At 66.9% G+C, this 55420-nt stretch carries 55 protein-coding genes and 1 pseudogene (1 of these 56 cut by a window edge); 27 read left to right on the forward strand and 29 right to left on the reverse strand.

The genetic code is table 11. From position 1 onward, the window contains the following. A partial coding sequence (locus tag LWW89_RS15655) for a class I tRNA ligase family protein (RefSeq protein WP_293265828.1) occupies positions 1 to 451 on the reverse strand: 451 nt, incomplete at its 3' end. A gap of 319 nt (positions 452 to 770) precedes the next feature. Here LWW89_RS15655 and apbC point away from each other — a divergent pair. The 3 genes from apbC to dcd all read left to right on the forward strand — a co-directional run bounded on the left by apbC (position 771) and on the right by dcd (position 3187). Further along, positions 771 to 1862 carry an iron-sulfur cluster carrier protein ApbC gene (apbC, locus tag LWW89_RS15660; RefSeq protein WP_293265830.1) on the forward strand — a complete coding sequence of 364 codons (1092 nt, stop codon included), beginning with the start codon at positions 771 to 773 and terminating at the stop codon, positions 1860 to 1862. 241 nt (positions 1863 to 2103) lie between these two features. After that, positions 2104 to 2511 (forward strand): bacteriohemerythrin, encoded by a 408-nt coding sequence (locus tag LWW89_RS15665; RefSeq protein WP_293265832.1) that lies wholly within the window; start codon positions 2104 to 2106, stop codon positions 2509 to 2511. Between the two features lie 103 nt (positions 2512 to 2614). Continuing rightward, complete coding sequence (gene dcd / locus LWW89_RS15670) at positions 2615 to 3187, forward strand: dCTP deaminase (protein WP_293265834.1); 573 nt, start codon at positions 2615 to 2617, stop codon at positions 3185 to 3187. A 136-nt stretch (positions 3188 to 3323) separates the two neighbouring features. Here dcd and coq7 read toward each other — a convergent pair whose 3' ends face one another. The 4 genes from coq7 to LWW89_RS15690 all read right to left on the reverse strand — a co-directional run bounded on the left by coq7 (position 3324) and on the right by LWW89_RS15690 (position 5724). Further along, a complete protein-coding gene (gene coq7 / locus LWW89_RS15675) occupies positions 3324 to 3944 on the reverse strand; it encodes a 2-polyprenyl-3-methyl-6-methoxy-1,4-benzoquinone monooxygenase (protein ID WP_293265966.1) in 621 nt (206 codons plus the stop codon). A gap of 2 nt (positions 3945 to 3946) precedes the next feature. After that, on the reverse strand, positions 3947 to 4519 hold the full coding sequence (locus LWW89_RS15680; RefSeq protein WP_293265836.1) for a CNP1-like family protein: 573 nt from the start codon (positions 4517 to 4519) through the stop codon (positions 3947 to 3949). Positions 4520 to 4526: 7 nt separating this feature from the next. Then, positions 4527 to 5135, reverse strand: a complete 609-nt coding sequence (locus LWW89_RS15685; RefSeq protein WP_293265838.1) for a CBS domain-containing protein — start codon at positions 5133 to 5135, stop codon at positions 4527 to 4529. Between the two features lie 94 nt (positions 5136 to 5229). Continuing rightward, positions 5230 to 5724 (reverse strand): RNA pyrophosphohydrolase, encoded by a 495-nt coding sequence (locus tag LWW89_RS15690; protein WP_293265840.1) that lies wholly within the window; start codon positions 5722 to 5724, stop codon positions 5230 to 5232. A gap of 169 nt (positions 5725 to 5893) precedes the next feature. Between LWW89_RS15690 and LWW89_RS15695 the strand changes: the two genes are divergently transcribed. Next, positions 5894 to 7624 (forward strand): proline--tRNA ligase, encoded by a 1731-nt coding sequence (locus tag LWW89_RS15695; RefSeq protein ID WP_293265842.1) that lies wholly within the window; start codon positions 5894 to 5896, stop codon positions 7622 to 7624. 11 nt (positions 7625 to 7635) lie between these two features. Continuing rightward, positions 7636 to 8286 (forward strand): annotated as a pseudogene (locus LWW89_RS15700) (lytic transglycosylase domain-containing protein); the annotation flags it as partial. 355 nt (positions 8287 to 8641) lie between these two features. Here the strand turns inward: LWW89_RS15700 and ffh are convergent. Next, the gene (gene ffh / locus LWW89_RS15705) at positions 8642 to 10003 is read right to left on the reverse strand and encodes a signal recognition particle protein (RefSeq protein ID WP_293265844.1); all 1362 of its coding nucleotides are present in this window, start codon (positions 10001 to 10003) and stop codon (positions 8642 to 8644) included. Positions 10004 to 10146: 143 nt separating this feature from the next. Here ffh and ccsA point away from each other — a divergent pair, with 143 nt between their 5' ends. The 16 genes from ccsA to slmA all read left to right on the forward strand — a co-directional run bounded on the left by ccsA (position 10147) and on the right by slmA (position 25647). After that, on the forward strand, positions 10147 to 11001 hold the full coding sequence (gene ccsA / locus LWW89_RS15710) for a cytochrome c biogenesis protein CcsA (protein ID WP_293265846.1): 855 nt from the start codon (positions 10147 to 10149) through the stop codon (positions 10999 to 11001). A 63-nt stretch (positions 11002 to 11064) separates the two neighbouring features. Continuing rightward, positions 11065 to 12342 carry an HlyC/CorC family transporter gene (locus tag LWW89_RS15715; protein WP_293265848.1) on the forward strand — a complete coding sequence of 426 codons (1278 nt, stop codon included), beginning with the start codon at positions 11065 to 11067 and terminating at the stop codon, positions 12340 to 12342. 275 nt (positions 12343 to 12617) lie between these two features. Continuing rightward, a complete protein-coding gene (pilB, locus tag LWW89_RS15720) occupies positions 12618 to 14342 on the forward strand; it encodes a type IV-A pilus assembly ATPase PilB (protein WP_293265850.1) in 1725 nt (574 codons plus the stop codon). Between the two features lie 29 nt (positions 14343 to 14371). Next, positions 14372 to 15598: a type II secretion system F family protein gene (locus LWW89_RS15725; protein ID WP_293265852.1), complete on the forward strand. Its 1227-nt coding sequence runs from the start codon at positions 14372 to 14374 to the stop codon at positions 15596 to 15598. Between the two features lie 4 nt (positions 15599 to 15602). Further along, positions 15603 to 16466, forward strand: coding sequence for an A24 family peptidase (locus tag LWW89_RS15730; RefSeq protein WP_293265854.1), 864 nt, complete (start codon positions 15603 to 15605; stop codon positions 16464 to 16466). 157 nt (positions 16467 to 16623) lie between these two features. Continuing rightward, positions 16624 to 16878, forward strand: a complete 255-nt coding sequence (locus LWW89_RS15735) for a zinc ribbon domain-containing protein (protein ID WP_293265855.1) — start codon at positions 16624 to 16626, stop codon at positions 16876 to 16878. Positions 16879 to 16936: 58 nt separating this feature from the next. Next, entirely contained in the window at positions 16937 to 17596 is a 660-nt protein-coding gene (locus tag LWW89_RS15740; RefSeq protein ID WP_293265856.1) for a DUF502 domain-containing protein, read from the forward strand. Positions 17597 to 17645: 49 nt separating this feature from the next. After that, complete coding sequence (aspS, locus tag LWW89_RS15745; RefSeq protein ID WP_293265857.1) at positions 17646 to 19436, forward strand: aspartate--tRNA ligase; 1791 nt, start codon at positions 17646 to 17648, stop codon at positions 19434 to 19436. Positions 19437 to 19523: 87 nt separating this feature from the next. Further along, positions 19524 to 19973, forward strand: coding sequence for a ribonuclease domain-containing protein (locus LWW89_RS15750; protein WP_293265859.1), 450 nt, complete (start codon positions 19524 to 19526; stop codon positions 19971 to 19973). 9 nt (positions 19974 to 19982) lie between these two features. Next, a complete protein-coding gene (locus LWW89_RS15755) occupies positions 19983 to 20486 on the forward strand; it encodes a barstar family protein (protein ID WP_293265861.1) in 504 nt (167 codons plus the stop codon). 33 nt (positions 20487 to 20519) lie between these two features. After that, positions 20520 to 20975 (forward strand): dihydroneopterin triphosphate diphosphatase, encoded by a 456-nt coding sequence (gene nudB / locus LWW89_RS15760; protein WP_293265863.1) that lies wholly within the window; start codon positions 20520 to 20522, stop codon positions 20973 to 20975. 155 nt (positions 20976 to 21130) lie between these two features. Continuing rightward, the gene (locus LWW89_RS15765; protein ID WP_293265865.1) at positions 21131 to 21580 is read left to right on the forward strand and encodes an Hsp20/alpha crystallin family protein; all 450 of its coding nucleotides are present in this window, start codon (positions 21131 to 21133) and stop codon (positions 21578 to 21580) included. A gap of 147 nt (positions 21581 to 21727) precedes the next feature. Next, entirely contained in the window at positions 21728 to 22621 is an 894-nt protein-coding gene (gene argB / locus LWW89_RS15770; protein ID WP_293265867.1) for an acetylglutamate kinase, read from the forward strand. Between the two features lie 296 nt (positions 22622 to 22917). Then, on the forward strand, positions 22918 to 24162 hold the full coding sequence (locus LWW89_RS15775) for a serine hydrolase (protein ID WP_293265869.1): 1245 nt from the start codon (positions 22918 to 22920) through the stop codon (positions 24160 to 24162). Between the two features lie 128 nt (positions 24163 to 24290). Next, positions 24291 to 24962 carry a pyrimidine 5'-nucleotidase gene (locus tag LWW89_RS15780; RefSeq protein WP_293265871.1) on the forward strand — a complete coding sequence of 224 codons (672 nt, stop codon included), beginning with the start codon at positions 24291 to 24293 and terminating at the stop codon, positions 24960 to 24962. Between the two features lie 73 nt (positions 24963 to 25035). After that, positions 25036 to 25647 (forward strand): nucleoid occlusion factor SlmA, encoded by a 612-nt coding sequence (gene slmA / locus LWW89_RS15785; RefSeq protein WP_293265873.1) that lies wholly within the window; start codon positions 25036 to 25038, stop codon positions 25645 to 25647. A 170-nt stretch (positions 25648 to 25817) separates the two neighbouring features. Here the strand turns inward: slmA and hemB are convergent, their stop codons facing one another. Together hemB and yihA are read right to left on the reverse strand one after the other, a co-directional pair. Then, positions 25818 to 26837 (reverse strand): porphobilinogen synthase, encoded by a 1020-nt coding sequence (gene hemB / locus LWW89_RS15790; RefSeq protein WP_293265875.1) that lies wholly within the window; start codon positions 26835 to 26837, stop codon positions 25818 to 25820. A 244-nt stretch (positions 26838 to 27081) separates the two neighbouring features. Continuing rightward, a complete protein-coding gene (gene yihA / locus LWW89_RS15795) occupies positions 27082 to 27810 on the reverse strand; it encodes a ribosome biogenesis GTP-binding protein YihA/YsxC (protein ID WP_293265877.1) in 729 nt (242 codons plus the stop codon). A gap of 171 nt (positions 27811 to 27981) precedes the next feature. Between yihA and LWW89_RS15800 the strand changes: the two genes are divergently transcribed. Beyond that, positions 27982 to 28623, forward strand: coding sequence for a c-type cytochrome (locus LWW89_RS15800; RefSeq protein ID WP_293265879.1), 642 nt, complete (start codon positions 27982 to 27984; stop codon positions 28621 to 28623). A gap of 229 nt (positions 28624 to 28852) precedes the next feature. Continuing rightward, positions 28853 to 29284: a CBS domain-containing protein gene (locus tag LWW89_RS15805; protein WP_293265881.1), complete on the forward strand. Its 432-nt coding sequence runs from the start codon at positions 28853 to 28855 to the stop codon at positions 29282 to 29284. 67 nt (positions 29285 to 29351) lie between these two features. Here the strand turns inward: LWW89_RS15805 and LWW89_RS15810 are convergent, their stop codons facing one another. After that, positions 29352 to 30233 carry a ferritin-like domain-containing protein gene (locus LWW89_RS15810; protein WP_293265883.1) on the reverse strand — a complete coding sequence of 294 codons (882 nt, stop codon included), beginning with the start codon at positions 30231 to 30233 and terminating at the stop codon, positions 29352 to 29354. Between the two features lie 166 nt (positions 30234 to 30399). Here LWW89_RS15810 and msrP point away from each other — a divergent pair, with 166 nt between their 5' ends. Further along, complete coding sequence (msrP, locus tag LWW89_RS15815; RefSeq protein ID WP_293265885.1) at positions 30400 to 31386, forward strand: protein-methionine-sulfoxide reductase catalytic subunit MsrP; 987 nt, start codon at positions 30400 to 30402, stop codon at positions 31384 to 31386. A gap of 2 nt (positions 31387 to 31388) precedes the next feature. Further along, positions 31389 to 32129, forward strand: a complete 741-nt coding sequence (locus LWW89_RS15820) for a protein-methionine-sulfoxide reductase heme-binding subunit MsrQ (protein WP_293265887.1) — start codon at positions 31389 to 31391, stop codon at positions 32127 to 32129. Between the two features lie 82 nt (positions 32130 to 32211). Here the strand turns inward: LWW89_RS15820 and LWW89_RS15825 are convergent, their stop codons facing one another. Together LWW89_RS15825 and bioB are read right to left on the reverse strand one after the other, a co-directional pair. Further along, on the reverse strand, positions 32212 to 33180 hold the full coding sequence (locus LWW89_RS15825; RefSeq protein ID WP_293265889.1) for a methyltransferase domain-containing protein: 969 nt from the start codon (positions 33178 to 33180) through the stop codon (positions 32212 to 32214). 4 nt (positions 33181 to 33184) lie between these two features. Then, positions 33185 to 34183: a biotin synthase BioB gene (bioB, locus tag LWW89_RS15830; RefSeq protein WP_293265891.1), complete on the reverse strand. Its 999-nt coding sequence runs from the start codon at positions 34181 to 34183 to the stop codon at positions 33185 to 33187. Between the two features lie 277 nt (positions 34184 to 34460). On the opposite strand from bioB, the gene LWW89_RS15835 reads away from it, so the two are divergent. Then, entirely contained in the window at positions 34461 to 35222 is a 762-nt protein-coding gene (locus LWW89_RS15835) for a ComF family protein (RefSeq protein WP_293265892.1), read from the forward strand. A gap of 173 nt (positions 35223 to 35395) precedes the next feature. On the opposite strand, the gene LWW89_RS15840 is transcribed toward LWW89_RS15835, so the two are convergent. From LWW89_RS15840 to LWW89_RS15920, 17 genes are all read right to left on the reverse strand, one after another. Then, a complete protein-coding gene (locus LWW89_RS15840) occupies positions 35396 to 36004 on the reverse strand; it encodes a tetratricopeptide repeat protein (protein WP_293265894.1) in 609 nt (202 codons plus the stop codon). A gap of 640 nt (positions 36005 to 36644) precedes the next feature. Next, entirely contained in the window at positions 36645 to 37550 is a 906-nt protein-coding gene (locus LWW89_RS15845) for an AAA family ATPase (RefSeq protein WP_293265896.1), read from the reverse strand. Next, positions 37543 to 39339 carry a pilus (MSHA type) biogenesis protein MshL gene (locus LWW89_RS15850; RefSeq protein WP_293265898.1) on the reverse strand — a complete coding sequence of 599 codons (1797 nt, stop codon included), beginning with the start codon at positions 39337 to 39339 and terminating at the stop codon, positions 37543 to 37545. Before LWW89_RS15850 ends, LWW89_RS15845 begins: the two co-directional genes overlap by 8 nt. Positions 39340 to 39341: 2 nt before the next feature. Then, positions 39342 to 39794, reverse strand: a complete 453-nt coding sequence (locus tag LWW89_RS15855; protein ID WP_293265900.1) for a hypothetical protein — start codon at positions 39792 to 39794, stop codon at positions 39342 to 39344. Continuing rightward, complete coding sequence (locus LWW89_RS15860) at positions 39779 to 40489, reverse strand: hypothetical protein (protein WP_293265902.1); 711 nt, start codon at positions 40487 to 40489, stop codon at positions 39779 to 39781. Before LWW89_RS15860 ends, LWW89_RS15855 begins: the two co-directional genes overlap by 16 nt. Further along, the gene (locus LWW89_RS15865) at positions 40486 to 41244 is read right to left on the reverse strand and encodes a hypothetical protein (RefSeq protein WP_293265904.1); all 759 of its coding nucleotides are present in this window, start codon (positions 41242 to 41244) and stop codon (positions 40486 to 40488) included. The genes LWW89_RS15860 and LWW89_RS15865 overlap by 4 nt, the downstream gene beginning before the upstream one ends. A gap of 39 nt (positions 41245 to 41283) precedes the next feature. Further along, positions 41284 to 42240 (reverse strand): hypothetical protein, encoded by a 957-nt coding sequence (locus LWW89_RS15870; RefSeq protein WP_293265906.1) that lies wholly within the window; start codon positions 42238 to 42240, stop codon positions 41284 to 41286. A gap of 48 nt (positions 42241 to 42288) precedes the next feature. After that, the gene (locus LWW89_RS15875; protein ID WP_293265908.1) at positions 42289 to 46734 is read right to left on the reverse strand and encodes a DUF6701 domain-containing protein; all 4446 of its coding nucleotides are present in this window, start codon (positions 46732 to 46734) and stop codon (positions 42289 to 42291) included. Beyond that, complete coding sequence (locus LWW89_RS15880) at positions 46727 to 47203, reverse strand: pilus assembly PilX N-terminal domain-containing protein (protein WP_365782070.1); 477 nt, start codon at positions 47201 to 47203, stop codon at positions 46727 to 46729. Before LWW89_RS15880 ends, LWW89_RS15875 begins: the two co-directional genes overlap by 8 nt. Beyond that, positions 47175 to 48092, reverse strand: coding sequence for a prepilin-type N-terminal cleavage/methylation domain-containing protein (locus tag LWW89_RS15885; RefSeq protein WP_293265912.1), 918 nt, complete (start codon positions 48090 to 48092; stop codon positions 47175 to 47177). The genes LWW89_RS15880 and LWW89_RS15885 overlap by 29 nt, the downstream gene beginning before the upstream one ends. 10 nt (positions 48093 to 48102) lie before the next feature. Next, entirely contained in the window at positions 48103 to 48732 is a 630-nt protein-coding gene (locus LWW89_RS15890; RefSeq protein ID WP_293265914.1) for a prepilin-type N-terminal cleavage/methylation domain-containing protein, read from the reverse strand. Beyond that, complete coding sequence (locus LWW89_RS15895; RefSeq protein WP_293265916.1) at positions 48722 to 49234, reverse strand: prepilin-type N-terminal cleavage/methylation domain-containing protein; 513 nt, start codon at positions 49232 to 49234, stop codon at positions 48722 to 48724. The genes LWW89_RS15890 and LWW89_RS15895 overlap by 11 nt, the downstream gene beginning before the upstream one ends. 42 nt (positions 49235 to 49276) lie before the next feature. Beyond that, positions 49277 to 49753 carry a prepilin-type N-terminal cleavage/methylation domain-containing protein gene (locus LWW89_RS15900; RefSeq protein WP_293265917.1) on the reverse strand — a complete coding sequence of 159 codons (477 nt, stop codon included), beginning with the start codon at positions 49751 to 49753 and terminating at the stop codon, positions 49277 to 49279. A gap of 35 nt (positions 49754 to 49788) precedes the next feature. Next, entirely contained in the window at positions 49789 to 50346 is a 558-nt protein-coding gene (locus LWW89_RS15905) for a prepilin-type N-terminal cleavage/methylation domain-containing protein (protein ID WP_293265919.1), read from the reverse strand. A gap of 151 nt (positions 50347 to 50497) precedes the next feature. After that, positions 50498 to 51010, reverse strand: a complete 513-nt coding sequence (locus tag LWW89_RS15910; protein ID WP_293265921.1) for a prepilin-type N-terminal cleavage/methylation domain-containing protein — start codon at positions 51008 to 51010, stop codon at positions 50498 to 50500. Continuing rightward, positions 51007 to 52230 carry a type II secretion system F family protein gene (locus tag LWW89_RS15915; RefSeq protein WP_293265923.1) on the reverse strand — a complete coding sequence of 408 codons (1224 nt, stop codon included), beginning with the start codon at positions 52228 to 52230 and terminating at the stop codon, positions 51007 to 51009. Before LWW89_RS15915 ends, LWW89_RS15910 begins: the two co-directional genes overlap by 4 nt. A 14-nt stretch (positions 52231 to 52244) precedes the next feature. Continuing rightward, positions 52245 to 53972 (reverse strand): GspE/PulE family protein, encoded by a 1728-nt coding sequence (locus LWW89_RS15920; protein WP_293265925.1) that lies wholly within the window; start codon positions 53970 to 53972, stop codon positions 52245 to 52247. Positions 53973 to 54050: 78 nt separating this feature from the next. On the opposite strand from LWW89_RS15920, the gene LWW89_RS15925 reads away from it, so the two are divergent. Beyond that, positions 54051 to 54560, forward strand: a complete 510-nt coding sequence (locus LWW89_RS15925) for a tRNA (cytidine(34)-2'-O)-methyltransferase (protein ID WP_293265927.1) — start codon at positions 54051 to 54053, stop codon at positions 54558 to 54560. 431 nt (positions 54561 to 54991) lie between these two features. On the opposite strand, the gene LWW89_RS15930 is transcribed toward LWW89_RS15925, so the two are convergent. After that, positions 54992 to 55420: the final stretch of an NAD(P)H-dependent glycerol-3-phosphate dehydrogenase gene (locus LWW89_RS15930; protein ID WP_293265929.1), read on the reverse strand. 582 nt of this gene lie beyond the right edge of the window; only the last 429 of its 1011 coding nucleotides appear in the window; its start codon lies beyond the right edge, outside the window; its stop codon occupies positions 54992 to 54994.

A 55420-nucleotide genomic window follows, 5' to 3' on the forward strand; every position in this document is an offset into this window, starting at 1 on the left:
CCTTGGCGCCGCACTTGGGGCACTCGCCCTTGATGAAGCGGTCGGGCAGGAACATCTGCTTGACCGGGTCGTAGTACTGCTCGATGTCCCGGGTCTCGATCAGGCCGGCGGCGCGCAGCTTGCCGTAGATGTCGGTGGCGAAGCCCCGGGTCTCGTCGGAGTGGGTCGAGTAGTAGTTGTCGAAGCCGACGTGGAAGCCGGTGAAGTCGCGCAGGTGCTCGCCGTGGACCCGGGCGATCAGGGCCTCGGGGGTGATGCCCTCCTTTTCCGCCCGCAACATCACCGGGGTGCCATGGGTGTCGTCGGCGCACACGTACCAGCAGTCGTGGCCCCGCATCTTCTGGAAGCGCACCCAGATGTCGGTCTGGATATATTCCACCAGGTGACCCAGGTGGATGTCGCCGTTGGCATAGGGCAGCGCGGAGGTTACGAGGATCTGACGGGGTTTCATCGGGCAGGACTATCCGGGAAAGCGGGTAAAGACGGGGATTCTAGCAAACCCGCCCGGCGAAGCCGCGCCGCTGCCCGGCTCCGCCGCCCCGATCCACGCTGCGAGCGCCCCGTTCCCTCCTCCGCCTTGGAGGCCACCGGGGAATTCGGTTAAACTTGATAAAAATACTCGGGTATAGCCGCCCGCCTGGCGTTGCCGCGCGATCCAACTGCGGCAGAACGCAAACGCCACGGCGGCCCCGCGTCACAACCCGCCCCGCCGCTGCACCCTGCGCCGCGGCGGCAACCCAACACGGCGCGCCATGGCGCCAGGAGATTTCATGTCCCTCACCGTCGAAACCGTACAGACCGCCCTCAAAGACGTCGTCGATCCCAACACCGGCAAGGACCTCGTCGCCGGCCGCGCCGCCAAGAACATCCGAGTGGACGGCGGCGACGTGGCGGTGGACATCGAACTGGGCTACCCGGCCAAGTCCCAGGTGGACGGCCTGCGCAAGGCGGTGATTGCCCGCCTGAAGCAGTTGCCCGGGGTGGACAACGTTTCGGCCAACGTCACCGTGAAGATCGTCGCCCATGCGGTACAGCGCGGCGTGAAGCTGCTCTCCGGGGTCAAGAACATCGTCGCCGTGTCCTCCGGCAAGGGCGGCGTGGGCAAGAGCACCACCGCCGTGAACCTGGCCCTGGCCCTGGCCCAGGAAGGCGCCACCGTCGGCCTGCTCGACGCCGACATCTACGGCCCGTCCCAGCCCCAGATGCTCGGCCTGCAAGGCCGCCAGCCCGAATCCCTGGACGGCAAGAGCATGGAGCCCCTGGAGGCCTACGGCATCCAGTCCATGTCCATCGGCTACCTGGTGGACGTGGAGACCCCCATGGTATGGCGCGGCCCCATGGTCACCCAGGCCCTGGAGCAGTTGCTCAACGACACCAACTGGCGCGACGTGGACTACCTGGTGATCGACATGCCCCCGGGCACCGGCGACACCCAGCTGACCCTGGCCCAGAAGGTGCCGGTGACCGGCGCGGTGATCGTCACCACCCCCCAGGACATCGCCCTGATGGACGCCCGCAAGGGCCTCAAGATGTTCGAGAAGGTGGGCATCCCCATCATCGGCATCGTCGAGAACATGAGCATGCACGTGTGCACCAACTGCGGCCACGTCGAGCACATCTTCGGCGAGGGCGGCGGACAGAAGATGTGCGCCGACTACGGCGTGGACTTCCTCGGCGCCCTGCCCCTGGAGATGGACATCCGCCTCATGGCCGACGGCGGCAAGCCTACCGTGGTAGGGGCCCCCGACTCCAAGGCCGCCGAGATCTACCGCGCCATCGCCCGCAAGGTGGCGGTGCAGATCGCCGAGAAGGCCAAGGACATGAGCAGCAAGTTCCCCAGCATCGTGGTGCAGAACACCTGACCCACCACCGGCTCCGCCGCTGCCAGACGCCCCCGCCCGCCGGGGGCGTCGGCGTTTACGGGCTTGCCGAATGACGGGATGGGCGGCGGACAGCCTTCCGTCAGTCCCGCCCCCGTTCGTCGGCCGCCCTGGCCCCGCGCTACCCCACCACCGATTCCCATGGCATCCTAGCCCGATAGAACGCCGGACCACGCGGCCCCGCCACGGGCCGCGACACGGCGCACGACGGGAGGTAACACGCATGGCCTTCATGCCCTGGGGCGACGCCCTCAAGATCGGCATCGACAGCATCGACGAGCAGCACCGCTGGCTGGTGGACGCCACCAACGCCCTTCATGACGAACTGCAGCGCGACGAACCCCGCCGCGCCGTGATCGGCGAGATTCTCGAAGGGTTGGTGGACTACACCATGAACCACTTCATCGCCGAGGAGGCCCTGTTCCAGCGCCTCGGCTATCCGGACAGCCCCGGCCACCTGGCCGAGCACAACCGCTTCACCGCCGGGGCCCTCGACCTGTTGCAGCGCTTCGAATCCGGCCAGGCCGTCAGCCAGGAGGCCCTGGACTTCCTCAAGAACTGGCTGACCCACCACATCCTCGAAGTGGACCGGGCCTACGTGCCCTTCCTCCAGTCCCGCGGCGTCACCTGAGCCGCAGGCTCTCGCTCCGCCCGGCGCAAACCGGGCGCGGCTGTGCGCGCGGCGCCTTCGCGGCTACAATCACGCCTTTATTTCTTCCCGCCCCACCGCCCCCATGAGCATCAAATCCGACCGCTGGATCCGTCGCATGGCCGAAGAACACGGCATGATCGAGCCCTTCGAGCCTTCGCTGGTGCGCGAGGTGGACGGGCGCAAGATCGTTTCCTACGGCACCTCCAGCTACGGCTACGATATCCGCTGCGCGCGGGAATTCCGGGTGTTCACCAACATCAACCACACGGTGGTGGACCCGAAGAATTTCGACCCCCAGTCCTTCGTCGAGATCGAGGAGGACTACTGCATCATCCCGCCCAACTCCTTCGCCCTGGCCCGCACCGTCGAGTACTTCCGCATTCCGCGCAACGTGCTGACCATCTGCCTGGGCAAGAGCACCTACGCCCGCTGCGGCATCATCGTGAACGTCACCCCCTTCGAGCCGGAGTGGGAAGGCTACGTGACCCTGGAGTTCTCCAACACCACGCCGCTGCCGGCCAAGATCTACGCCGGCGAGGGCTGCGCCCAGGTGCTGTTCCTGGAAGCCGCCCCCAACGACATCTGCGAAACCTCCTACAAAGACCGGGGCGGCAAGTACCAGGGCCAGGTGGGCGTGACCCTGCCGCGCATCTGATCGCGCCACCGTCTGCAAACGACAAGGCCGCCCTCGGGCGGCCTTGTCGTTTATGTGTGCTGCAGATTCTACGGCGGCGCTACCGTCGCACCGCTCTGGGAATCCGCTATCTGCCAGCACGCCAGGTCACGGCACCTCAGACGTGGTAAGCAGTCCGGGTCATGACCTGGGACATGAGGCGCATGGCGCCTTTCACCGGTGCCGGCAGCTCCCGGCCGCCGAGACGCACGGCGGTGTCGGCGTGGGACGCCTCGTCGGTCTTCATCTGCTCGATGATGGCGTGGGAACGGGCATCCTGGGGCGGCAGCTTGCCCAGATGGCTGTCCAGGTGCGCACCCACCTGGCGTTCGGTCTCGGCCAGGAAGCCCAGGTTCCAGGCATCCCCCAACTTGCCGGCGATCACGCCCAGGGTCAGGGAGCCGGCGTACCAGAGGGGATTGAGCAGGCTCTTGCGTCCGCCCAGCTCGGCCATGCGCCGCTCGGTCCAGGCCAGGTGTTCGGTCTCCTCCCGGCCGGCCTGTTCCAGGGCCTGGCGGGTGGAGGGGTCCCGGGAGGTCAGGGCCTGGCCCTGGTAGAGGGCCTGGGCGCATACCTCGCCGCAGTGGTTGACCCGCATCAGCCCGGCCACGTGGCGCCGCTCCTCGACGCTCAACTCGGCATCGGGCAGATCGCTGCCCGGCACGGGCCGCCAGGTGGTGGCCGGGGCGAAGACGGTGCGCAGGGCCTTGTCGAATTCGATGATGAAACGATCGGACAGCATCAGGGGCCTCTCAAGGGGCGGACGTCCGGGTGGCCGCCGCGGCGCAGGGCATCCCGCGCCTCGTCGGCGGTACGCACGGCAATGCCGTTGGGACAGAAGTAATCGGTGGCCAGGCTCGCCTGGGGCCGGTTGATCCCGTCGTCGTTGACGGGCTTCCAGGCGGCGCTGCGGGCCTTGCTCCAAGCGCCGGCGCTGTTGCCGAAGGCGTAGAAGCGGCGTTCACGGGTGGCGCAGCGCAGACCTTCGAAGCTGACGTTGCGCGCCCCGCTCGGCGAGATCACCACCAGGGTGTAGCGCACCACGCCGTCGCTGCCCACCGAGATGGACGTGGTGTCAACGTAGAAGCGGTTGGAAGCCCGCGGGTCCACGTAGAACTCCTTCAGGTTGGCCTCCTGGGGCGGCGCCGGCAGGGTGGCCTGGATTTCCTCCCAGGGCTTCTGCTCTTCGGGCTCGTAATCCCAACGGTCGGCCTCGGCGCGGGCCTGGCCGGCCAGAAGCAGGGCGGCGACGAGTACCACCGCCGCCGCCCGGGCGGGCCGCAGCCCGCCGATGAATGAAACGTTGTACGGCAAACCTACCTCACGCGGATTGATGGATGACCGCCTCGATTTCGGCGAAGGTGCGGGCCACCTCGGTGGTGTGGATGGCGATACCGAGCTGGCGGGCGATCTGGGAGGCGGAGAAGATGCCCCGCACCATCTGCCGCCCGCTGACCGGGTCCATGTCCACCACCATGGCGTGCTGGCGCCCGGCCACCCGCAGGGTTTCAACGATGTGGCCGACCTGGGCGCGCAGCACGTCGGTAAGTTGCAGCACCTCCAGGTCGTCCCGGGGCGTCATCACGTCGGCCACCCGGATTTCCTCGTGGCGGATGCCACGCTTCTGCACGCACTGCATGGGGCGCTCGCCGAGCACGTCCCGGGCGGTGAGCAAGCCCACCACGGCGCCGGAATGGTCCAGCACCAGCAGGGAACGCACCCCCCGGGCGATCATCGCCTGGTTGGCGACGTCGATGTGGGTGTCGGCATCGATACTGGCTACCGGCACCAGCTTGAGGTCGGTCATGACCTCGATGGCCGGCGACGACGGCTGGACCAGCTGGGGCGAGAAAAGGGTCGGCTGATGGAGCCCGGCCGCACCGGCGAGCGGCGAGACGGGCAGCGGTTTGTACTGTTTTTGTTCTGCCATGGCACCCTCCATAGGACTACTTTGGGACGACAACAAAACTACCGAACAACACACAACTCCAAACCATCTCGCCGCAGGCCGCCGGCAGGCTCCGTCAGGGCCGGCGCGGCGCGCGGTCGGACTCGAGGAAACGCTCGAGTTCGGCCAGGGCCAGCCGGTAGACCTCGCGCTTGAACTCGATCACCGCATCAAGCGGCACCCAGTATTCGTTCCAGCGCCAGGCATCGAACTCCGGATGGTCGGAAGCGCGCAGACAAACGTCCGAATCGCGCCCCACCAGCCGCAGCAGATACCAGATCTGCTTCTGACCCTTGTAAGACCCACGCCACTCGCGTTTGATCCAATGGGTCGGCACATCGTAACGCAGCCAGTCCTTGGTGCGGCCGAGAATACGCACGTGCTCGGGGGTCAGCCCCACCTCCTCGTGCAGCTCCCGGTACATGGCCTGCTCCGGCGTTTCACCCCGCTTGATGCCTCCCTGGGGGAACTGCCAGGCGTGCTCTCGAATTCGCTTGCCCCAAAAAACCTCGTTTTTCGCGTTACAGAGGATGATGCCGACGTTCGGGCGATAGCCTTCGCGATCGAGCATAGAAAACCTGCAAAAACTATTGAGTTGAGGGACATTCTTCCATATTTCCCATCGCTTGGAAAGCCGCGGCGGCCGGGCTTTTCGCCGGATTTTCAAGGCTTTTCCCGGCCATCGCCGGTTGCGCCGCGGTCAAGTAAAATGGCGTTTTTCGCTCCAACCGGAATTTTTCATGCGCTCCTCCCAGTTTTTCCTGTCCACCCTCAAGGAAGCTCCGTCCGACGCCGAGGTTGTCAGCCAGAAGCTGATGCTGCGGGCCGGCCTGATCAAGCGGGCCGCCGCCGGCATCTATACCTGGATGCCCCTGGGGCTGCGCACCCTGCGCAAGGTCGAGGCCATCGTGCGCGAGGAAATGAACCGTTCCGGCGCCCTGGAGCTGCTCATGCCGGCGGTGCAGCCGGCCGAGCTGTGGCAGGAATCGGGCCGCTGGGAGAAGTACGGCCCCGAACTGCTGCGCTTCAAGGACCGCCACCAACGCGACTTCGTCATCGGCCCGACCCACGAAGAGGTGATCACCGACGTGGTGCGCCGCGAGGTGAAGAGCTACCGCCAACTGCCGCTGCACCTTTACCAGGTGCAGAGCAAGTTCCGCGACGAGATCCGCCCCCGCTTCGGCGTAATGCGCGGCCGTGAATTCCTGATGAAGGACGGCTACTCGTTCCACGCCAGCTTCGACGACCTGAAGCGCGAATACCAGGTGATGTACGACACCTATTCGCGCATCTTCACCCGCCTGGGCCTGCAATTCCGCGCCGTGGCCGCCGACACCGGCTCCATCGGCGGCACCGGCTCCCATGAGTTCCACGTGCTGGCCGACTCCGGCGAGGACGACATCGCCTACTGCCCGGATTCCGACTACGCCGCCAACGTGGAACTGGCCGAAGCCCTGGCCCCCGCCACGCCGCGCCCGGCCGCCGGCGAGGCCCTGGCCAAGGTCGCCACCCCGGGCCAGACCGCCTGTGCCGACGTGGCCGCCTTCCTCAAGACCGACCTGACCCGGGTGGTGAAAGCCATCGCCGTGGTCAGCGAAGACGCCGAGGGCAAGCCGCACTTCGCCCTGCTGCTGGTACGTGGCGACCACGAGCTGAACGAGATCAAGGCCAGCAAGCTCGCCGGCCTGACCGACTTCCGCTTCGCCAGCGACGCCGAAGTCGAACAATACCTGGGCTGCCAGCCCGGCTACATCGGCCCGGTGGGCGTGGATGCCGGCAAGGTGCGGGTGATTGCCGACCGCACCGTGGCGGCCATGGCCGACTTCGTCTGCGGCGCCAACGAGGCGGGTTTCCACCTCACCGGGGTCAACTTCGGCCGCGACCTGGCCGAACCGGCCGAGGTGGCCGACCTGCGCAACGTGGTGGCCGGCGACCCGAGCCCGGACGGCAAGGGCGTGCTCGGCATCTGCCGCGGCATCGAGGTGGGCCACATCTTCCAGCTGCGCACCAAGTACGCCGAAGCGCTCAACTGCAAGTTCCTCGACGATAACGGCCGGGAACAGGTGATGGAGATGGGCTGCTACGGCATCGGCGTGTCGCGCATCGTCGGTGCCGCCATCGAGCAGAACTACGACGACAAGGGGATCATCTTCCCCGCCGCCCTGGCCCCGTTCACCGTGGCCATCGTGCCCATGGGCTACCACAAGTCTGATGCCATCCGCGATGCCGCCAACGCCCTGTACGCCGAACTGCAGGCCGCCGGCGTGGACGTGCTGCTCGACGACCGCAACGAGCGCCCCGGCTCGATGTTCGCCGACATGGAATTGATCGGCATCCCGCACCGGGTGGTGATTGGCGAGAAGGGTCTGGCCGCCGGCCAGGTGGAGTACAAGGGCCGCCGGGACGAGGCCGCCACCATGGTGGCGCGGGATGCCATCGTCGCCCACCTGCTGGAAAGCCTCGCCAAATAAGGCGCGCCACGATGCCTGCCCGGAAAGCCAATAGGGACGCGGGGCTTCAAACGCCCCGCCGCAAACTCCGCGCCCTGCTTGGCTTTGCGCGCATCTCCGGCATCGCCCTGAGTGTCTGCGTTGTCGCCCCGGCCCAGGCCGGGGCACAAAAGTACGAGCCCCTCTCCGCCAGCGTCCAGGCGGCCCTCTCCAAGTCGGTGGCCGACGCCCGGCCGCCCACCAGCTCGTTCCGCTCCTACCGGGAGGCGGCCGACTGGCTGGAGGCCATGTCGCAACGCCTGGCCAAGCGCATCCCCGACCGGGAGTACCGCCTCGACCTGCTGCGCAGCGTCCATTACGAGGCCACCCGGGCCGGCCTCGATCCCCAGCTGGTGCTCGGCCTGATGCAGGTCGAATCGGGCTTTCGCAAATACGCCGTGTCCTCCGCCGGCGCCCGGGGCTACATGCAGGTGATGCCGTTCTGGGTAAAGCTGCTCGGCCGCCCGGACGACAGCCTGTTCGAGATGCGCACCAACCTGCGCTACGGCTGCACCATCCTGCGCCACTACCTGGACATCGAGAACGGCGACCTGTACCGGGCCCTGGGCCGCTACAACGGCAGCCTGGGCAAGCCCGAGTACCCGAACCTGGTGCGGGCCAGCTGGCACGGCCACTGGAGCTACACGCCGACAGTGGCCCTGGCGCCCTCCGCCCCTCAGGCTCCACAGACTCCGGGGGCGCCCAACGCCCCTGTCAGTCCACCCGCCCCCATGGCGCCGCTGCCGCCGGCCGCTCTCCGAGCCGCGCCGCCGCCCCTGAAGGCCCCCTCGCCCCAAGCCCAGGCCCCGGGCCAATCCCAAGTCCCCCTGGCGCGCAACCCATAAACGACGCGGCGCCCGGAGGATGCACCTCGGAGCGCCGCGCCAATCCTGGGGTTTCGGCCCTTGGGGTTAGACCCGCCTCCCGCTCGCCGCCCCGCGCCTTTCGCCGCCGCAGCGGCGGTCCGCGCAGGCCCCGAGGGACCGGGCCGCCCTTGCCTTACATCCCGGGCATCATCCCCTTCAGGCCTTTCATGCCGCGCATCAGCTTGGCGATGCCGCCCTTGGAGAACTGCTTCATCATCTTCTGGGTCTGCTCGAACTGGTTGAGCAGGCGGTTCACTTCCTGGACCTGGACCCCGGCGCCGGCGGCGATGCGCCGCTTGCGGCTGGCCTTGATCAGCTCGGGCTTGGAGCGCTCCATGGGCGTCATGGAATTGATGATGCCCTCGACGCGGCGGATCATCTTGTCCTCGGCGCCGCCGCCCAGCTGGCCGGCGGCCTGGGCGAACTGGGCCGGCAGCTTATCCATGAAGGCGCTCATGCCACCCATCTTGCGCATCTGACCGATCTGGTCTTTAAAGTCGTTGAGGTCGAAGCCCTTGCCCGACTTGAGCTTCTGGGCGAAGGCCTTGGCCTGCTCCTCGTCCACGCTCTTCCTGGCCTCTTCCACCAGGGACAGGATGTCGCCCATGCCCAGCACCCGGGAAGCCATCCGCTCGGGGTGGAAGGCTTCCAGGCCGGACAGCTTTTCGCCCACACCGGCAAACTTGATCGGCTTGCCGGTGACGTGGCGCACCGACAGGGCGGCACCGCCCCGGGCGTCGCCATCGAGCTTGGTCAGGATCACGCCGGTGAGCGGCAGGGCCTCGCCGAAGGCCCGGGCGGTGTTGACTGCATCCTGGCCGAGCATGGCGTCCACCACGAACAGGGTTTCCACCGGATTGAGCGCTGCGTGCAGGCGCTTGATCTCATCCATCATCTCGGCATCGATGGCCAGGCGGCCGGCGGTATCCACCAACAGCACGTCGAAGTAGTGGCGCTTGGCGAAATCGACTGCCGCGGCGGCGATGGCCTCGGGCTTGTCCGACGGCGACGAGGGGAAGAACTCGACCCCGGCCTGGGCGGCCACGGTCTTCAACTGCTCGATGGCGGCGGGCCGGTACACGTCGCAGGACACCACCAGCACTTTCTTTTTCTGGGTTTCCTTGAGCAGCTTGGCCAACTTGCCGGTGGTGGTGGTCTTGCCGGCGCCCTGCAAGCCGGCCATGAGGATGATGGCCGGCGGCTGGGCCGCCAGGTTGAGTCCCTGGTGGGCTTCGCCCATCAGCTTGGCCATCTCCCGGTGCACCACGCCGACCAGGGCCTGGCCCGGAGTGAGGGAGCCGATCACCTCTTCGCCCACCGCCTTTTCCTTGACCGCGGCGATGAAATCCTTGACCACCGGCAGGGCCACGTCGGCCTCCAGCAGGGCCATGCGCACCTCGCGCAGGGCGTCGGAAATATTGGACTCGGTGAGGCGCGCCTCGCCCTTGAGGGTTTTCATGACGCGCGCAAGGCGCTGGGTGAGGTTGTCGAGCATCGGGCTGAACCTGAAAAGAAGGGAGGAACCCCGGTCCGCGCCCTGCGCGGTGCCGTTGGGAGCCAGGGCAGCCCTTGGTGTAAACTGGGCGGGCTGCATAAACCCCGCCATTTTACTGCAAGAGCCCCTGCCCTCTTCGATCCGTGGCCTTCCAACTCTCCGCCCACACCCTCGCCGCCGTCGTGTACGCCCTGCTCGGGGCCCACTACTGGCGCGCCTACCGCAGCCGCCCCCTGGGCGCCTCCCCCCTGGCGGCCCCCGCCGCCGCGCCGCACTGGACCTCCTGGCTGCTGCCCCTCGGCCTGGCCGCCCAGGGTATCGGCCTTTATGCCGGGCTCTACGGCATCCCGCGCAACGGCGGGCCGATGTCCTTCTCCTTTGCCCTGGCCCTGTCGCTGATGCTGTGGCTGGCCCTGGCGGTGTACTGGCTGGAAAGCTTCCGCACCCGCTTGGGAGGCCAGCCCCTGCTGCTGTTCATCGCCGCCCTGGGCGCCCTCGCCCCGGTGCTCTTCCCCCAGGCCCACCCGCTGCAACGGGCTGGCTCCACCGGTTTCGAACTGCACTTCCTCGCCGCCATGGCGGCCTACAGCCTGTTCACCCTGGCCGCCATCCACGCCGTGTTCATGAGCCTGGCGGAGCGCCAACTGCACCGCAAGGACTTGTCGCCGGCCCTGGCCACGCTGCCGCCGCTGATGACCATGGAGAACATGCTGTTCCGCATGATCGGCGCCGGCTTCCTGCTGCTCACCGCCGCCCTGGTCACCGGCGTACTGTTCTCCGAATCGGTATTCGGCCGGCCCCTGACCTTCGACCACAAGACGGTCTTCGCCATCGCCTCCTGGGTGATCTTCGCCGGACTGCTGGTGGGCCGGCGCGTCCGCGGCTGGCGCGGCAAGGTGGCCCTGCGCTGGACCCTGGCCGGCTTCCTGCTCCTGCTGCTGGCCTACGTGGGCAGCCGCTTCGTCGCCGAAGTCATCCTGCACCGCCCGGGGATGTAACGCCGCTGCGATGACCCGCCGCCGACGACCGACGCCCCCGCCGCCCATCTCCCGCCCGCGCTGATGGACGATATTCCCCTTCTGGCGCTGCTTGCCGTCCTGGTGGTGCTGCTGCTCGTCTCGGGCTTCTTCTCGATGACCGAGACGGCCCTGATGGCGGCCAACCGCTACCGCCTGCGCCACCGGGCCGAGGCCGGCGACAAAGGGGCCAAGCGGGTCCTCGGCCTGCTCGCCCAGACCGACCGCATGCTGGGCGCCATCCTGCTCGGCAATAATCTGGTCAATGCCGCCGCCGCCACCCTGGTATCGGTGATAACCATCACCCTGGTGGGCGACGACAAGTGGGCCCTGGGCCTGGGCACCCTGGCGGTGACCTTCTGCATCCTGGTGGTGTCCGAGGTCTCGCCCAAAATCGTCGGCGCCGCCTACGCCGACCGGCTGGCCCCGCCCCTGGCCTTCCTGCTCACGCCCCTGATGCAGCTGACCCGCCCGGTCGTAGGGGTGATCAATCTGTTCGCCAACGGCCTGCTCTCCCTGCTGCGCCTCAAGCCCAAGCACTATGAAGCCAGCCCCCTGTCCCGGGAGGAACTGCGCTCCCTGGTGCTGGGCGCCCGCCATCTGCTGCCGGGCAAGCACCAGAGCATTCTGGTGAATCTGTTCGACCTGGAACGCATCACGGTGGACGACGTGATGACCCCCCGCACCGCCATCGAGGCGGTGGACCTGGAGGCGGACTGGGAGGAGATCGCCGCTCAGGTGGCCACCAGCTACCACACCCGGCTGCCGGTGTACCGGGGCGACCTCCACCGCATCGTCGGCATCCTGCACCTGAAGCGGGTGGTGGGGCTCCAGCAACGCGAGCTGCTGAACCGGGAAACCTTGGAAGAATGCCTGGCGCCGCCCTACTTCATTCCCGCCGGCACACCGGCCTTCGCCCAGTTGCAGTTCTTCCAGGAAAACCGCCAGCGCCTCGGCCTGGTGGTGGACGAATACGGCGAGATCGACGGCCTGCTGACCCTGGATGACATCATCGAGGAGATCGTCGGCGAATTCACCACCTCGACTCCCGCCGGCGGCAATCGGCTGGTCTGGGGGGAGGACGGTTCGGTGCTGGTGGACGGCAGCCGCAGCCTGCGCGAACTCAACCGCAAGCTGGGCCTCGACTTGCCCCTCAGCGGTCCCAAGACCTTGAACGGCCTGATCGTCGAGTACCTCCAGGACATTCCGGAAAGCGGCGTTGGCCTCAAAGTGGGCGGAATCCCCATCGAAGTGGTGCACACCCAGGACCGCAGCATCAAGACGGTGCGGTTGTTCCGGCCGGCGCCCCGGGAGAAACGCTGAAAAGACGGCTAGAAGTTCCTGCCGCCATCAAATTCCGACGGACCGTGCCGTAAACGACATTAATGCCATGCACAACCCGTTAGAATTCCCGAAAATCCCCGCCCGGCGGGGCTTCCGTCTTTACAAAGAACTGGGTGCTGGGCATTATCCAAGGCCAACCATGTTTTACGCATACCCGCACCGCTTCCTCCCCGCCGCCGGGATTTCGCCCCCGCCGCAGCCTTCGCCCCCTTCGCGCGCCTGCCGGCGCCCGATCCACTCCTGACATCCGGACCATGGCCGCCACTCTGCAGGTCACCTTCAGCGGGCTCGCCCGCGCCCTCGTCCAGGCAGGCCGGCTCCAGGAGGCCGACGCGGAGGCATTCGCCGGCCAGGCGACCGCCAGCAAGACGTCGTTCATCGAACAGGTGGTGGCGAGCAAGAAGCTTTCCGCCCGGGAGGTGGCCCAGTTCGCCGCCGAGACCTTCGGCTACCCGCTGCTCGACCTGCAGGCCTTCGAGAGCGCTAATATTCCCAAGGATGCGATCGACCGCAAGCTGATCTCGACCCACCAGGTGATTCCGCTGTACAAGCGGGGCAACCGCATCGCCATCGCCATCGCCGACCCGACCAACCTGCGCGCCCTGGATGAAATCCGCTTCCAGACCGGCCTGACGGTGGACCCGGTGGTGGTGGAGGAAGAGGCGATCAAGCCCCTGGTCACCCAGTTCTCCGAATCCGCCTCGGAAACCCTGAAGAACCTGGTCGGCGACGACATCAACCTGGAATTCACGGACGAAGAGGCCGGCAGCACCACCGAGGACGCTGCCGCCACCGACGTGGATGACGCCCCGGTCGTCAAGTTCATCCAGAAGATCCTGCTCGACGCCATCAACGACGGGGCTTCGGACATCCACTTCGAGCCCTATGAGAAGTACTACCGCATCCGCTTCCGGGTGGATGGCGTGCTGCGCGAGGTGGCGACCCCGCCCCTGGCCATCAAGGAGAAGGTTGCTTCGCGGATCAAGGTGATCTCCCGGCTCAACATCGCCGAGAAGCGCGTTCCCCAGGACGGCCGCATGAAGTTGGTACTGTCCAAGAGCCGGGCCATCGACTTCCGGGTCAGCACCCTGCCCACCATCCACGGCGAAAAGATCGTCCTGCGTATCCTGGACCCGACCTCCGCCACCCTGGGCATCGAGGCCCTGGGCTACGAGCCGGACCAGAAGGCGCAACTGCTCGATGCGGTGCAGCGTCCCTACGGCATGGTGCTGGTGACCGGCCCCACCGGCTCGGGCAAGACCGTGTCGCTCTACACCTGCCTGAACATCCTCAATCAGCCCGGGGTGAACATCTCCACCGCCGAGGACCCGGCGGAAATCAACCTGGCCGGCATCAACCAGGTGAACGTGGACGACAAGGCCGGCCTGACCTTCGCCGCAGCGCTGAAATCCTTCCTGCGCCAGGATCCGGACGTGATCATGGTGGGGGAAGTGCGCGACCTGGAAACCGCCGAGATCGCCATCAAGGCTGCCCAGACCGGCCACATGGTGCTGTCCACCCTGCACACCAACGACGCTCCCCAGACCCTGGAGCGCCTGCGCAACATGGGGGTGCCGCTGTTCAACATCGCTTCGTCGGTGATCCTCATCACCGCCCAGCGCCTGGCCCGTCGCCTGTGCAACTGCAAGAAGCCCCTGGAAGTGCCCGAGCAGACCCTGCGCGACGCCGGCTACAGCGACGAGGACGTGGACAGCTACCTGCGCGGCGACTGGACCCTCTACGGCCCCGGCGGCTGCGACCGCTGCAAAGGCAGCGGCTACAAGGGCCGGGTCGGCATCTACCAGGTGATGCCGGTGAGCGAAGAGATCCAGCGCATCATCATGGCCGACGGCAACTCCCTGGACATCGCCGCCCAGGCCAGGAAGGAAGGAGTGCGCGACCTGCGCCAGTCGGGCCTGCTCAAGGCCAAGCAGGGGGTCACCTCCCTGGATGAAGTCCTGTCCACCACCAACGCCTAAATTCCAAAAGTCCCACCAGAGGATCCGTCATGGCCAACCCGCCGCGCAAACCAGCCGTATCGATCAAGGAGTTCGTTTTCCTCTGGGAAGGCAAGAACCGGGAAGGCCGGATCGTCCGCGGCGAGTTGCGCGCCCCCAGCGAGACGGTGGTCAACGCCACCCTGCGTCGCCAGGCCATCCTGGTCACCAAGATCACCAAGCAGCGCTTCAAGCGGGGCGGCAAGGTCACCGAAAAGGACATCACCCTGTTCACCCGCCAGCTGGCCACCATGATGAAGTCGGGGGTGCCCCTGCTCCAGTCCTTCGACATCGTCGGCCGGGGCCACGCCAACCCGGCGGTGGGCAAGCTGCTACTCGACATCAAGGCCGACGTGGAAACCGGCAGCTCCCTGTCCCAGGCATTCCGCAAGTACCCGCTCTACTTCGACGCCCTGTTCTGCAACCTGATCGCCGCCGGCGAACAGGCCGGCATCCTAGAAACCCTGCTCGACCGCCTGGCCACCTACAAGGAAAAGATCCTGGCGATCAAGAGCAAGATCAAGTCGGCCCTGTTCTACCCCACTGCCGTAATCGCCGTGGCCTTCATCATCACCGCGGTGATCATGATTTTCGTCATCCCGGCCTTCAAGGAAGTGTTCAAAAGCTTCGGCGCCGACCTGCCGGCCCCCACCCTCATTGTGATTAGCATTTCCGACTTCTTCGTCGCCTACTGGTACCTGATCTTTGGCGCCGTCGGCGGTAGCCTGTACGCTTTCTTCGAGGCCTGGAAACGTTCGGAAAAGCTGCAAATGTCCATGGACCGACTCATGCTGCGCCTACCCATCTTCGGCGAGATCGTGCGCAAGTCGGTCATCGCCCGCTGGACCCGTACCCTGTCCACCATGTTCGCCGCCGGGGTGCCCCTGGTGGAATCCCTCGATTCGGTGGGCGGCGCCGCCGGCAACCACGTCTACAAGACTGCCACCCGCCAGATCCAGACCGAGGTCAGCACCGGCACCAACCTCACCAGCGCCATGCAGAACACTGCCCTGTTCCCCAACATGGCCATCCAGATGGTGGCCATCGGCGAAGAATCCGGTGCCCTGGATTCGATGCTGGGTAAGGTCGCCGACTTCTTCGAGCAAGAGGTGGATGACGCCGTCGAGGCCCTTTCCAGCCTGATGGAGCCGATCATCATGGTGATCCTCGGCGTGCTCATTGGCGGTATGGTGGTGGCCATGTATCTCCCCATCTTCAAACTGGGCTCTGTGGTCTGACCTCATGGATTTCGTCACTTTCTTCAGCAACACACCCACGGTCTGGACAGCACTGGCCACCGTGCTCGGGCTGCTCGTTGGCAGCTTCCTCAACGTGGTCATCTACCGGCTGCCCCTGATGATGGAGCGGGAATGGCAGGAGCAATGTGCCGAATTGCGCGGCGAAAGCCTGCCGGCCCAATCACCCCTGTCACTGGCCACGCCCCGTTCCCGCTGCCCCTCCTGCGGGCACGGCATTCCCGCCTGGGAGAACGTCCCCCTGTTCAGTTGGCTGCTGCTGCGGGGCAAGTGTTCCTCCTGCGCCACACCGATCTCTCCGCGCTACCCCCTGGTCGAGGCCCTGACCGGCGTGCTGACCGGGTTGGCAGCCTGGCACTTCGGCTTCACCCTGGCCGCCGCCGGCGCCATCCTGCTCACTTGGGCACTGATCACCCTGGCCTGGATCGACCTGGACACCCAGCTGCTGCCCGATTCCATCACCCTGCCGCTGCTCTGGTTGGGGCTGGGCCTGGCCCTCGTGCCGGCGTTTGCCGATCTGCACTCGGCGGTGATCGGTGCCATGGCCGGCTACCTGTCCCTGTGGAGCGTCTACTGGCTGTTCAAGCTGCTCACCGGCAAGGAAGGCATGGGCTACGGCGACTTCAAGCTGCTCGCCGCCCTGGGGGCCTGGATGGGCTGGCAGATGCTGCCGCTCATCATCCTGCTCTCGTCCCTGGTCGGCGCCCTGGTCGGCATCGCCCTGATCCTGGGCGCCGGGCGGGGGCGCAGCATCCCCATTCCCTTTGGCCCCTACCTGGCTGCGGCCGGCCTGATCGCCCTGTACGGCGGCAAGACCCTGACCAACGAATACCTAGCCCTGGTGTTGTGACCGTCAACGTATTGGCTTGAAACGCCAATCCGGTGCCCCATATGGCGCCGAGAGAGGGACTGGACCGAGGCGTCCCGCCCTTCGGCTATAATCTTTCGTTTTCCGGAACCGGCAGGCCATCGCCACGCCCGCCCCGGTTCCCGCTGGAGACTTTGCCATGCCCATTTACGAATACCGCTGCGACACTTGCGGCTTCCAGAAGGAATACCTGCGGAAGGCGAGCGATCCGCTCCTCACTACCTGCCCCGAGTGCGGCAAGGAAACCTTCACCAAGATGCTCTCCGCCGCCGGCTTCCAACTGAAAGGCAGCGGCTGGTACGCCACCGACTTCAAGGGCGGCAGCTCCTGCGCCGCATCTACCGGCGACGGCCCGCCCCCCTGCCAGAGCGGCGCCTGTCCCGCCGCCAGCTAAACCTGCCCGGGCCGGTTTTCCGGCCCGACCGTTTTTTCCGCCCTGCGAGCCGACACCCATGCGGTCTGGATTCCTCAAGCGCTATTTCATCACCGGTCTTCTGATCTGGGTGCCGCTGGCCATCACCGCCTGGGTGCTCAACCTGATCGTCGGCACCATGGACCAGTCCCTGCGGCTGCTCCCGGCCTCGATCCACCCCCAGAACCTGCTCGGGATGAACATCCCTGGCATGGGCGCCCTGATCACCCTGCTGGTGATCCTGGTCACCGGCATGGCCGCCGCCAACATCATCGGCCAGAAGCTGGTGCGCTGGTGGGAAGGCCTGCTCGCCCGCATCCCGGTGGTCAACTCCATCTACAAGGGCGTCAAGCAGATTTCCGACACCCTGTTCTCGCCCAACGGCCAGGCCTTCCGCAAGGCCCTGCTGGTCCAGTATCCCCGCGAGGGCTCCTGGACCATCGCCTTCCAGACCGGCCGCCCGGGCGGCGACGTGGCCAACCACCTGACCGGCGACTTCGTCAGCGTCTACGTTCCCACCACCCCCAACCCGACCTCGGGCTTCTTCCTGATGATGCCCCGGGCCGACGTGGTCGAACTGGACATGACGGTGGATGACGCCCTCAAGTACATCATTTCCATGGGTGTGGTCGCCCCGCCGATCCCCTCGACGGCCACCGCCCCCGGCACCCTCACCGCCTCCCGCTCCGCCCAGGTCTGACTCGGGCACGATCGCAGGCAGCAACCCTTTCATCAGCACTCAAGCCATCATGCGTTCTCACTACTGCGGACAACTCAACGCCTCCCTCGAAGGCCAGATCGTCACCCTGTGCGGCTGGGCCCACCGTCGCCGCGACCACGGCGGCGTCATCTTCATCGACCTGCGCGACCGGGAGGGCATGGCCCAGGTGGTGTGCGATCCGGATCGCCCTGAAATGTTCGCTACCGCAGAGTCGGTGCGCAACGAGTTCTGCCTGAAGATCACCGGCAAGGTGCGCCTGCGCCCGGCCGGTACCGAGAACAAGAACCTGGCCTCCGGCGAAATCGAAATCCTCTGCCAGGAGATCGAGGTACTGAACGCCTCGGTCACTCCGCCGTTCCAGCTCGATGAGGACAACCTCTCCGAGAACGTGCGCCTGACCCACCGGGTGATCGACCTGCGCCGCCCCCAGATGCAGAAGAACCTGCTGCTGCGCTACGCCGTGGCCCGCGCCTTCCGCCGCTTCCTCGACGCCAACGGCTTCATCGACGTGGAAACCCCGATGCTCACCAAGAGCACCCCGGAAGGCGCCCGCGACTACCTGGTGCCCTCCCGCGTCCATGACGGCCAGTTCTTCGCCCTGCCCCAGTCGCCCCAGCTGTTCAAGCAGCTGCTGATGGTGGCCGGCTTCGACCGCTACTACCAGATCACCAAGTGTTTCCGCGACGAGGACCTGCGCGCCGACCGCCAACCCGAGTTCACCCAGGTCGATATCGAGACCTCGTTCATGGGCGAGGCCGAGATCACCGCCCTGATGGAACAGCTGATCCGCGTGGTGTTCAAGGAAGCCCTGGACGTGGAGCTGCCCAACCCGTTCCCGCGCATGACCTACGGCGAGGCCATGGCCCGCTTCGGCTCCGACAAGCCCGACCTGCGCGTCACCCTGGAACTGGTGGACGTCACCGACGCCGTCGCCGACGTGGCCTTCAAGGTCTTCTCCGGCCCGGCCACCTCCGGCGGCCGTGTCGCCGCCCTGCGCATCCCCGGCGGCAGTACCCTGACCCGCTCCGAGATCGACGCCTACACCCAGTTCGTCGGCATCTACGGCGCCAAGGGCCTGGCCTACATCAAGGTCAACGACGTGGCCCAGCCCAATGAGGCTGGCTTGCAGTCGCCCATCGTCAAGAACCTGCACGAGCAGGCCCTCAAGACTATCCTCGAGCGCACCGGCGCCCAGAACGGCGACCTGATTTTCTTCGGCGCCGACAAGACCAAGGTGGTCAACGACGCCCTCGGCGCCCTGCGCATCAAGATCGGCCATGAAAAAGGCTACCTGAACGGCAAGGCCTGGGAACCCCTGTGGGTGGTGGACTTCCCCATGTTCGAGTACGACGAGGACGACAAGCGCTGGACCGCCTGCCACCACCCGTTCACCGCCCCCAAGGATGAGCACCTGGAGTTCCTCACCAGCGATCCTGGCAAGTGCCTGGCCAAGGCCTACGACCTGGCCCTCAACGGCTGGGAAATCGGCGGCGGCTCGGTGCGTATCCACCGCGCCGACGTGCAGGAGAAGGTCTTTACCGCCCTGGGCATCGACGAGGAAGAAGCCCAGCTCAAGTTCGGCTTCCTGCTCGACGCCCTCAAGTACGGCGCGCCGCCCCACGGCGGCCTGGCCTTCGGCCTGGACCGGATCGTCACCATGATGACCGGCGCCGAATCGATCCGCGACGTGATCGCCTTCCCCAAGACCCAGCGCGCCCAGTGCCTGCTCACCAACGCCCCCTCGGCAGTGGACGAGAAGCAATTGCGCGAGCTGCACATCCGCCTGCGCAACGTGGTCAAGGCCGAAGGCGCCGCCTGAGCACCGCCCAGCGCCGGCCGGATTGGCCGGACGCGTTGAAACCGGACCACCGGCGCGGTTCCTGCCGCGCCGGATGAGGACGCCCCCATGGCCCACTTCCTCCGCACCGTCCTGCGCCGCGCCGGCACCGCCGGCCTGACGGCCCTGCTGCTGGCCGGCCTGGCCACCGGCGCCGCCGCCCGCGGCCACCGGGACAACGCCGATCGAGCCGACACGGCCGCCACAACCGCCTTCACCGGTGGCACCATCGCCGCCGCCGAGCTTCCCGCCGAAGCCCGCCGCACCCTGGCGGCCATCCAGGCCGGCGGCCCCTTCCCCTACGCCCGGGACGGCGTCGTCTTCGGCAATTTCGAAAAACGCCTGCCGCTGCGCTACCGCGGCTACTACCGGGAATACACGGTGGACACCCCGGGTGCCCGCAACCGGGGCGCCCGGCGCATCGTCGCCGGCGAAGGCCCGGCCCGGGATGTGCGCCGCTCCGGCGAGTATTACTATTCGGACGACCACTACCGCAGCTTCCGCCAGATCCGCCCCTGACGCCCCGCCATGAGCCCCACACCCCACGACCCCGCTGCCGACCTGCCGGACGTGCAGGAACCCGACCTTGCCGCCATCCTGCGCCGTTCCGACCTGGGCGGCGTCTATGCCCTGCCCTTCTCCGGCCGCGGCGAGGTGGAACGGGCCTGCACCCTGTGCGGCCACCGCCTGCATAGCGCCGACGGCGAAGACAGCGAGGATGTGGGCATCGTCCTGGCCCTGCTCGGCCGCGACCTGCAACTGCCGGACTACTACGGCGCCAACTACGACGCCCTGGCCGACTGCCTGTGCGACGACGCCTGGGCCGCCCCCGCCGGCGGCGACGTCCCCGGTCAGGTGCTGGTGATCGGCGGCAGTGCCGCCCTCAAGAACGCCGATCCGGAAGGCTTCGACACCCTGTGCGCCGTTTTTGCCGCCGCCGCCGACTACTGGCGTGAAGCCGGCGTGCCGTTCTGGGTGTTTTTCGACCTGCCCGCCGACGGCCTGGCGGACCTGCCCATCCTGCCGGCCTGACGCAGCCGACCCGCCCTTACCCTCTTCCCTGCCGTGCCTTACAAGGTCCCGGAATCGGTCCTGGTGGTGATCCACACCCCGGACCTGGAGGTGCTGCTGATCGAGCGCGCCGCCCACCCCGGCTACTGGCAGTCGGTCACCGGCAGCCTGGAATCCGGTGAATCGCCACGGCAGACCGCCTGCCGCGAGGTCGGTGAGGAAACCGGCCTCGCACTGCCCCCCGCGCGTTTTTGCGACTGGCAGCTGACCAACCGCTTCGCCATCTTCGCCGAGTGGCGCCACCGCTACGCTCCGGGTGTCAGCCACAACGTCGAGCACGTATTTTCCCTGGTGGTGCCGGCCCCCTTCGCCCCCCGCCTGGCTCCCGACGAGCACCGGGACGCCTGCTGGCTGCCCTGGCGCGACGCCGCCGCCCGTTGCTTCTCCTGGACCAACCGGGACGCCATCCTGATGCTCCCGGACCTCGCCGCCCGCTCCTCCCGGCCCTGATCCGGCACGCCACAAGCTGCGCCGGATCAAACACTCGCCACGGCCCTCTTGAAAACGGCGATTCCGCTTCTATATCGGTAATGTCCGGCGTCGGACGCCCCATCATGGCGCCGCCGCCATCGTCCGTTTCCGACTTCGTTTCGAGGAGGACTACCATGGCCAACTTACTCAGCCGATTCGCCGCCCCCCGTTCCGTCGCTTCCGGTCTGCCCGACCCCTTCGACGAGCTGTTCAAGGGCTTCTTCGTCCGGCCGGTGGAATTTCCCAACCAGCCCGGAGCGCCCACCATGCGCATGGACGTGAAGGAAAACGAGGAGGGCTACCAAGTCCACGCCGAACTGCCCGGGGTCAAGAAGGAAGACATCCAGGTCACCATCGACGGCGGCACCCTGTCCATCTCCGCCGAAGTGCGGCAGGAGAAGGAAGAGAAGGAAGGCGACCAGGTGCTGCGTGCCGAACGCTACTTCGGCAAGGTCTCGCGCAGTTTGCAGTTGCCCCACGAGATCGACGAGGCCGCTGCCGCGGCCCGCTTCGCCGACGGCGTGCTGGAACTGACCCTGCCCAAGCGCCAGGGCACCAGCAGCAAGCGCCTGACCATTTCCTGAGCACATCCGGCCCCCCGAGTGGGTCTAGGCGGTGGCAGTTCATCTAGCGCCGTCGCCGAAGCCGGCCCTCCCGCACCGCGGGGGCCGGCTTTTTCTTTCGCTGACGCGGCGGGTAGAATTCGCGGGCTTCGATTACCGGAACCCGCCATGACCAGCACCGCCCAACCGTCGCTCCCCGCCTTCAAGGCCGCCATCCTGGCCGAGGCCCTGCCCTACATCCGCAAGTTCCACGGCAAGACCATCGTGGTCAAGTACGGCGGCAACGCCATGACCGACGAAAAGCTCAAGCAGTGCTTCGCCCGGGACGTGGTGCTGCTCAAGCTGGTGGGCCTGAACGTGATCGTCGTCCACGGCGGCGGCCCCCAGATCGAGAACCTGCTCGGCCGGGTCGGCAAGAAGGGCGAATTCATCCAGGGCATGCGCGTCACCGACGCCGAGACCATGGAGATCGTCGAGATGGTGCTGGGCGGCCAGGTCAACAAGGACGTGGTGAATCTGATCAACCAGGCCGGCGGCAAGGCCGTGGGCCTGACCGGCAAGGACGGCGGCTTCATCCGCGCCAAGAAGCTGATGCTGCCCAACAAGGACAATCCGGACGCCCCCATCGACGTGGGCCAGGTGGGCGACATCACCCAGATCGACCCGTCCCTGATCAGCTTCCTCGACCAGGGCCAGTTCATCCCGGTGATCGCGCCCATCGGCGTGGGCGAGGACGGCGAGTCCTACAACATCAACGCCGACGTGGTGGCCGGCAAGCTGGCCGAGATTCTCAAGGCGGAAAAGCTGGTGCTGCTGACCAACACCCCCGGGGTGCTGGACAAGGCCGGCAACCTGCTCACTGGCCTGACCCCCAAGCAGATCGACGACCTGGTGGAAGACGGCACCCTCTCCGGCGGCATGCTGCCCAAGATCGGCTCGGCCCTGGACGCCGCCCGCAACGGGGTGAAGAGCGTGCACATCATCGACGGCCGGGTGGAGCACGCCCTGCTGCTGGAAATCCTCACCGACCACGGCGTCGGCACCATGATCAAGAGCCACTGACCCACCGTCGCCCCGCCTCGGGGCGGCAACCCCGCACCGCGCGCACCGCGCCGCAATACCAGCACGGTGCCGCCCAAGCCCGGCTTACGCCGGGCTTTCTTTTGTCCGTCGCCGGAATCTGACAACCTCGAAATTCAACTTACCGTAACCGATAGCTCACTAAGTAATTTCCACAATATCTGCACCAAAGCAGGGCACGTAAGGTTGGCGCCGCAGTCGAGCATGGGCCGCAGAGCCCGGTCGCTGCCATGCCGCCCCCCAACCCCAAGAGCAAACGAATCCAGAGAGGAGACTTCATGTCCCGTACCACGTCCCCGCGCCGTCCGTCCCGCCTCAAGCAACTGGGCTTCCTCGTCCCCCTGGCCCTCCTCAGCGCCAGCGCCCTGGCCCAGGGCCCGGTCAACGTGCACGGCAAGGAGAAGATCGGCACCGTCCAGCAGGTCTACGACGGCGCCCTGTTCCCGGATGTCCAGGTCAACACCTTCCGCAACATCGACCGCCTGTTCTCTACCCGCACCGTCAACCACGGCACCAAGGTCTATCCCCTGCCCGCCGCCGACAAGACCCTGGGCAACTTCAAGTTCACCTCCAACGGCAAAGACTACGACCTCTACGACTACGTCTCCCTCAACCGGGTGAGCGGCCTGCTGGTGATCAAGAACGGCAAGGTGGCCTTCGAGAACTACCAACTGGGCAACAGCGACAAGACCCGCTGGATGTCCATGTCGGTGGTCAAGTCGATCACCGCCACCCTGATCGGCGCCGCCATCAAGGACGGCTACATCAAGAGCATCGACGACCCCGTCACCCGCTATCTGCCCCAGCTGGCCGGCAGCGCCTACGACGGCGTGAGCGTGCGCAACCTGCTCCAGATGGCCTCCGGGGTGAAGTGGAACGAGACCTACACCGATCCCAACTCCGACCGTCGCCACATGCTCGAAGTGCAGAACAGCCAGAAGCCCGGCGGCGTGCTTGAGCTGATGGCCAAGCTGCCCCGCGCCGCCGAGCCCGGCACCCGCTGGAACTACAGCACCGGCGAGACCCACGTGGCCGGCGCCCTGGTGCGCGCCGCCGTCGGCAAACCGGTGGCCCAGTACCTGTCCGAAAAGATCTGGAGCAAGTTCGGCATGGAATCCGACGCCACCTGGTGGCTCGAATCCCCGGACGGCCTGGAAGTGGGCGGCAGCGGCCTGTCCGCCACCCTGCGCGACTACGGCCGTTTCGGCCTGTTCCTGATGGGCGGCGGCAAGGCCGGCGGCGAGCAGGTCCTGCCCGACGGCTGGGTCCAGGAAGCGGGCAGCCCGAAGATGGTGGACGGCAAGCAGGTCAACTACGGCTACATGCTGTGGCCGATCCCGAACGCCGCCGGCACCATCAACGAAGGCGCCTTCGAAGCCCGCGGCATCTTCGGCCAGCACATCTACATGAACCCCAAGGAAAACGTGGTGGTCGTGGTGTGGAGCGCCCTGCCCAAGCCCACCGGCAAGGCCACCGTCGGCGACAACGACTTCTTCGCCGCCGTCAGCCAGGCCGTGCGCTGACCCGGGACGCTGCCGGCGCGGCCTCGCGCCGGCAGCCCCCTTTGCACCGCGCCCCCGCCGTCACTGCCGGGGGCGCGGTCACGTCCGGCCCGGCCTCCGGGCCCAGACCCCGGGAGTAGAATCGCCCCATGGTTTCCCCCGCCCCCCACCGCCGCGACCGGGTCTGGCTGTTCGATCTGGACAACACCCTGCACAACGCCAGCCCCCACATCTTTCCCCACATCAACGCCTCGATGACGGCCTACATCCAGCAGCACCTGGGGCTGGACGAGGCCGAGGCCAACCGTCTGCGCCAACACTACTGGACCCGCTACGGCGCCACCCTGCTCGGGCTGATGCGCCACCACGGCACCGACCCGCGCCACTTCCTCTGGCACACCCACCAGTTTCCCGACCTGCCGCGCATGGTAGTGGCGGAAAAGCGGCTCGGCCATGCCCTGGAGCGCCTGCCCGGACGCAAGGTGCTGTTCTCCAACGCCCCCCTGCACTACACCGAGGCCATCCTCGACATCACCGGCATCGGCCCCCACTTCGACGCGGTCTACACCGTGGAGCGACTGCGCTTCCAACCCAAACCACTGATGGCCGGCTTTGTCCGCCTGCTGCGCAACGAGCGCCTCGACCCGCGCCGCTGCATCATGGTCGAGGACAGCTTGGCCAACCTGCGCACCGCCAAGCGCCTGGGCATGACCACGGTGTGGGTAAGCACCGGCTCGCGCCAGCCGCCCTACGTGGATGCCACCGTGCGCTCGGCCTGCGACCTGCCCCGGCTCATGCCCCTGGCCTGCGGCCGGCTATAATCGCCCTAACCGCCGGCCACCTGCCCCACCGCCACCGCGCCGGACGGACCAAAATCACTCAGGGATTCCATACATGGCAAGCAAACCGGGGGAGCGCCGGCTGCAGATCCTGCAGACCCTGGCGGAAATGCTGGAGGCGCCCAAGGGCGAAAAGATCACCACCGCCGCCCTGGCGGCCCGGCTGGAGTGTTCCGAGGCGGCCCTGTACCGGCACTTCGCCAGCAAGGCCCAGATGTTCGAGGGGCTGATCGAATTCATCGAATCCAGCCTGTTCGGCGTCATCAACCAGATCGGCGCCGAAGAGCCCCGGGGCCTGGCCCAGGTGGAGCAGATCCTGGCCCTGCTGCTGCGCTTCGCCCAGAAGAACCGGGGCATGACCCGGGTGCTGGTGGGCGACGCCCTGGTCAACGAGAACGAGCGCCTGCAAGCCCGCATCAACGCCCTGCACGACAAGGTCGAGGCGGCCCTGAAGCAGTCCCTGCGGGTGGCCGCCACCCAGGGCCAGGTGGGCGCCGGTGCCGATATGGCGGCCCTGGCCAGCCTGCTGCTGTGCTTTGCCGTGGGCCGCTGGCAGCAGTACGCCAAGAGCGGCTTCACCCGGGAGCCCCTGGCCCAGTGGCCCCAGCAGTGGCCGCTCCTGGCCATGGCCTGCCTGGCCACCGCCGGCGAGGCCGAACCGGCCTGAGCCAAAAGACGCATCGCCAAACCCCGCGCCAGGCGCGGACCTTCGCGCCCCCTGCTTGAAGAGGCGCAAAAACAAAGGGCCTTGGTGACAGCATCGCCAAGACCCTTTATCCATGCGGGGTTTGAGCCACCCGAGGTTTCACTCCCAGGGCGGCGAACCCCACTGGCGTGTTAGCCCCGCTCCTTCAGCCAGGCGGCGGCGTCCAGGGCGAAATAGGTGAGGATGCCGTCGGCGCCGGCCCGCTTGAACGACAGCAAAGCCTCCAGAACGCAGGCCTGCTCGTTCAGCCAACCGTTCTGGATGGCGGCGCGCAGCATGGCGTACTCACCGCTCACCTGGTAGGCGTAGGTGGGCACACCGAACTCGTCCTTCACCCGGCGCACGATGTCCAGGTAGGGCATGCCGGGCTTGACCATGACCATGTCGGCGCCCTCGTCCAGATCCTGGGCCACCTCGCGCAGGGCCTCGTCGGAATTGCCCGGGTCCATCTGGTAGGTGTACTTGTTGCCCTTGCCCAGGTTGGCGGCAGAGCCCACGGCGTCGCGGAACGGGCCGTAGAAGCTGGAGGCATACTTGGCCGAATAGGCCAGGATGCGGGTGTGGATCAGCTTCTTGTCGTCCAGGGCGGCGCGGATGGCCCCGATGCGGCCGTCCATCATATCCGAGGGGGCCACCACGTCGGCGCCGGCCTCGGCGTGGCAGAGGGCCTGCTTGACCAGCACCTCCACCGTCTCGTCGTTCATCACGTAGCCGCGCGGATCGTTCGGGGCGATCAGGCCGTCCTGGCCGTGGCTGGTGTAGGGGTCCAGGGCCACGTCGGTGATGACACCCAGTTCGGGGAATTCCTTCTTCAAGGTCCGCACCACGGTGGGCACCAGGCCCTCCGGGTTGTAGGCCTCCTCGGCCAGTTCGCTCTTGCCCGCCTGGCCGATCACCGGAAACAGGGCCAGGGCGGGCACCCCCAGGCCGAGGGCCTTCTCGGCGGTCTTCAGCAACAGGTCCAGGGTCTCGCGCTCGACCCCGGGCATGGAGGCCACGGCTTCGCGGCGGTTACTGCCTTCAAGGACGAACACCGGGTAGATCAGGTCATCGGCGGTGAGCACCGATTCGCGCATCAGGCGGCGGGAAAAATCGTCGCGGCGCATGCGGCGCATCCGGGTGGTGGGATAACGCCCTGGCAGACGGCTCATAACGGCTCCTGGAAACTATTTCGAAAAAATTAACGAGCCCCGGGAACTAAACGGAACGGCGCGAACTCTACCCATGCAGATGGTTCTCACCGTCTCCCGCTTTACCTCCCTGAGCGGGTGCCTTAATCACATTAAGGCATTTCACCCCCGGTTCCCCCTTATCCGGGGGTTTTTTTTTGCCGGGGGCAGACTCACCCGTCCCGCTGCCGGACGCCCTGCCCGCAAGGCACGGCGCCGGCCCCGCTCATTTGGCCGGCGACGCTTTATCCGCTACCGGCCGGGGATTGCGCTTGACCTTGTTGATCTTGTCCAGGCGGCGCTTTTCGGCGGCCGCGGCCGCCTCTTTCTTAGCCTCGGCGGCGGCGCGCACGTCCTCGGGATCGATGCCCAGCCAGGGGGCCAGCACCGCTTCCGCCTCTTCGATGCCGGTCTTCTTCAGGCTGGAGAACAACTGCACCGTGACCCGGTCGCCCCAGTCCTTGGCCGCCTCCCGGGTCACCCGCAGGGATTTGGACTGCTCGGCCCGGGTCAGCTTGTCGGCCTTCGACAGCATGATGTGCACCGGCTTGCCGGTGGGGGCGAACCAATCGAGCATGTGCCGGTCGAGCTCGGTGAACGGGTGGCGGCTGTCCATGATGATGACCAGCCCGGCCAACTGCTCGCGGCGCGCCAGGTAAGGCCCCATCAGCCGGTCCCACTGGGCGCGGATCTCTTCCGGCGCCTTGGCGAAGCCGTAGCCCGGCAGGTCCACCAGGTACTTGCCCGGAGCCAGGGTGAAATAATTGAGGTGCTGGGTGCGGCCCGGCGTCTTGGAGACGTAAGCCAGGCGCGTATGGTTGGCCAGGGTATTGATGGCCGACGATTTTCCCGCGTTGGAACGCCCGGCGAACGCCACTTCGCGCTCGGCGTCGGTGGGCAGATCGGCCAGGCTGGCCACGGTGGTGAGGAAAACCGCCTTTTGGAACAAAGGCATGATGCTCGCCCAGAAAAAGCAAAGTGCTATAGAATATCAGGTTTGCAAAATCCTCGATTTGCAGCCTGTTTCAAGGCCCAGACCCGGTCGCGCTGGTCTGCATCGCAGCGGTCTGGCCTCACACGATTCATCCCGCCAATTTCGCCAGTTTGAAAAAATAGGAGTCCGGACATGACGCGTCTCTCGGCGCTGGTGCTTCTGCTCGTCGCCAGCATTTCCTCCGCCGTGGCCACCGAAGCCGCCGCCCCCAAGGCCGACCCGGCCAAGGCCAAGGCCATCGTCGACGGCGTCTGCGTCGCCTGCCACGGTGCCGACGGCAACAGCCCGGCTTCCGCCAACCCGAACCTGGCCGGCCAGCACCCGGACTACATCTACAAGCAGCTGAGCAACTTCAAGGCTGCCGAGGGCAAGCCCGCCCTGCGCAACAACCCGATCATGGGCGGCATGGTCGCCGCCCTGTCCGACGAAGACATGCGCAACCTGGCCGCCTACTTCGGCGAGCAGAAGCTCAAGCCCCAGGTGGCCAAGGACGACCCCGCCAAGCTCGCCCTGGGCAAGAAGCTGTGGCGCGCCGGCGACCTGAACCGCGGCATTCCCGCCTGTGCCGGCTGCCACGGCCCCGCCGGTGCCGGTCTGCCCGCCCAGTACCCGCGCCTGAGCGGCCAGTACGCCGACTACACCGCCACCCAGCTGAAGGCCTTCCGCGGCGAAGAGCGGGCCAACGACGCCGAAGCCGTGATGCGCACCATCGCCGGCAAGCTCTCCGACAAGGAGATCGCCGCCGTTGCCGAGTACGCTGCCGGCCTGCGCTAAGCCGCACCGCTCGCGCCAGTCGCACTCAGCAAAATGGGCAGCCCTAGGGCTGCCCGTTTTGCTTTTGGCGCCGGCGGATGAGACTCCGCGCCGGGCCCGCCCCGCACAGTCGCCTTGCCCCTGGAATTATCCGTAAGCCCCCTGGTCTAACAGGGACTTTCCGGCACCTGCCGGCGTCTGCTGTTCAGCCAGGCACGATGCGGCCTGGCAGCCCTCAGGAGGAGGCACGATGAAAACCATCGCCCGTCTGCTGCACCAGAAGCCGCACCAACGGATCATCAGCACCACCCCGGACGAAACAGTGTTCGACGCCCTGGCCAAGCTGGCCGAGTTCGAGATCGGCGCCCTGCCTGTCATGGAAGGGGAACGCCTGGTCGGCATCTTTTCCGAGCGGGACTACGCCCGCAAGGTGATCCTGCACGGCAAGAGTTCCCGGGAAATCCCGGTGCGCGAAATCATGACCAGCCGGGTGATCTACATTCCGCCGAGCCTGACCGTGGAAGAGGGGCTGGCCCTGATGACTGACAAGCGCATCCGCCACCTGCCGGTGATGGAAGGCGAGCGACTGATCGGGCTGGTGTCCATCGGCGATCTGGTCAAAGCCAAGATTTCCGAACAGGAATTCATCATCGACCAACTGGAGCGCTACATCACGCGCTAACCTGCTTGCGCCCGGCGCCCGCAGCCGCCAACCGTTCCCACCCCGCCCACATCCGCCCGGCCAGGGTCTATGCCGGCTCTTCGGGCTTGCCCACGGCCGCCCCGGCATTGTTTTCGGCGGCATGGGCGGCCAAGTCCGCCAGTTCGGCGGCACTGAAGCCGGCGGCAAGGCGCGCCTCGGTATTGAACGGCGGCTTGACCCGGGGCGCCCGGTAATCGTCGAGCAGGCGCCGGTAAGTGGCCTCGGCGGGCAGGCCGCGCTCCGCGCACAAGTGGCGGAACCAGCGGTCGCCCAGGGCCACGTGCCCCACCTCGTCACGCAGGATCACCTCCAGGGCGGCCACCGTCTCCGCATCCCCGGCCTGGCGGAAGCGCGCCAGAATCGGCGGCGTGGCGTCCAGCCCCCGGGCCTCCATCAAGCGCGGCACCAAGGCCATGCGCGCCAGGGGGTCGTCGGCGGTCTTCAGCGCCAACTCCCACAGGCCGTTGTGGGCTGGGAAATCCCCGTAGTCGTAATCGAGCCCGCGTAACCGCGCCCGGATCAGGCCGAAGTGCAGGGCCTCCTCCGCCGCCACCTGCAACCAGCCGCCATAGTAGTCGGCGGGCAGACCGCGGAAGCGGAAGGCCGCATCCAGGGCCAGGTTGATAGCGTTGAACTCGATATGGGCTACGGCGTGGAGCATGGCGCCCCGCCCTTCCCGGGTGCCGACCCCGCGCAGCGGCACCTGGGCCGGGGGCACCAGTTCCGGACGGGCAGGCCGCCCCGGCACGGGCAGGGGGATCGCCGGCACGGCCGCGCAATCGTCTCCCAACGCGGCCCAGCCGCCTGCCTGCCAGTCGACCCACAGGGCGGTGGCGGCGACGCACTTGGCGTCCGGGTCGGTTTCGCGCAGGGCGGCCAGGATGCGGGCGAACAGGCCCGGGCGGGAAGAAGGGAGAGGGGAAGGCACGGGCGATGCCGGCGTACTGGCATCACGCACCGTTACAAGTCGGTCGGTCATGGCGGGATATTTTAAGCGGCTCCGCTGTCAGGAATTAAGGCCCTGCACCGACTCACGGACAGCAGTGACCGATCCCGGTGCGCCGCGCCATTTCGAGATTTCCCGCGAGGCTGCCATGCCCCTTCTGATCCGCCGCCCCTCCGACATCCGGCCGTCGGAAATCACCTCCCCGGAACACTTCAGCCGCCGCCGCGAGCTGATCGCCGCCCTGGGCCTGGGCCTAGGCGCCGCCGGCCTCGCTCTCCCCCGCCACGCCCTGGCCGCCCCGGCGCCGGCCGGCGTATCGCCCCCCACCGGCTTTCCCCCGGTGGCCCGGGCCGCCCCGGGCAGTCCCTGGTTCAGCGACGAGGCCCAGACGCCGAAGAGCGCCATCACCAGCTACGGTAATTTCTACGAATACGGCGTAGACAAGGCCGACCCGGGCAAGTACGCACCGGGCCTGCTCAAGACCCGCCCCTGGACCGTGGCGGTGGAAGGCGAGGTGCTCAAGCCGCGCACCTTCGCCATCGACGACCTGCTCAAGCTCGCCCCCCTGGAAGAGCGCATCTACCGGCTGCGCTGCGTCGAAGGCTGGAGCATGGTGGTGCCCTGGGTGGGCTATTCCCTGTCCGCGCTGATCAACAAGGTGGAGCCCACCGGCAACGCCAAATTCATTGAATTCGTCACCCTGGCCGACCCGGCCCAGATGCCCGGGGTTCGCTCGCCCCTGCTCGACTGGCCCTACGTCGAAGGGCTACGCCTGGACGAGGCCCGCCACCCCCTGACCCTGCTCGGCCTGGGCCTCTACGGCGAGGCCCTGCCGGCCCAGAACGGCGCCCCGGTGCGCATCGTGGTGCCCTGGAAGTACGGCTTCAAGAGCGTCAAGTCGATTGTCAAGATCCGCTTCCTGCGCGAACAGCCCACCTCCACCTGGACCCGGGCCGCTCCCTCCGAGTATGGTTTCTACTCCAACGTCAATCCGGCGGTGGACCACCCGCGCTGGAGCCAGAAGACCGAACGGCGCCTGGGCGAATGGCGCCGCCGCCCCACTCTGCCCTTCAACGGCTATGCCGACCAGGTGGCCAGCCTGTATGCCGGCATGGACCTGAAAAAGAATTTCTGAACATGCACCAATCTCCCCCGCGCCGCAGCGCGCCGATCCCCCTGCCCCCCTACACCCCCGGGCGGGGCATGCTCGCCACCATCAAGATCGTGCTGTTTGCCGTCTGCCTGATCCCCGCGGTGCGGTTGGCCACGGCTTTGCTCGGCGACAACCTGGGCCCCAACCCGATCGAGGAATTGCAAAAGGACCTGGGCTTCTGGACCCTGACCTTCCTGTGGATCACCCTGGCGGTGACGCCGCTGCGCCAGCTCACCGGCCAGCACTGGCTGGTGCGGCTACGCCGCATGCTCGGCCTGTTCGCCTTCTTCTACGGCTGCCTGCATTTCGCCAACTGGCTGGGGCTGGACATGGGCTTCGACGGCGAGCTGATCGTGGACGACCTGACCAAGCGTCCCTTCGCCATCCTCGGCTTCGCCACCCTGCTGCTGATGGTTCCCCTGGCGGCCACCTCCAGCAACCGGGCGATCAAGTGGCTCGGCGGCAAGCGCTGGCAGGCCCTGCACCGCTCGGTGTACGCGGTGGCGATCCTGGGCATGGTCCATTACCTGTGGGGGGTGAAGAAGATCGCCCTGACCACGCCGCTGATCTTTGCCGCCCTGCTGGCGGTGCTGCTCGGCTACCGGGCCTGGGACCGGGCGCGGCGCTTCACCCCGGCCGGCCGAGGCGAGCCGCCGGGCGGCATGCCCCGGGTGGTACCGACGGTGACGGTGCAGCCGGTGCGCTTCATGGAGCGGCCCAAGTAGGCTGGCGACTCTCGCCCCATAAACGACAAGAGCGCCGCGGCCAAGCCGGGCGCCCTTGTGCTTTTGGCAGTGTGCCGCCGGCCTACTTGAGCGAGCCTCCCGCCGGACGCTCCATGAAACGGACGATGGCGCGGCCGTCGTCGGCCGTCTTGCGCTCGGCTTTCCAGGCGTGACCGTAGACCACCTCCACTGTGGCCGGCAGGCGGCCGTCGGGCAGGTGCCGGTAGGCGGCCTCCAGCTCACGCCAATGGCTGGCGGTGGTCAGGCCGCGGCGCCGGCCGGCCAGGGCGCAGGTGCTGCCCAGGCCCTTCAGCTCGGCCAGCAGGGCGCCCAGGTCGGCGTAGGTGAGGGTCAGGGCTTCCATGTCCATCACCGGGTCGGCAAAGCCAGCGTGGACCAGCAGGTCCCCCAGGTCGTGCATGTCGATGAAGGGATGGGTCAGGGCGGGCGCCCCTGCCGCCACGCCGGCGGCGCGCAGCTCGCGCAGGGTGTCCGGCCCCAGGGTGGCGAACATCCACAGGCCACCCACCTCCAGCACCCGGGCAGTCTCGGCGATGGCCGGGCGCGGGTCGGCCAGGTCGGCCAGCATCAGATTGGACCACACCAGCCCCAGGGAGCGGGACGGCAGCGGCAGGGCCTCGGCGGAGGCCGCTGCCCGAAACGCCGCGCCAGTGCTTGATTTGCCGAGCAGCCCCTTGGAGAACCGCGCCAGTCGTGCGGTTAGCGAGGCATCCTGTGGAGATCGGCCAGCCATGAGCATTTCCGGGCAGGCATCGATGCCGATCACCGTCGCCGCCGGGTAGCGGGCCTGGAGCATGGCCAGGTCGGCGCCACTGCCGCAGCCCAGGTCCAGAACCCGGCTGGGGCTGATGGTCACATAGTCGAGGCGCTCGGCCATGCGCCCGGCGATCTCCCGGGGCAGGAAGGCGTGGGTGTCGTAGCCCGCCGCCGCCCGGGCCTGGGCGCGGCGCTGGCGGGCGCTGTCGAAAACGGGAAAGCCGCCAGCAGTGCTGGCGGCTTTCGGCGCGTGGGGCTCGTGACCTACGGGCAAGGGGTCAAACGCCCTTCAGGCCCAACTTGGCGAACAGCGCGTCATCCCGGCCGGTGTCCGGGTTGCCGGTGGTGAGCAGCTGGTCGCCGTAAAAGATGGAGTTGGCACCGGCCAGGTAGCACAGGGCCTGCAACTCTTCGCTCATCTCGCGGCGGCCGGCGGACAGGCGAACGAAGGAGGTGGGCATGGAGATGCGGGCGGCGGCGATGGTGCGCACGAACTCGATGCCATCCACCGCTTTGGCGCCGGCCATGGGGGTGCCGGGCACTGCCACCAGGTTGTTGATGGGCACCGACTCCGGGGCCGGCGACAGGTTGGCCAGCTGGGCGATCAGGCCGGCCCGGTTGCGCCGGGTCTCGCCCATGCCGACGATGCCGCCGGAGCAGACGTGGATGCCGGCGTCGCGCACCTTGTCCAGGGTGTCGAGACGGTCGCCGTGGGTGTGGGACTTGATCACCTGGCCGTAGAACTCCTTGTCGGTGTCCAGGTTATGGTTGTAGTAGTCGAGGCCGGCCTCGGCCAGCTTGGCGGCCTGGCCTTCCTTGAGCATGCCCAGGGTGACGCAGGTCTGCAGGCCCAGGGATTTGACCGCCTTGACCATCTCCACCACCGAATCCAGGTCCTTGTCCTTGGGGCCGCGCCAGGCGGCGCCCATGCAGAAGCGGGAAGCGCCTGCGTCCTTGGCGGCCTTGGCGGCGGCCACCACCTCGTCCAGGGGCATCATGCGGTCCGGGCCGGTCTTGGCGTCCACGTGGGTCTCGTAACGGGCCGACTGGGAGCAGTAGCCGCAATCCTCGGAACAGCCGCCGGTCTTCACCGAAAGCAGGGTGGAACGCTGGATGGCGTTGGGGTCGAAGTACTCGCGGTGCACCTGGGCGGCCCGGTACACCAAGTCCATGAAGGGCAGGTCGAACAGGGCCAGCACGGCATCCACCGTCCAGGGCGTCGCGGCGGGGGCGGCAGAAGAAGCCGGGGCGGAGCGTTCGGCAACGGAGGTGTGCATGGGCGGTCTATCCAGAGAAGCGGGGCACAACCATGCGCAGCGAGGCCGCATCCATGTGCCCGAAAAAACGAAAGCCCCGCAAGGTCGGACCCGGTTCGTGAAACCGGGGAGCGGGGCATCTGTAATTATGAATAATCGGTGATTTCCCGAAGGGTGTCAATTTTACCCAAAGCCGGGCAAAACCCCAGCCCCGATGACGCCCTGCTCGCCAAAAACCCCTTTCGCAATAAGGATTTGACGGTAGCATAGGTAGTATCGCCCGCCCGCCGGAGCCCCCATGCACCTACGCCTCGCCGGCCCCCGCGCCGCCCTCGGACTGCTGCTCGACACCCTGCTGCCGCGGGAGTGTCCCCTATGCGGCGGCCGCCTCGCCCCCAGCAGCGACGCGGTCCTCGACCTGCTGTGCGCCGGCTGCCGCGCCGACCTGCCGCAACTCCCCGACGCCCGCTGCCCGGTGTGCGCCAGCCCCAGCGCCGGGAACCAGCCCTGCGGCGCCTGCCTGCGCCATTCGCCCCGCTTCGACGCCACCTTTTCCGTCTGGCCCTACGCCTACCCGGTCAATGGACTGATCCAGGCCCTCAAGTACGGCAGCCGCCTCGATCTGGCCGCCCCCCTGGCCCAGGCCCTGCTCGCCGAGCTGAAGCACCCGGACTCGGCCCAAGCCCGCTACTGGCCGGTGACCGGATGGGACGCGGTGATTCCCGTGCCCCTGCACGACGAACGGCTACGGGAACGGGGCTACAACCAAGCCCAGGAATTGGCCCGCCCCCTCGCCCGGCTGCTCTGCCGCCCCCTGTGGGACGATGCCTTGCACCGGGTCCGGGCAACCCCGTCCCAGGCCGGCGAAAGCCGCGAAGAACGGCTCAAGGGGGTGCGCACCGCCTTCGTCGCGGCAGAAAAAGTGGCCGAGCAGCGGGTGCTATTGGTGGATGACGTGATGACCACCGGCGCCACGGCGGACGCCTGCGCCCACGCTCTCAAGGTGGCCGGCGCAACGGCGGTGGGCGTGGCGGTGGTGGCCCGCACACTGCGTAGTTGAAGCGGGGCAGCGAAGACTGCACGACAAAAGCCGGCCCGGTGGCCAAGGCGTCACGATGCGGCGTCGGTGCCGATCCACCTAATCCCGGCGCAGCCGTTCAGCGCCGCTCACCGAATCACGCAAATCACACAGCAAGGTGAGAAAAGCCCCGGCCAGGACCGGGGCTTCCGCGTTCAGCGGGAACGCTGCTCCGCCATGGCCGCCAGCTCAGGCGGCAGATTGCCGGCGGCGCGGGCCCGGGCGAAAGCCTCCTTGGCGTCGCCGCCGCGCCCATCGGCCTCCAGCGCCAGGGCCAGCCCCAACCACCAGCGCCCCTCGCCCGGATTGAGCCGGGCCGCCGCCAGGTAGTGCTCGGCCGCGTCCTTATGGCGGCTCTGCCGGGCCAGCAGGTTGCCGTAGAGGCCCTGGAAATCGGCATAGTCCTGCCCTGCCGGGGCCGACTTCTGCAAGGTCGCCAGGGCCGTGGCCACTTCGCCCCGCTCGGCCTGCAAGCGCGCCAGCGCTACTGCCCAGGTCACCTGGCCGGGATTGGCCTCCAGACCTTCGGCCAGCACTTGGCGAGCCTCGTCGCCGGCCCGCTGTTCGAGCAGCAGGCGCACCAACAGTTGCCGCGCGTTGGCATGGGTCGGGTCCTGGCGCAGAGCAGCGCGCAGCCTTTCCTGAGCCTCGGTTACCCGGCCGCTGTTCAGGGATTGCACTGCCAGCCGGTATTCCTGCTCGGCCCGGTCCCGCGGGGTCGCCAAGCGCAGATTCTTCTCGATCTTCTCCGGCCCGCTCGCCATTTGAGGCGCCCCCTTAGGGGCGGCCGGCACATTGGCGGCAGGCGAAGGTTCAGCCTTGGCGGGCCGGGAAACAGACTCCCCCCCTCCAGGCGCACTCGAAGCCGTTTTGGCCGCGTCCTCGGACTTGGCCACCGATACGCTCGTCGCCCCCTTCCCGGCCGGTGCCTTTTTCTCGGCAGACGCCGGACTGGATGCCGCGGGCTGCGCCGGGGGCGCGGGAGGCGTCGGCGCTGGCTGCCTTGGGGAGGACGGATTGGCCGGCGCCAGGACCGGTGCCAACTGCAGAGCAGGTTCCGATTCCGGCTCCGGCGCCACGGCCACCGGGGCGGAAGGCGGGGTCGCTGCAACCGGTGCAGCGACGGGGGCAGCAGCAGCAGCCGGAACGGGGACAGGGGCTGGAGCCTGTGGCGCCGATGGCGCCAACACCAGCCAGGCCGCCGCCGCGCCGGCCCCAACCAGCAGGGCGCCGCCGCCCCATGCCAAGAGGCCACCAGGGCCGCGCCGGGGAACGGCCGCCGTCACGGGGCGCACTTCCTTGTGCAGGCCCTGGCGATCCTGGTCGGCAGCCCGGCGGCTGTCCAGGTCCTGGAGCATTTGGTTGATCAGGCTCATTGCAGACTCATTGCTCGGGTATCGGTATTCACCACCAGGCCAGGCGCCGGGCGCCTTCGGTATCCCGGGCGGCGCGGCGCACGTGGCGCCATTCCACGCTATCCCGCCCCTCGCCGAAGGCGGCCAGGAGCGACTTGTGGGCCAGGATGTTGACCAGGCGCGGCACGCCGCCGCTGGCCTTGTGCAAGCCGGCGATCGCCCGGGGAGAAAAGACGGCGCTGCCCCGCTCGCGCTGGCCGGCGATGCGCAGGCGGTGGGCCAGGTAGTTGGTCAGCTCGGGCCGGGACAGGCCGGCGAGCCGGTAATGAAAGGAAATCCGCTGCTTCAGCTGGCGGATGCCCGGCTCGGACAAGCGAACGTCCAGTTCCGGCTGGCCGAACATGACCAAGTGCAGCAGCTTGCGCTTTTCGGTTTCCAGGTTGGACACCAGGCGCAGGGCCTCCAGGCTTTCCAGGGGCATGGCCTGGGCCTCGTCCAGGCACACCACGGTGGTGCGCCCTTCCCGGGCCACGCCGAGCAGGGCCTGGCGGAGGAATTTCAGCAGGTGGTACTCGTCGGCCTGGGCGGCCTCGCCCGGCTCCAAACCCAACTCCTCGGCCAGGGCCAGGAGCAAGGTACGGGGTTGCAGGGCCGGATTGGGCAGATAGGCGGTAACGAAGCGCTGCCGGTCCAGGGTGGCGAGCAGGCGGCGGCACAGCAAGGTCTTGCCGGTGCCGACGTCGCCGGTGATCTTGACGAAGCCTTCGCCGCTGGAGAGGGCCACCAGCAGGGTGTTGAGGGCTTCCTGGTGGCCGGCACTGGAAAAGGCGAACTCGGTGTCGGGCGTGATCGAGAACGGCGCCTCGCGCAGGCCGAAATGGCCCAGGTAGAGCGGACCGCCCCGCCACATGCCGCCTCCCGGCGGCGTGGCGGCAGCAGGTTCCTGGTCAGCCACCGTTGCGCCCTTCGACAGGACGCCGGGAACCGTTGTTGCGCAGCCGCTCCCGGGTATCGTCCAGGTCCTTCGCCCAGTCGTTCGGATCCTGGATGATGGTCGGCTTGATCAGGATCACCAGTTCCCGCTTGTTCATGCTGTTGTTGCGGTTACCACCGAGCAGGGTGCCCCAGATGGAGCCAGTGGTGCCCGGCAGGCCGGTCTGGGTTTGTGCCTGGGCCTGGCTCATCAGGCCGCCGATGGCAACGATGTTGCCGTCCTGAACGCGGACGATGGAATCGGTCTCGTTGATGGCCGACGACGCCAGCGGCAGCTTGAAAGTGCCGAGCTGAGTCCCCAGGTCCACCACCTTTTCCTTCTCGGTCACGTTGGACACCGAGGGGTGGACGTGCAGCAGGATGTTGTTGTCCTCGTCGATCTGGGGCATCACATCCAGGGCCACCCCGGAGAAGAAGGCTTGCAGGGTGATGGTCGGGGTGACGATGTTGCCGGTCCCCGAGGTGGTCACCGTGGACGACACGTTGGTCACGTAAAAATCGTCGGTCCCCACCTTGAGCACCGCCTTCTGGTTGTTCACCGCGGCGATGCGGGGGCTGGACAGCACCTGCACGTCGCCCTGGCTTTCCAGGAAGCTGAGTAGGGCGGCAAAGGACTTGGTCTGGAAGGCCAGGCCGAAGAAACCGTTGCCGCTGGAGGTCGGATTGATCACCCCGTTGGTCATGCCGGTGGCCAGATTGTCCAGGCCCACCGCCGAGAGGGCCTTGCCCGCCGGCGACAGGCTGTTGCCCGGATTGACGGCGCCGATCGAACTCAGGCGCGAACCGGTACCGCTAAAGATCGACCAGTTGATGCCGGCCGAGAATTGGTCGGACAGGGTCACGTCGATGATCTTGGCTTCGAGCATCACTTGGCGCTCGATGATCAGCTGGGTGGCACGCAGGTATTGCTCCACGTTGCGGATGTCCTGGGGCATGCCGCGCACCAGTACCACGCCGGACACGCCGTTGGTCACCACGCTGCGGCCGTTGTCGTCGCCGACGATGGCTTCGAGGGCCGACTTCAGCTCCTTCCAGAAATCGTTGTCGGAGGTGGTGAGTACCCGTGCCGCATCGGTCTGGACCTGCTGGGTCGATCCGGGAGCGCCCGGCTGACCAGGAACGCCCGTGCTCCCCGGAACCCCAGTGGCCCCCGGGTAGCCCGTGCCCGGCGTGCCGCCGGTGCCGGAGGTAGGCGTTGTCGTGATCGTGGTCGAGTTGACCCGCAGGTTCGAGGTGGTCACTCGCCGCCCCACCAGGTAGTTCACCTTGAAGATGCGGGTCTGCATGGTGTTGGGGTGCACGTAAATGCGCGAACCCTGGATGCGGAAGTCGTAACCATAGACTTCCCGGATCGCCTCCAGGGCCTCACGCACCGTCACGTCCTTGAGGTTCACCGTCAGGGAACCACTCACCTCCGGGGACACCAGCATGCTGTAGCGCGTCCCCGAAACCAGGGCGACGAAGACGCTCTGGGCGGGGGCGTTGCTCACCGACAGGTCGAAACGGGGCTCCACCTCGGCGGCCTTGGGCAGGCTCAGGTCCAGAGGCGGCAGCAGGGCAGACGAAGCAGCCCCGGCGGAAGCGCTGCGCTCGCTGCCGTTGGACAGGGAGGCGCGTGCTTGGTCGAGTTCGCTGTTGATGCGGTCGGAGGTTGCACGGGGCTGGCGAAAGGACGAGGCGCAGCCGGAAACAGTCAGGGCCACGGCCAAGGCGGCGGCCAGCAGGGAAAGGGAGCGGGCGGGAGAGGTCATCGTTATCGGTTCCCGGTCGAAGGAAGGGCGGGTGCCGGTTTATGGCGGCTGGCGTGACCAGCCTGGCTGGCGGAACGTCGTTCGGAAACGGGGGCGGCACGGGTCTTGGCCACCCCAGGGGTCAGGTAGAGGGTCTGGCGGCCTTCCGGACCGGCCAGAGTAACGCTGGACTCATTCACGGCCACCAGCCGGGCATTGCCCACGTGCTGGCCGACCTCGAACCGCTGGCCGTTGATCAACGCCGCGGCTCGGGTCTTGGCACTGCCAGGGGCCGGCAGAAATACCGATTGCAGTTGCGGCCCCGTCTCGACGGGAGCGGCATCGCCCGCCAGGTCGACGCTAGGAGGCCGGGTCGGATCGTCGGCCCGGGCAGGCATCCCCGCAAACGCTGCAATCAACGCGAATGCAGCGGCCATGGCTGAGGGAGGCAGCGGGCGGGTCAGAAGGCGAGCCATGCGGGGTCCAGGCTTAGGGTGTAGACGGTCAGGGTCATGATGCTGCGCGGGTAACGTTCGACTTTCAGGTCGAGCCGGCCCCACAGCAATTTCTGGGGTGCGGCTTCAAGACTGGCCAGATAGCCCTGCAGGTCGGCGTAGGAACCGGCGATCTTGATTTCCAGGCCGTGGCGGTAAATACCCGGCACTCCATCCACGATGGGGGCCGGCTTGTCCGCGCCGCCCTTTGCCGCCGGGCGCTCGACCAGCGGCGTGGGTACCAGGGTCTTAAGGCTGACCAGGGTCACCCCGCGCTGGGTCCGCACCAGATTTTCCAGCAGGGCTGCCGCCCGGTTCGGCGGCACCAGGCTGCCGTCCAGGTCGCGCAAGCGGGCCTGCAGTTCGGCCAGCTCGCGCTGCCCTGCCGCCAGCGCCTCCCGGTTGGCCGCATCCGGGTCTAATTTCTGCGTCTGCAACTGGGCGATCTGTTCCTGCAAGCGGCCCAGGGCGGTGCCGTGCTCGGCCAGCCGGGCCGTCTGGTTGGCAGCCCGCTGCCGGGCCGCCGACAGGAACAGGGAATCCCCCACCAGCACGAACACGGCCAGCACCGCCAGAGCCATCAGCACCCGCTCCCGGCGGGAGAAGGCCGCGAAACGCTCGGACAAGGCCGACCAGTGATTGCGAACCACCGATGGAATCAAGGCATGGAGGTTCATGAGCGACCTCCCTCGGCTTGGGCCTCAATCGGCGCGCTGGCCGGTACGGACGCTGCGGGCAGCGGCTGAACGGATGGCTGGGGCTGCCCGGCCTTGGCCGGCTCGGCATAGGCTTTCAATTCAAATTCCACATAGCGCGCGGGACCCGGTTCCGCATCACCGGAAGCAGCATCCGCCGCCGCCCCGCCCTGTCCTCCCTTGGCGCCCTTGGGCGGTTCCGGGTGATCATTCAGCACAAAGTCGCCGAAGCGGCGGCCAAGGAAGGCGCCGTCGCCCTTGAGCCGGCCCAGATAGTCCGGCAGCAACTTGGCATCGAGCAGGCGGCCCTTGATATCCAGGGAAGCGCCGGCAGCGTTGACGCCGGTCAGCCAAACGCCATGCATGGTCTGGCGGGAAAGGCCGGACAAGACTCGGGAGAAACCTTCGCTTTCACCCGCGGCCCCGGCGTCGAGGGCATGCACCACCTCCCGGGTGGCCTCCAGGCGGCCCTGGACGCGGTTCAGGGCATCGATCAGCCCCTGATCCGGCCCCCGCTTCGCCAAGGCCGTCAATTGGTCGGCCCGCGCCTGCAAGGTGCGCTGCAGGGTTTCGGCATCCTGGACCTGCTGGCGCAACTGCTCCGCCTTGCGGACGGTCAGGGTCGCCGACAAGGCCAGGCCGACGGCTGCCACGGCCAGCACTGCCGCCAGCACGCTCAGGGTGAGCCGGTGCTTGTCGGGGCGTAGTGCCGGGTTGAGTAGGTTGAGCTGCTGCATCGAAGGTCGGATTCCGCGTCGGACGATGTGGGATGAAGATCAGGCGCCGGTCCGCAGCGCCGCGCCGAGGGTGACGAAATAGCGCCCCTGCTGCGCCGGATCGGCGAGGGCCGGTACCGCCGACAGGTCCAGGACCTGGGCCAGGTCCGCCAGGTCGAGGGGGATGTACAGAAAGCTGCGCAGTTCGTCCGCCAGTTCCACCGCCAGCGCGCACGGCGCCAACAACAGGCGGGTGATGCCGACGAAGGTGTAGAGGCGCTCGAAGTTGTCCAGGGAACGCTGCAGTTCCAACCCGATCCGCTCCACCAGGGCGGCGCGCCGCTCCACATCGGCATCCCGCAACTGGGTTTCGGTGACGTCGATGCGGCGGGCCCCGTACAGCTCGCCCTCGTAGGTGAAGGTCAGTAAGGCACCGTCCTCGCCTACGTGCAGCATGGCCACGCCACGCCCAGGCTCGGCGAACAGATGGGCCAGGTTGCGGTGCGCCAGCTCGGGCAGGTCGATGGCCTGCAGGTCAAGGCCAGCGGCATCGAAAGCGTTCATGACCCGTTGCACCGCAGCGTTGGGTGCCGCAGCCACCCACAGGCTGCGCCCCCGGGCGCCGCCACTGCCGGGTACTGGAATATTCAGTACGTCGAAGGTGGCGCTCTCCGCCGGAAACTCCAGGGCATCGCCCATCTGCCAGCGCACCGCCTGCTTGACCTCGGCCTCGGCCACATCGGGCACCGGCGTCTGGAGCAATTGGTACTCGCCAGGGTTGAGCACCGTGGTGCAACGAAAACGCCCCCAGCCCTCACGGCGGACCACCTGGCCAAATTCGTCGTCATGCCCGGCACCGGTGCGCAGATCCGCCACATCCAGGCGTAACACGCGGTGGCGCTCGTCCGGGTCGGCGCCGCGCTCGATGCGCACCGCCTCCACCCGCCCGGAATGGAGCCCCACGGCCAGCCAGCCGGCCTCCTTTTTCTTGCGCAGGTTAAACAGGGTCATGTCCATGGGGCGATTGTAGGGGGGGGATGCCTGTTAAGGCCAGGAAATACGTCATCAATAGACTTCCCGTTGGTATATCACCCCTCGCTGGCGGAAAGCGCCAAACGCTGCCTGACCGGACTGCACCGGAGCAAGCCAGGGAAGATTGCCGTTGGTGCCGGGCACGCCCGCTGCATTCGTACACGCGGTGCCGCCAGCCGCGGCGGTGTTGTACCCCAACAGCACCGTACCGATATTGCCGGCGCCGGGTGCGGTAAGGGACAGGGAAAAACTCCCCCCCGTTGCCGTTTGCTGCGCAGTACATACAGCCTGGCCCGCAGGGCGCAGGCAGGTCGTGGTTTCGCAGGCACTCAGGTTGCCGGTGAAATTGGAGAAGGGAATCGCTGATGCCGTGAGGGTGGTGCAGCTATCGTCTGTGTTGGTACGCCAATAACCGCCCCCGGGAATGGTGATCCAATATTCGGTGGTCGCCGCCACCGGCAGGGGGAGCAGCTCGGAACCATAGGCATTGGCGAACTTGAGCCGGCCATAGCGCACCCGCTGCGCATTGCCACCCGCCAGGGCAGCACCCGTGCGGACAGGAGCGCCACTGGTCGTGACGGTCTGCGCACCACTGATGAGCACTCCGTCGCCATCGTTGACCCACACCCCCAGGGACAGAGCCTCATAGGGGCCATCGGGTACCGCCAGCTTGGAGAACGTCGGCGCAGCGTTGACCGTATACGACCCCAGGGCCCAAGCACTCGCCGGCGCCGGGGCCAGGCGCGCTCCCAAGTCGGTCCCGCATACCCCGCCCACCGTATTGCAGGCCAAGTAGTTCACTACACCTCTCCCATTGGCATAGCTGTTGTCGTAGTTCTGGGTCGTGGCCCCCGTCGCATTGACGGCACGCAGCCGGAAGAAAGGGGCGTTGCCAGCAGGCGTGGCGAAGGACTGATCCATATAGGTGAAGGTCCCGGCGGCGCAGGCCGGTGCCAAGCCATCGCTATCCACCAGAAAGCGGGCCGGACGGAAGCGCCCCACATTGCTGGATTTCGCCCCGGTACCGAAATAGCAGCCGACCTTGTCGCTGGTGTTGACCAAGGTGTTGGAGAAGTCAGCGGTGCAATCGCCGTTCCCGCTATCCACAGCGGTAAAGTTGCCGTCGAAGACGGCCTGGGTATCGAGGTAGAAATACCCGGCCTCGGAATAGGTGAAGGCGGCGCCCTGGCTAACCCCGCTGGTGGCCGCAGGGAACGCCCCGCCGATAGCGCCAGCCACGTTGGGGCCGGATTGGTTCGCCACCACCTTGCTCGGATCGATTGCCGGGGTACCGTTGTAGTTGGTCATGGTGGCCTTGGCGCTGCCGGTGGCCGCCGTTGCCGTGGCCGTCATGGCGAAAGCGCCGTTGGACGACGCGTCCCCCGCCACCAAGGTGGTGCTCCCAGTAGATACCGTCAGGTCAAAATTATCCGGGCGGATTGCAAAATCATCGCTGCTACACGAAACGACACCGCCCGAGCAGTTACTAGTGCTGCATATTTTGACCCGCACGTCCCGGTAGGCATTCGGTACAACGATGGTGGGAGAACCGCTGGCAGGAATACTGCCTTGGCCTTTCGACAGGGTGGCCGAACCGATGGACTGGTTGAGATCCACCGTTCCGGACGGGCAGTTATTGGCATCGTTGGTGCCACCACCATTTAGGGTTCCAACCAAAGACACATACACAGTGTCGTTATTGCCATCATCAAGCGTTTTACCGTCACTCTTCAGCGCCGAGATGTTGATGGCAAATGGTTGCTTGGCCAAGCGGGTATACAAGCGGCCTGACTCGACCGAGCAGGTGGAATCGCTATGGCAAGCGTTGAAGCGCGACGAGCAGGACAGGGTGCAGGGGCGGGTAGCGCCGCTGGAGGTTTTGCAGATGGCCTTCGAAAAGGGCTTGAGCGGCGGATCTGACGCGTTGACGCCAAAGGTATCCCCCGTAGCCCCGTTGTAACCCAGGGAGACATCGCCACTGACCAGGATCTGGGTCGCCCCACCCGCCCAACCGCTGGTGGAAAAAGTCACCGGCAAACTGCCGGTATAGGTGCTGGAGCAAGCCGCATCGAGACAGGCCCGGATCCGGATGTTGCCGGTGGGCGGACACTGGCTGCCGTCCCAGATGAACTCGAAATGGTCGATCTGGCTGGTGATGCTCTGCATGTTGGTGGCGCAGATCTTCAGGTTGTCCACCTCGTGGTAGTTCACGCTACCGCCGGTGGAGCCGGTCATCGACACCAGCCACTTGGCGGGTAGCGCCGCCTGGGTCGAGGAGGACAAGGCATCGAAGCTGGAAATCACGCTGCTGTAAGAACCCCCGGTACCCGTGGTGTCCTGGTTGACCGAGACCAGGGCCTTGCCCGAGGTCCGGGCGTCGACCACCACCTGGTAACGATAACCTCGGCCCGCGGTGGTCGTCGGCCGGGTGTCCAGGTTCGGGCTGAGGGTGGACGACCCGCGCAGGAACGCATAGTTGCTGCTGGCCGTGCCGGAACCGGAGCCGGAACCGCGCAGGGATATCCGGTTGGAGCACAAAGTACTGCCCGAGCAACCGCTCTGGTAGCCGACCCGCCCTTCGCTGTTGTTGGCGTAGTTGCCGTACTCGTCCAGCCCCACCCCCAGCCAGCCGCCGGCAAAGCCGGATATACCGGTCTTTTGCGCATAACCCAGGGAGCCGCCGAAGGCGCCGGGCTGGGGTGTGATGCTGGAATCGGACAGGATGAAGGCGATGCCGTCCGCCCCCTGGCCGCTCGACGTATCCCAGGCGAAGTAATTGAACTCCAGGGAGATGTAGTTACCCGCCGCCGGAAAGTAACGTTGCAGGGTGACGGCGGTCGAAAGGTTGTTCAGGTGGTCGGTCAGACGCAGCCGGTTGCTGACGATCGACGGCCCCGGGAAGGTGGTGGACGAGCAGCCATTGACGCAGTAGCTGGTCCAGTCGGTGCCCAGGCCGGTGCTACGGTCGAAGCTGTCGCAAAAGCAGGTCATGCCCGAAGGGCTGCCCAGTGGAGGCAAACAACTGCCCGACGGCCCCACGGCAAAGCTGCCGAAGCCGGTCTGGCCAGGCAGGGTCGCCTGGGTGCCACTGGCCGAACCGGCCAGGTTGGCCCAGCCGCTCGAATAGCGCCCGACCTGGAAGGTCGAGACGTTGCCGCTGCCGAGCACGTCGCTCGCGGCGAAATTGAACTGGGCCGTATAGCTGCCACCACTGCCTACCGACGTCAAGGTGTCGCCGCTGGCCCCCAGGGTCCAGTAGCGGTTCACGTCCTGGGTGTAGTCGATGCCCGAGGTACCGATCTGGGGGTGCTGGCCGGTGGTGGTGCTGCCGGTCAGGGTGCCGCCGGTGATGCCGTTGTACCAAGGGAAGGTGACGGTGATCGGCGCATAGACCGTGGCACTGCCCACGGGGTAGGTGCAGGTGGTCCCATAGTTAGGGAACAACATGCGCAGATTGCCGTTGACCCAGCCGGTACCGCCGCCGGTCAGCGTCCCCGACTGGTCGCATTTGGTCGGCAGGATGACGAAATTGCTCCCGGTGGTGATGATCCCGGCAACGAACGCCAGGGTGCCCGAACTGCCGTTGCCCACCGTCAGGTTGCCGCCAGCCAGCACGATACCCTGCGGGTTGTTCACGGTCAGGTTGTAGAACCCCACCGCCCCGGTAATGGTCTGGGTGGCGGTTCCATTCAGGGTCCAGCCCGCCCCCCCGGTAGCCAGCCCAGAAACGGTACCATTGATGGTCAGGTTACCCGCCAGGCTGCCGCCGCCGGTCACTGCGGAAACATCGAAGGTAGTGCCGGAATCGATGGTCAAGCTGCCAAGTATGGCGATGGATGAACCGCTGAAGGTCTTGGTACCCCCCCCGCCCAGACGCAGATTGGGGTATTTGGCATTAGTGTTGGTCGTGAACGACTGGCCGCCGGAACCGTTGATGTACAGGGTCAGGGTCGAGTTGGCACCGTCGTTGTTGAACGAGCCGACGTAGGGCAGCGGGGTATTGCCAGACAACTGCAAGGTATAGGCCGCCCCGGAGGAAAACGTCAGATTTTTCCAGTTCACGTTGAGGGTGGACAGGGAAAGTGTATTGGTAGCCGAACCGGACCAGACCGAATCGCTGCCAAGCTGGATAGTCGTATTGGCCAACGTGATGGTGCCGTTGTTGACCAGGTTGCCGCTGAGCACGAGGGTATTTCCCCCGCTACCGCTGCTGTTCAGCGTCCCATTGACCGTTAGGCTGCTCAGGGAAGGGCTGGTGCCCGAACTCAGCGTAACGGTATTGCCGCTGTTCACAACCACGGCATCCCCGGCTCCAGGAACGGTGGTGGTCGATGGATTGCATGTCCAGGTGCTGCTGGCGGTCCAGTTACCCGTCGCCTTCGATGTACATGTCGCTGCGCCAGCCTGGCCCGCCGTAAACATCAGGCACAGCAGCAGCCAGAGCCCCATCCATCGGCGCGATTTCCCCAAGTCAGCCATGTTCAGCCCTCACGTCGATCTGCCGCTCCACATAGTTGGCCCCGGCCGGCGCCGGGTTCGGGCAGACACCGTTTGCCGGTTCATTGCAAGCCGTGGCCACCACTTGGTAGGTATTCACTGGGCTGGCGCCTTCCGTATAGATTAGGCGGACGCACGTCACGGTCACGGTGTAGCCGTTCACCGCCAGAGGCTGGGGCGCGAAACATGGCCCCGCAGCAGGGCGCAGCACCGTGACCAGCCCCCACTCCACCCCGGCCCGGGCGGCCTGGTAGGCCTGGGTACCCTGAACGTCGAGCAGGGAGGCGCGCTGCTGCATGGTGATTGTGCGCACCGCAAACGTGCCCAGCAGTGCCAGCACCACCATAAGGAAAATGGCCGACGGCAAGGCGAAACCCCGGTAGCTGCCGGGGCTCGATGCCGGGGCGGCATGGGAAGCGCGGTCAGGGCACATTGCTGATGTGGATCGCATGGTAAAGACTGACCGTTACCGGCCCCTGGGCGGCATTGCCCGGCGTTCCGAGAGTCAGGGACATGGTTACCAGCGCGTTGCGCTGGGCCACGGCGTTGGGTGCATAGGTAAAGTTGCAGGCCAGCACGTTGGTGGCGAGAAAAGCCGTTTGCGCCCCGGCCGGAACGGCCACAGGTTGGGCGGCTGTGGCCGCATACCCCCACACCCGGGTCAAGGTGCCGCCGCCCGCCGGATTCGGGGCGCAAATGTAAGTCACCGGCGTATCCGTCACGAAAAAGCGGGCATCCGGCGCATCCAGGGCAAAGGGGTTGGCCGAGGTAATAGAGATACGACTCACCGCGCCGGGACAGCCAGTCGTAGCACCACAATTGACCCCGCGACTGATGTTGGCAGCATTGGCATAGGGATCGGCCCCGGGAATGCCCAGGCTGTAGATCACTACCTGGTCCCCTGCCGCGACTTCCACCGCAGGCCCAAGCACCTCGAAACTGGTGTCGTTGGCGGAGAAATCGAGGAAATCGCAGCCGAGCGCCCAGGCTCCGCCACAAGCCACATTAGGGTCTGGCGCCCGGCGATAGCGCCCGCCGCTGCGGGCATTGAGGAGTTCGAGAAAGATCGTTGCGCCGTTGGCCGTCACCCGCACGCTGTTGGGCACCGCCCGGCGGATGTCCCGAGCCACGCGGCGCAAGGCCCCGTCGGCGGTATCGCTGAACTCGGCGCGCTGCATGGACTCCAGGGCATTCTGGACCGGCACGCGGATGAACAGGGCCACTGCGGCGGCCACGATCCCGGCGATGGCGATCACCACCACCATTTCAACCAGCGTGAAGCCAGCACTGCGCCAATGGCCGCAGGCCCGCCCGCCAAGCGTGGTTCCAGGCTGGATCATGAGAAGGGGATTACGGATTGGGCGCATAGCGTGTCCGAATGCCGGAAAGCGCCACAGTGGTATTGGCAGGGCCGGTCACCGTGACGGTGATCAGCAGGGAATCACCAGCTGGAACGCCAGCCCCGAGCAGGGGATCTTGCCCGATTGCCACCTGCGCGGTGTATGCCCCGAGACCGGGAATGGGAACCCCAGCAATATCGACGACCTGCCCGATGGCAAAGCCCGGTCCCATTGCATAGTTGTTGTAGTCGTTCACATTGTTGAACGGCCGGGTTCCCGGGATTACCCCGCCCCGTGACTCACCCGGCTCCGGCCCGATGGCCTCCACCAGATTGGCGCAGCCATTGGCGCCGATGAACGCCCCCGTTGCCGTGGCGGCATCCGGGTCGGTGGGATCGCAGAAGGTGTAGGGCATCAGCTCGATCTCTTCGAGCAGGGACTCGGCGATCGCCACCGCCTGCTTGCGGATCAAGGGGTCGGTACTAGCCACGCTGGACTGGTTGATCGCCAGCAACACCCCGGCCACCGCCACGGCGATGATGACCATAGCGACGATCAGTTCGATCAGGGTCAGCCCTTGCTGACGCCGCCCGATAGCGACATTGGCCGTCTGGAGCCTGGAGTGGCGGTCAGAACACATACCCGGTCTCATTGACCACCGTGATGGTCCGCGCCACATCCCCGGCTTCGCCGCCGCTCACCGTGATGGTCACGGGTGCGGCCAAGCCCACCGGTTGCCCCAGGGCATTGAAAGCGAAGCCATTGACCTGGGGCGCCGTCTGGTAGGTCACGATGCTTCGTCCCGCCTGGCCGGCAAAGACCATTGGCTGCCCGGTGACGGGATCGGCCAATGGTGCTGCGCAGGCCGCATCGCTGGCCACGGTCAGGGAATACACCGCCCCCGGGCCGGACAGGCAGACGAAAACAAAACTCGGCGCCATGGCCCGCCGCGCTATCGCCAGCTTCTGCGCCATCTTCAAGGCCATGCGGGTCTGCTCGAACACGCTGCGGGACTCGAATGCCCCGGTACCGACAAAGCGCGGAATCGCAACGGCGGCCAAAATGCCCACCAGCACCAGGGTGACCACCAATTCCACAAGCGTAAAGCCGCCCGCGGGGCGAACCACCGGGGCGGCTTTCATATTACGGGAGCAGAGAAAAACAACTGTCACCCAAAATTGCAGTTAACAGCCAGTAGTCACCGCCGTGACGGACCCATCTGCCTGGTTATAGGTGACTTGGCAATTAGCCCCACCCCCGCTAATAGGCTGGAACACCACCGTAGTCGCATTTCCAGTCGGCCAGTTAGTATCAGAATTGGAATTGATGTTATAGCCATCAATAACCACCGCTGTACCGATTCCAGCGCGACTTGCCAAAGGCACCCCAGGCGCAGTCGTTGCACTCGCAGCGGTCCCCACCGCAACCTGGCTGCCGTCTGCCATCGCTACCGGCGAAGTATTAGTTCCAGTGGCAAAGTACCGTGCCTGCGCCATAGCCACTCCAGAGCGCAAACCGCCGGCAAGGCCATTAACTGATGCTGCACGGGCTTCATTGGTGACGTTAATAAATCGCGGCAGTGCCGTCGCCGCCAGGATGCCAAGAATAACGATGACGACGATCAGCTCGACCAGGGTGAAGCCGGATTGCATGCGTTTCATGGGAAGCAGTCTCCTACCTAAGATAAAGAATTGAATCAGTTACAAGCCGTAGCGGTAGTGGTCACCACCGGCGCCGTGACGACGTTATTGGCAGCCGTACCCGCCGTATAAGTGAAGGCGCAGCTTCCCGCAGTCGGGGAAGGCACCGAAACGGTCAGCACATCATTCGGATTCGCGCCGCCACCGGCGATGATGTAGTCGAAGTTGCCCGGCGCAGCAGTGTAATCAGCCTGGATACCGGCACGCAGCCCGGCGGCGGCACCGATGCCCGCCAAATCGGCCGTCGGATACTGTGCAACGCCGGTGACGTTCAATCCTTCCATGACCACCGTTGCCGCAGCAGTGGTTGCTGGACAGGGTACCGGCGGATTGCCGGCCGCCTGGGCAAGGCACTGGGCATGGAACAGCGCAGACCCGGCGCGTACCGCGCCGATGGCCGCATTGAGCTTGGCCTGGCGGGCCTGGACCTGGAGGTCGATGAAGCGGGGCAGCGCCACGGCGGCCAGGATGCCGAGGATGATGATCACCACGATCAGTTCGATCAGGGTGAAACCGGTCTGTTGCGAGCGTCGGGGAGTGGACATGGTTGTCATGGATATCTCCGGTTGAAGCGCATCCGCTTCATGTTGGGCAGCGGACGACAGTTTAAGTAAGACTTGGTTCGATTATGACCCAAGATGACGGTGGAAACTGTGACCGAATGCCGCCCAAACGGATTTCACTGATCCAAGTCAGAAGCCAGCGTCAAAGTCCGCGCGCGAACCAGCGGTAATCCGCCTGGGGCGCCAGTACCAGGCTGGCGAAGGGCTGGCCCGCGGCCACGGGGCGGCCGTCGCTGTCCTTGGGCTGCAGGTTGAAGGCGAGCAGGCCGTCAGGGGCACCTTCCAGGCTGTCCTGGTGACGGGCGCGATAAAGCACCTGGCGACGCTCCCGGTCGAAGGCCCAACTGGCCGGGGGCGGCGCGGCGGTTTCGCCGGCATAGTTGACGGGGCGCTCCTCCAGCCAGTCGAAGGGGTTGCCGTCCGCCAGCCGGCGCAGCCGGGCCGGGTCCTGGGCGGCGGTGGCGGCGGCCACCTGGATGCGCACGGCGAACTTGAGGCCGAGCAGGCTCTGCTCCATGGCCGCCCGCTCGGCCTGTTCCTGAAGCCGCCAGAAGCGGTCCAGGCCGAAGGTGCCAAGCACGGCGACGATGGCCACCACCACCAGCAGTTCGAACAGGGTGAAGCCCGGGGCCGGGCGGCGGAGCGGCCGCGTCATTTGATCGCCACCTTGCCCAGGTCCCACATGGGCAGGAAGACGCCCAGGGCGAGGATGAGCACCAGCACGCCGAGGAAGACGATGAGGATCGGCTCGATCTGCTGGGAAAGGGTCTTGAGCTCGTACTCGACCTCTTTCTGGTACATCTCGGCCACGTCCTGGAGCATGTCGTCCAGGGCGCCGGACTCTTCGCCCACGGCGACCATCTGCAACACCACCGGGGTGAACACGCCGGTGCCAGAAGCGGTGCGCAACAGGCTTTCGCCCCGCTCGACCCCTTCGCGCATGCGCTCGGCGCAGTGGGCGACGAAGCGGTTTTCCACGGTCTGGGCGGTCACGCCCAGGGCCTGGACCACCGGCACACCGCTGCGCAGGGCCAGGGCCAGGCTGCGGGCGAAGCGGGCCAGGGTGGCCTTGAGGATGATCTTGCCGGCAATCGGAATGCGCAGCTTCCAGGTGTCCCACTTGAAGCCCCCGGCCTCAGTGCCGACCCAGCTACGGAAGGCGAAGGCGGCGCCGACGGCACCGGCGGCGAGCAACCACCACCAGTTCACCATGAAATCGGAAAAGCCGATCAGGATCCGGGTCATCAGCGGCAGTTCGGCGCCGAAGCCCTTGAACACCTTGGCGAAGGCGGGGATGACGAACAGGTTGATGACGACGATGGCCACGGCCATGGCGCTGACCACGAAGATCGGGTAGCGCAGGGCCGACTTCACCTGCTGGCGCATGAACTGCTCGAAGTCCAGGTGGTGGTAGAGGCGCTGGAAGATTTCTTCGAGCAGGCCGGTCAGTTCGCCGACCCGGATCATGGACAGGTAGAAGGGCGAGAAGGCCTTGGGGTGGCGAGCCAGGGACACCGACAGCTCGCGGCCGGAATCGAGGCTTTCGCGCACTTCCTGAAGCACCTGCTTCATCGCCGGGTTGGTGGAGGACTCCTGCAAACCGGCCAGGGCGCGCATGATGGGCACCCCGGCCTTCATCAGGGCGTTCATCTGGCGCGAGAACAGCAGCAAATCCACCGTGCGCACCTTGGGCCCGAAGGACAGGCGGGGCAGCGTCAGCCCGCCGCCCCCGCTCCCCGCGGCTTCGCGGATGTCGAGGGGAATCCGCCCGCTGGCGACGATGGACTCGGCAGCGGCGGCGGCACTGGCCGCCTCCAGCACCCCTTGGGTCAACTCGCCGCCCGGCGCGCGGGCCTTGTAGGAAAACTTGGCCATGACGTCGCCCTAGCTCAGTCTTCGAACTGGTTGGAAACGCGCATCGCCTCTTCCAGCGTGGTCTTGCCAGCGTGGACCATGCGCAGCGCATCGTGGCGCAGGGTCTCGCCGGCCAGTTGCCGCCGCGCGGCCAGGACGAAGGCGCCCGGATCGTCGGAGTTGGCGGCATCCACCAGCTCCTGGGTGATCTCCAGCACCTCGTAGACGCCGGTACGCCCCTGATAGCCGGTGCCGTTGCAGTGGGGACAACCGCGCCCCTTCATGTAGCCGTTGTGGGAATCGCGCCCCTCTTCGAGGCGCAGCCATTCCCGCTCGCCCGGGGTGGGGTCGTGGGGGGTGGCGCAGGATTCGCACACTACCCGCACCAGCCGCTGGGCCAGCACCAAGTTAAGGGACATGGCCACCATGTAACGCGGCACCCCCATGTCCATCAGGCGCACCGGGGTGGAGATGGCGTCGTTGGTGTGCAGGGTGGAGAGCACCAGGTGGCCGGTCATGGCGGCGCGCATGCCGATCTCTGCGGTGTTCTGGTCGCGCATTTCGCCCACCAGCACCACGTCCGGGTCCTGGCGCAGGGCGGAGCGCAGCACCCGCTCGAAGGTCAGGTCGATCTTGTCGTGCACCTGCACCTGGTTGATGCCGGGGAGCCGGTATTCCACCGGGTCCTCGACGGTGATGATCTTGCGGTCCGAGGTGTTCAGCTCGTTGAGCGCCGCGTACAGGGTGGTGGTCTTACCCGAGCCGGTGGGGCCGGTCACCAGGATCATGCCGGAGGGGCGCGAGATGGCCCGGCGCAGCTTGTGCAGCACGCCCGGAGGCATGCCCAGGTTGTCCAGGCCGAGCAGGCCGGTGTTTTGGTTGAGCAGACGCATCACCACCGATTCGCCGTACTGGGTCGGCATGGTGGAGATACGCACGTCCACCTGGGTGTTGCGTACCTTGATGGCGAAGCGGCCGTCCTGGGGCAGGCGCTTTTCCGAGATGTCCAGGCCCGAGGTGAGCTTGAGGCGCAGGGCCACGGCAGTGGCGATCTTGGGGTCGGCCTCGGTCTGGATGTGCAGCACGCCGTCGATACGGAAGCGGATGCGCAGCTTGTCGGCCTGGGGCTCGATGTGGATGTCGGAGGCCCGGGTACGCAGGGCCTCTTCGAACACCGTGTTGAGCAGCTTGACCACCGGCGCATCCTCGGCACCGGTGCCGGCACCGATCAGGTCGGAGAAGTCGGAGGGGCCATCGGACAGCTCGGCCTGCAACTCCTTGGCCAGGCCGGAGATTTCCTCGGTGCGGCGGTAGAGCCGGTCGATGGCGGCGAGGAAGCCGCCCTCGGTGACCACCGCCAGTTCCACGTCGCGCTTGAGGATACGGGTCAGCTCGTCGTAGGCTTGCAGGTCGGTGGGATTGACGAAACCAACCCGCACCCGGTCGCCCAGGTCCGCCAGGACGATGGCCCGGTAGCGGCGCGCCTGGGCCTCGGGCAGCAGGCGCACCAGCGCCGGGTCCGGGCTGAACTGCTTGAGATCGACGTAAATGGCCCGCAGCTGCTTGGCCAGGGCCTGGGAAATGCCTTCTTCGGTGACGTAGGCGGCTTCCACCACCACCCGCCCGAGCTGGCGGCCGGTGCGTTTCTGCTCTTCGAGGGCGAGCTTGAGTTGTTCTTCGGTGAGGAGCCCCTGGCTCACCAGCAGTTCCCCGAGCCGGACCTTTTCCGGCCGGGCCATGGGCCTTGCGGCGATTTCCACCATGCGTACGTTTTCCCGGTCGTGACGGCACCATGACGGCCGCCTAAGCGGCCATTATTGCCGATGAACCCGCCTGCCCCTATGAAAAATTTAACCGACCCGCCGGAACCACCCTGCCCCACCGCCCCCCTGGCGCTGGTGCTGGTGCATCCGGAAATCCCGCCCAACACGGGCAACATCATCCGCCTGTGCGCCAACACCGGCGCCGAACTACACCTGGTGGAACCCCTGGGTTTCCGCTGGGCCGACAAGGACCTGCAACGGGCCGGCCTCGACTACCACGAACACGCCCGGGTGCAGCGCCACGCCGACTGGGCGGCCTGCAAGGCGGCCCTGGCCGGGCGGCGCCTGTTCGCCCTCACCACCAAGGGCAGCCGCCGCTACGACGCGCCGGACTTCGCCCCGGGGGACGCCTTCGTGTTCGGCCGGGAATCGGCGGGGCTGCCCGCCGACATCCTCGCCGAGTTCGCCCCGGACGCCCGGCTGCGCCTGCCGATGTGCGCCGACAGCCGCAGCATGAACCTGGCCAACACCGCCGCGGTGATGCTGTTCGAGGCCTGGCGGCAGATCGGCTTTCCCGCCGGGGTCTGAGCCGGGGGCGCCGCGTCAACACAGCGCGTCGCCGCTGCCAGCCGTACAACACCGCGCCGGCCTCGCCGCGGCGAGGCCGGGGGCGCAGGGAAAAGAGTACGTAGAAAGGGCGCGCGTAGAAAGGCTTCAAGGCCCCAAGCCCCAAAGCCCGACACTTTAATTTTTTTAATACTTCCCTAAAGGCGACGCGCCAAACTCTAATACTGGCCCGGACCTTCGGTTTCTCACCGGCCGGACATATTAATTTTATTAATACATCATCCGACCAACTCGGCCCGCGCCGCCCAGGCAGGAAGGCCATGCCCGGGACGAAGGCGCAACCGGCGCAGGGCCGGCTCGCTCGGCGCACCGTGGAATCCCCGCGCGCCTTGCCTCGGCGCCGCCGCATCAGGAATGCGTGGCGCGGCCCTGGGCGGTCGAGGATGAACCTCTCAGAGGGTTTCGGGTTTGGGGTCCCGGGCCAGCAGAGTCTCGGCGGCGGCAGCCGGCGAGAGTTCGCCGCGCAACACCGCGTCCACGGCGAAGGTGATCGGCATGTCCACGCCCAGGCGGCGGGCGGTGCGCGCCACCTCGGCGGCGGTGAGCACCCCTTCTGCCACGTGGCCCAGTTCGGCCAGGATCGCCTCCAGGGACTTGCCCGCCCCCAGGGCCAGGCCGACCCGGCGGTTGCGCGACAGGTCGCCGGTGCAGGTGAGCAGCACGTCGCCCATGCCGGCCAGGCCCATGAAAGTGTCGCGCTGGGCGCCCAGGGCCTGCCCCAGGCGGGTGATCTCGGCCAGCCCGCGGGTGACCAGGGCAGCCCGGGCGTTGTGCCCGAGGCGCAGACCGTCGCTGATGCCGGTGGCGATGGCCAGCACGTT

This window comes from Oryzomicrobium sp. (genome assembly GCF_021287045.1).
Lineage (GTDB): Bacteria > Pseudomonadota > Gammaproteobacteria > Burkholderiales > Rhodocyclaceae > Oryzomicrobium.

Excerpts from the sequence above, each read along its gene's own strand:
- LWW89_RS15730 (WP_293265854.1), top strand. The coding sequence starts at position 15,603 with ATGGATTTCGTCACTTTCTTCAGCAACACACCCACGGTCTGGACAGCA.
- LWW89_RS15890 (WP_293265914.1), bottom strand. The coding sequence starts at position 48,732 with ATGTGTTCTGACCGCCACTCCAGGCTCCAGACGGCCAATGTCGCTATC.
- LWW89_RS15725 (WP_293265852.1), top strand. The coding sequence starts at position 14,372 with ATGGCCAACCCGCCGCGCAAACCAGCCGTATCGATCAAGGAGTTCGTT.
- LWW89_RS15880 (WP_365782070.1), bottom strand. The coding sequence starts at position 47,203 with ATGCGATCCACATCAGCAATGTGCCCTGACCGCGCTTCCCATGCCGCC.
- LWW89_RS15905 (WP_293265919.1), bottom strand. The coding sequence starts at position 50,346 with ATGACAACCATGTCCACTCCCCGACGCTCGCAACAGACCGGTTTCACC.
- bioB (WP_293265891.1), bottom strand. The coding sequence starts at position 34,183 with ATGCACACCTCCGTTGCCGAACGCTCCGCCCCGGCTTCTTCTGCCGCC.
- LWW89_RS15855 (WP_293265900.1), bottom strand. The coding sequence starts at position 39,794 with ATGGCTCGCCTTCTGACCCGCCCGCTGCCTCCCTCAGCCATGGCCGCT.
- LWW89_RS15715 (WP_293265848.1), top strand. The coding sequence starts at position 11,065 with ATGGACGATATTCCCCTTCTGGCGCTGCTTGCCGTCCTGGTGGTGCTG.
- LWW89_RS15850 (WP_293265898.1), bottom strand. The coding sequence starts at position 39,339 with ATGACCTCTCCCGCCCGCTCCCTTTCCCTGCTGGCCGCCGCCTTGGCC.
- LWW89_RS15915 (WP_293265923.1), bottom strand. The coding sequence starts at position 52,230 with ATGGCCAAGTTTTCCTACAAGGCCCGCGCGCCGGGCGGCGAGTTGACC.
- LWW89_RS15690 (WP_293265840.1), bottom strand. The coding sequence starts at position 5,724 with ATGCTCGATCGCGAAGGCTATCGCCCGAACGTCGGCATCATCCTCTGT.
- LWW89_RS15750 (WP_293265859.1), top strand. The coding sequence starts at position 19,524 with ATGGCCCACTTCCTCCGCACCGTCCTGCGCCGCGCCGGCACCGCCGGC.
- LWW89_RS15920 (WP_293265925.1), bottom strand. The coding sequence starts at position 53,972 with ATGGTGGAAATCGCCGCAAGGCCCATGGCCCGGCCGGAAAAGGTCCGG.
- hemB (WP_293265875.1), bottom strand. The coding sequence starts at position 26,837 with ATGAGCCGTCTGCCAGGGCGTTATCCCACCACCCGGATGCGCCGCATG.
- LWW89_RS15835 (WP_293265892.1), top strand. The coding sequence starts at position 34,461 with ATGCACCTACGCCTCGCCGGCCCCCGCGCCGCCCTCGGACTGCTGCTC.
- LWW89_RS15665 (WP_293265832.1), top strand. The coding sequence starts at position 2,104 with ATGGCCTTCATGCCCTGGGGCGACGCCCTCAAGATCGGCATCGACAGC.
- LWW89_RS15805 (WP_293265881.1), top strand. The coding sequence starts at position 28,853 with ATGAAAACCATCGCCCGTCTGCTGCACCAGAAGCCGCACCAACGGATC.
- LWW89_RS15685 (WP_293265838.1), bottom strand. The coding sequence starts at position 5,135 with ATGGCAGAACAAAAACAGTACAAACCGCTGCCCGTCTCGCCGCTCGCC.
- LWW89_RS15860 (WP_293265902.1), bottom strand. The coding sequence starts at position 40,489 with ATGAACCTCCATGCCTTGATTCCATCGGTGGTTCGCAATCACTGGTCG.
- LWW89_RS15865 (WP_293265904.1), bottom strand. The coding sequence starts at position 41,244 with ATGCAGCAGCTCAACCTACTCAACCCGGCACTACGCCCCGACAAGCAC.
- LWW89_RS15765 (WP_293265865.1), top strand. The coding sequence starts at position 21,131 with ATGGCCAACTTACTCAGCCGATTCGCCGCCCCCCGTTCCGTCGCTTCC.
- LWW89_RS15735 (WP_293265855.1), top strand. The coding sequence starts at position 16,624 with ATGCCCATTTACGAATACCGCTGCGACACTTGCGGCTTCCAGAAGGAA.
- LWW89_RS15820 (WP_293265887.1), top strand. The coding sequence starts at position 31,389 with ATGCACCAATCTCCCCCGCGCCGCAGCGCGCCGATCCCCCTGCCCCCC.
- LWW89_RS15695 (WP_293265842.1), top strand. The coding sequence starts at position 5,894 with ATGCGCTCCTCCCAGTTTTTCCTGTCCACCCTCAAGGAAGCTCCGTCC.
- LWW89_RS15775 (WP_293265869.1), top strand. The coding sequence starts at position 22,918 with ATGTCCCGTACCACGTCCCCGCGCCGTCCGTCCCGCCTCAAGCAACTG.
- LWW89_RS15780 (WP_293265871.1), top strand. The coding sequence starts at position 24,291 with ATGGTTTCCCCCGCCCCCCACCGCCGCGACCGGGTCTGGCTGTTCGAT.
- aspS (WP_293265857.1), top strand. The coding sequence starts at position 17,646 with ATGCGTTCTCACTACTGCGGACAACTCAACGCCTCCCTCGAAGGCCAG.
- yihA (WP_293265877.1), bottom strand. The coding sequence starts at position 27,810 with ATGCCTTTGTTCCAAAAGGCGGTTTTCCTCACCACCGTGGCCAGCCTG.
- pilB (WP_293265850.1), top strand. The coding sequence starts at position 12,618 with ATGGCCGCCACTCTGCAGGTCACCTTCAGCGGGCTCGCCCGCGCCCTC.
- LWW89_RS15755 (WP_293265861.1), top strand. The coding sequence starts at position 19,983 with ATGAGCCCCACACCCCACGACCCCGCTGCCGACCTGCCGGACGTGCAG.
- dcd (WP_293265834.1), top strand. The coding sequence starts at position 2,615 with ATGAGCATCAAATCCGACCGCTGGATCCGTCGCATGGCCGAAGAACAC.
- LWW89_RS15910 (WP_293265921.1), bottom strand. The coding sequence starts at position 51,010 with ATGACGCGGCCGCTCCGCCGCCCGGCCCCGGGCTTCACCCTGTTCGAA.
- msrP (WP_293265885.1), top strand. The coding sequence starts at position 30,400 with ATGCCCCTTCTGATCCGCCGCCCCTCCGACATCCGGCCGTCGGAAATC.
- LWW89_RS15800 (WP_293265879.1), top strand. The coding sequence starts at position 27,982 with ATGACGCGTCTCTCGGCGCTGGTGCTTCTGCTCGTCGCCAGCATTTCC.
- LWW89_RS15885 (WP_293265912.1), bottom strand. The coding sequence starts at position 48,092 with ATGATCCAGCCTGGAACCACGCTTGGCGGGCGGGCCTGCGGCCATTGG.
- LWW89_RS15925 (WP_293265927.1), top strand. The coding sequence starts at position 54,051 with ATGAAAAATTTAACCGACCCGCCGGAACCACCCTGCCCCACCGCCCCC.
- slmA (WP_293265873.1), top strand. The coding sequence starts at position 25,036 with ATGGCAAGCAAACCGGGGGAGCGCCGGCTGCAGATCCTGCAGACCCTG.
- LWW89_RS15840 (WP_293265894.1), bottom strand. The coding sequence starts at position 36,004 with ATGGCGAGCGGGCCGGAGAAGATCGAGAAGAATCTGCGCTTGGCGACC.
- ffh (WP_293265844.1), bottom strand. The coding sequence starts at position 10,003 with ATGCTCGACAACCTCACCCAGCGCCTTGCGCGCGTCATGAAAACCCTC.
- argB (WP_293265867.1), top strand. The coding sequence starts at position 21,728 with ATGACCAGCACCGCCCAACCGTCGCTCCCCGCCTTCAAGGCCGCCATC.
- LWW89_RS15875 (WP_293265908.1), bottom strand. The coding sequence starts at position 46,734 with ATGGCTGACTTGGGGAAATCGCGCCGATGGATGGGGCTCTGGCTGCTG.
- LWW89_RS15740 (WP_293265856.1), top strand. The coding sequence starts at position 16,937 with ATGCGGTCTGGATTCCTCAAGCGCTATTTCATCACCGGTCTTCTGATC.
- LWW89_RS15895 (WP_293265916.1), bottom strand. The coding sequence starts at position 49,234 with ATGAAAGCCGCCCCGGTGGTTCGCCCCGCGGGCGGCTTTACGCTTGTG.
- LWW89_RS15900 (WP_293265917.1), bottom strand. The coding sequence starts at position 49,753 with ATGAAACGCATGCAATCCGGCTTCACCCTGGTCGAGCTGATCGTCGTC.
- apbC (WP_293265830.1), top strand. The coding sequence starts at position 771 with ATGTCCCTCACCGTCGAAACCGTACAGACCGCCCTCAAAGACGTCGTC.
- LWW89_RS15870 (WP_293265906.1), bottom strand. The coding sequence starts at position 42,240 with ATGGACATGACCCTGTTTAACCTGCGCAAGAAAAAGGAGGCCGGCTGG.